Here is a 57,671-nt window from a genome sequence, read left to right as displayed (position 1 = left end):
GTCCGCCGCATCCTCGACCGCCTCGGCACCCCCGACGAGATCGTCGCGGCGGCCGGACAGGGCACCGAAGGCGCCGGACCCGGTACGCGGAGCCGGACCGCCGTGCCCACCCAGCGCGCCGCCGCCGAACCGGAGGAGCGCCCGAAGCGGTTGCGCCGCGTCGTCCCCCGCCCTCGCCCCGCGGAAGCGCGCCCCGCCGAGAGCACCGGGGCCGACGCTCCGTCCCCGCCCCACCTGGCGAGCGCGCACGAACTGGGCGACAGCGCGGGCCGGCCGGACTGGTGGCGCGTGGACAACAGCCCCTTCGGGCTCGGCGACAGCGTGCCGGGGTTCGTCGGCGGCGTGGAGATCCCCGACCTGCTCAAGCCGCCCCCGGGCGAGAGGGACCGAGGAGCCGAAGAAGGCGAGGGGGAGCCGGGACCGGCCAAGGAGAAGACGGCGGCACCGGGCCCCGAGGACGAACCGGACGCCGAGGGCGCCGGCGCGCGCCGCCGCTTCCCACGCCTCGGCGGCTACACCAACCCCCTGCTCCTGCTCGCCGCCGCCCTCCTCGTCGCCGGCGCCCTGCTCGGCAACTGGTTCGCGCTCGGCCTCGGCTGGCTGATCGCCTACGGCTCCCGCCGGCTGACCCCCGCCGAGTCGAAGTGGGCCGTCCTCGTCCTGCCGGGACTGTCCGCCACGGCCGGCATCGTCTGGATCTGGGGCCGTTCGACCGGCCGATGGGGCACCCCCGTCGCCGAGGGCCACATGAACGACGCGATGACCGAGACCTGGCCCTGGATCGTCCGCGGCGCGGCCGTCGCGTCGGCCCTGTACCTGGTCTGGCGCTCGCAGCGCCGGACCTGACCGCCGAAAAGGCCTGGACCGGCTCCCCGGCGGCCTGGGCACAATGGTCCATATGACTTCCCCCGCGCTGACCGTCGGCTTCGACCTCGACATGACCCTGATCGACTCCCGCCCCGGGATCCACGCCTGCTACGAGGCGATCTCGGCGCGGACCGGGACGTACATCGACTCGGATCTCGTGGTCACGCGGCTCGGGCCGCCCCTGGAGGACGAACTCGCCAACTGGTTCCCGGCCGGGGAGATCGCGGCCATGGCCGACCTCTACCGCGAGATGTACCCCGCGCACGCCATCACCGGCACGCTCGCGATGCCCGGCGCGCGTGAGGCCGTCGAGGCGGTGCGGGCGGCGGGCGGGCGCACGGTCGTCGTCACCGCGAAGTGGGAGCCCAACGCCCGGCTGCACCTGGAACACCTGGGCATAGGCGCGGACGAACTCGTCGGCAACCTGTGGGCCGAGCAGAAGGCGGTGGCGCTGCGCGAGCACGGCGCGAGCGTGTACGTCGGCGACCACACCGGCGACGTACGCGGCGCGCACACGGCGCGGGCGTACTCCGTGGCCGTGGCGACCGGGCCGTGCGACGCCGAGGAACTCCGCGCGGCGGGCGCGGACGTCGTCCTCGGCGATCTCACGGAGTTCCCGGCCTGGCTGGAGAACCACCGCTAGACGTCGAGTGGAGCCACCACGGGGCCGTCGTCACGGCCGTCGGCACGGCCGTCGGCACGGCCGCCGTCAGGTACGGGCGGCACGGGCCCGGCGGCGGCCTTCCGCGGCCGAACGGAACACGCCCGCGGCGGCCAGCAGGAATCCGACGCCCATGAGCATGCTCAAGCCGAACATGTAGGTCGGAAATGGATTCGTGCCGAGCAACAGCGGTGCCACGGTGACCAGTGTGGCCAACGCGCCGATGAAGAAGACGATGGCACCGGCACGGATCAGCCGGTCACCGGCTTCGAGGGAATTCGCTTGGGTTTTGTCACGCACTCGACCAGGGTAGTTCCCTGCGCGAAGGAACAATCCAGCGACGTCTTGTCACCAGCCGACGGACCATTAGCCTTGGTACCGGCGGGTCGGCTGACCCGCTGTCGTGCTATCCAGAGGCGTTTACGGGCAGTTGCCCCTGCAACCACCCGCGCGGTTTCCCGAGCAGTTTCCGACGAGTACGAGGACGAGGACAGACGTGCCCACCGGCAAAGTCAAGTGGTTCAACACTGAGAAGGGCTTCGGCTTTCTCTCCCGCGACGACGGCGGCGACGTCTTCGTCCATTCCTCGGTCCTGCCCGCCGGAGTCGACGCCCTCAAGCCCGGCCAGCGCGTCGAGTTCGGCGTCGTCGCCGGTCAGCGCGGTGACCAGGCGCTCTCGGTGACCATCCTGGACCCGACCCCCTCGGTCGCGGCGGCCCAGCGCCGCAAGCCGGACGAACTGGCCTCCATCGTCCAGGACCTGACGACCCTCCTCGAGAACATCACGCCGATGCTGGAGAAGGGCCGCTACCCCGACAAGGCCTCCGGCCACAAGATCGCGGGCCTGCTGCGCGCGGTCGCCGACCAGCTCGACGTATGACCGGCCGTTAGCGGCCTCCGGCCGGATTCCGAGGAGGATCCGGAAAGGTCCGGGGAAGGTCCGGGGGAGAAATCAGGGGAAGGCGAGAGCGTTCGGCCCGAGGGGCGGCACCAGCCCCTCGGCCGCCGCGCGCGTGAGCAGTCCGCGGATCGCCGCGTATCCGTCCTCGCCCAGATCGGCCGTGAACTCGTTCACGTACAGGCCGATGTGCTGGTCCGCGACCTTCGGGTCCATTTCCTGGGCGTGTTCCAGGACGTAGGCGCGGGACGCCTCGGGGTCGTCCCAGGCGGCGCGGACCGAGGCGCGGGTGGCGTCGGCGAGCGCCTGGAGCCGCTCCGCTCCCAGCGACCGCCTGGCGATGATCGCGCCCAGCGGGATCGGCAGCCCGGTGGTCCGTTCCCAGTGCTCGCCCATGTCGGCGAGCTTGTGCAGCCCGTAGTTCTGGTAGGTGAAACGCGCCTCGTGAATGACGAGCCCCGCGTCGACCTTCCCGTCCCGCACGGCCGGCATGATCTCGTGGAACGGCATGATCACGATCTCGCCGACCCCGCCGGGCACCGTTTCCGCCGCCCACAGCCGGAACAGCAGATACGCCGTCGACTTCTCGCTGGGCACCGCGACCGTACGTCCCGTCAGGTCCGCGCCCGGCTCCCGCGTCAGCACCAGCGGTCCGCAGCCCCGCCCCAGCGCCCCGCCGCACGGCAGCAGCGCGTAGCGGTCCAGGACGTACGGCAGCACGGCGTACGACACCTTCAGCGCGTCGAACTCGCCGCGCTCGGCCATGCCGTTGGTGATGTCGATGTCCGCGAACGTCACGTCGAGCGCGGGCGCTCCCGGGATCCGGCCGTGCGCCCAGGCGTCGAAGACGAAGGTGTCGTTCGGGCAGGGCGAGAAGGCGATCCGCAGGTCTTCGGCGGACTCAGTGCGTACGGTCATGTCGGTTCCAACTCTCCAGGAGGGGCGTCAGCTTCCCGAAAGCCTCGGTGAGTGCGGCGAGAGCGTCCCCGATGCGCCACGCGGCGCGGTCACGCGGGCCGACGGGATTGGACACCGCACGGATCTCCAGCACCGGCACCCCGTGCGCGGCGGCCGCCTCGGCGACCCCGAACCCCTCCATCGCCTCGGCGAGGGCCAGGGGATGCCGGGCCCGCAGTTCGGCGGCGCGAGCGGCGCTGCCGGTCACGGTCGACACGGTGAGCACGGTTCCGACGCGTCCACCGGTGACGGCCGCGGCCTCTCGTACGAGTGATTCCGGTGGCCGGTGGCTGACGGTTCCGAAGCCGAGTTCGGTGACCGGGAGGAACCCCTCCGGCGCCTCCGCCCCCAGATCCGCCGCGACGATGTCGTCGGCGATCACGAGCGATCCCACGGGCGCGCCGGGCTGGAAGCCGCCGGCGACACCCGCGCAGACGACGAGGCCGTAGGGCGTGCCCTCGAGGGCCGCGGCGGTCAGCGCGGAGGAGACCGAGGCGGCGGCGAGGGCGGGGCCGACACCGGCGGCGAGCAGATCGTGCCCACCGACCCGGTGGAGCGTCGCCCCCGGAAGCCGTATCTCACGCCCCGCGCCGGACGACACCCCGGCCACCGCGTCCCGCTCGGCGGGGACGGCGGTGGCCACGAGCACCCTCGGCCCGGCGGCTGCGATCAGGCGTCCTTCTTGAGCTTGAAGGTCCACAGACCGGACACGGTCTTCTCGCCCTCCTTGATGGAGACGAGCGTCGAGTTGCCCGTGGCCCCGTACTGCTCGTTGAAGAAGACACTGCCGGGAATGGTCCGGTACGTCTTCGTGCTGGAGTCGGTCAGCGGCTGACCGTTCATCAGGATCGTCCAGCCCTTGTCCGCGATATCCGGGTCCACACCGAACCGGACGGTCTCGTCGGGGTCGACCTTGATGGACTTGATGTCCTTGTCCTTCAGGCACTTCGCCAGGTCTGCGGTCTGCACCGCGTCACCGTCGTTGTAGCAGTCGGTCTCGGAACTCACCGAGTTGTCGCCGACCGTGATGGTGGCGATCGGCGTCGGCTTGTCACAGGCGGACAGGACGAGGAGTCCGGCGGAAACGGCGCCGACGGTGGCGACGGCGCGGCGGCGGCGCGCAGCGCGTTGTCCATTAGCGGCTCTGCCGCGGGGCAGGGAGGTCATGGCCGAAGGCTATCGGGCACGCCCACCCGAGCCCCCACGTGGGGTGCGGCGTGCCGTACGTGGCCCCCGCGCGGCTCAGGAGACCCGCTGCCGGGCCGATCCGCCGCGGCGCGCCACGGAGAGCAGCCCCCGCACGGTCGTCAGCCACCCCACGGCGACGATCCCGGCGGCCACGGAGAGGCCGAGCGAGCCGTTGAGCGGCATCGCGATGCCGATGGCTCCGCCGAGGACCCAGGCCATCTGGAGCAGTGTCTCGGAGCGGGCGAAGGCCGAACTCCGGACGAGTTCGGGGACGTCGCGCTGGATCAGCGCGTCCAGGGACAGCTTGGCGAGGGCCTGCGCGAACCCGGCGACCGCGGCGAGACACGCCACGAAGAAAGTGCCGAAGAAGATCGCCGCAGCGATCGCGACGGCCAGCACGAACGCCACCACCGTCACGATGATGATCTCCGGAGCGCGCTGTTTCAGCCAGGCTCCGACGGCCGTGCCGAGCGCGTTGCCCACGCCCGCCGAGACGACCACCAGGCCGAGCGAGACCGCCGCGCTCTTGCCGCTGAGCGGCTGCTGGCGCAGCAGGAAGGCGAGGAAGAAGATCAGGAAGCCGGACAGGCAGCGCAGCGAGGCGTTGGCGCCGAGCGCGTGGGTGACGGCCGTTCCCACGGTCCGCAGTCCGGGGCGCGGCGGTTTCTTCAGGTGCGGGCCGTGCAGATGCTCCGCGTCGGCGGCGAGCAGCGCCTTGTCCTCGCCCTTGGCGGAGTCCACCTTGGGCGGCAGCGAGAACGACAGGAACGTGCCCGCGATGAAGATCACGAAGGCGCCGTAGAGCGGATAGCGCGCTCCCAGCGACTGGAGCACGGCGGCGATGGGCCCGGCCACACCGGTGGCGAGGAGCCCACCCAGAGTGACCCGGGAATTCGCTTTGACCAGGGAGAACGTCGGTGGCAGCAGCCGGGGCACGACGGCACTGCGCACCACGCCGTACGCCTTCGAGGCGACGAGCACGCCGAGCGCGGCGGGATACAGCTCGAAGGTGCCGGTGACGACCGCGCCCGACAGCATCAGCGCGAGCATCGCCCGGGCGAGCATCGAGCCCGCCATCGCGGCCCGCCGTCCGTGCGGCAGACGGTCCAGCAGCGGGCCGATCACGGGGGCGAGGAGCGCGAAGGGCGCCATGGTGATGCCCAGGTAGAGGGCGACCCGGCCGCGGGCCTCGTCGGTCGGCACGGAGAAGAAGACGGTGGACGCGAGCGCCACCGTGATCATGACATCGCCCGCGCCGTTCACCGCGTGCAGTTCGATCAGTTTCCCGAGGCCCGACTCGCCGGCCCCGTGCGCGTGCGTCGCCTTGCGGATGCCGCGCGCCGTCCGTGTCACCGGGAAGTGCAGGGCACGCCCCACCGCGCGGACGGATCCGGTCACCCGGCCCGATCCGCCGCTCCCGTTGCTCCCTTTGGCGCCACCGATACCGGTTGCTCCCTGGGGCGACCTCGCGGATGCCACTCCGTCATAGTGCCCCGACTTCGGGGTGCGTAGTGCGGTTACCGCGCGTACGAGGGCCGAGTGAGTGCCGAGTGGGGGCAGGCGGAGGCGATCACAGGGCGCCGGGCCGGTCGTCGGCGGATCACTTTTCGACGGGGCGAGACAAGTGGTGCGGGTGGGAAACTTTCGGCGCTGAGCGCCGGAGACGGCGCCGCGGAGCGCCAAAGATCCCGGCGCGGAGCGCCGAAGACGCCCGCCGGTGTGGGCCCAGGGGCCAGGAGAAGGTAGCGTGCGTAACGCGCATGCGGCGATTGTTCTCGGCCGCGCGCCTCTCGGCCATCCCGCAGAATGGATGGCGTAGGTGCGCCCGAGTGCGATCGGGCGCGGACGTCGACGCGGCCCACCGGTCCGCTCCGTCCGCACCCCCGCCGGAGGAATGGCGCACCCGTGAGACGGCGTAGGAGAGAAGCGATACCTGTGAGCGCAGCGACAACGCGAAGCCGCACCCCTGACCGCCTGTGCGCCGAGGCCGTCGACCTCGCCCGCGCGGCCGCCGAGGAAGCCGCCCATCCCGGCGTCGTCGGCGAGCACCTCGGGCTGGTCTCCGAGGGAGACCGCGTTGTCACGCACTTCTTCGAGTGCAAGGAACCGGGATACCGCGGCTGGCGCTGGGCGTCGACCGTGGCCCGTGCCTCCCGGGCGAAGCTGGTCACCCTCGACGAGACGGTGCTGCTGCCCGGCACCGACGCGCTGCTGGCCCCGGAGTGGGTGCCGTGGAGCGAGCGGCTCCGCCCCGGTGACATGGGCCCCGGGGACCTGCTGCCCACGGACGCCGAGGATCTCCGGCTGGAGCCGGGCTACTCCGGCGAGGACGAGCCCGCGCCGAACTCCGCGGTCTCGGAGGACATGTTCGAGCTGGTGGAGGCGGAGGACGCGGAGGTGACCGCGGGGACGCCCGCGAACCTGCCGATGGCTCCGCGCCGGGGCTCGATCGCGGCCGTGGCCGAGGAACTGGGGCTGCGGCGGGCGCGGGTGCTCTCCCGGTACGGGCTGCATGTCGCGGCCGACCGCTGGGAGGAGTCGTACGGGCCCAAGACTGCGATGGCACAGGCCGCGCCCGCGTCGTGCGTCAGCTGTGGCTTCCTGAACCGCATCGGGGGCTCGCTCGGACAGGCGTTCGGTGTCTGTGCGAATGAGTTCTCGCCTGCCGACGGGCGTGTGGTGTCTCTCGCGTACGGGTGCGGTGGGCACTCCGAGGCTGCGGTCATGCCGAAGCCTCCGCGGCCGCCGGCTCCGGTGATCGACGAGACCCAGGTGGACCCGTTCCCGCTGCGTCCGTCCCCCGACTCGGGCTCGGTACCCACCACGTCCGACGAGTCCACCGCCGAGCTCGGCCACTCCTAACGGCCCGCTGCCCCACGGGTCGGGGCTCTCTCCCCGACCCCGGATACCCGGCGCTGCCGCACCCCTCCACGGGCCGGACACCCGAGTTTCCACCACCCGTGGGCCCCGGATACCTGGCGTTCCCGGCACCCCCGGAACCCGGACACCCGGCGTCCCCGCCGCCCCGAGGGCAGGGGAACCGGCCTCCCCTACCACCCCGGCACGGGTGCCGGCCCCAACCCTCTCTTTCGCCCCCTCCGCCCCTACCCGTCCCGTACCTGGGGCTCCGCCCCAGACCCCGCTCCTCAAACGCCGGAGGGGCTGGATCTTGCACGGGAGGGGCCGGATCGAGCAGCGGCTCCCGATGCGACTCACGTCTGATCCAGCGGCGACGGACTGGGATGTACCGGCACGGCCCCGACCCACCCACCGGCCCGCAGGCACCCTCGGCAGGCACGGCGGCAGGCGCCCCGGCGGGAGCAGGAGAGAGCGCGCGGTACCTTCATGCCGCGACCCGGCGCTGCATTCGCGGTCGCGCCAGGCGAGAGGGAGAGTGAACCCGTGAGTAAGTTCGTGCGGCCGGCTGCCGAGGGCGCGGACCCGTTCGGTACGTCCCGCCTGCGCCGCGGCGTGCTGGACGCCTGGGCGACCAGCCCGGCCCGGTTCCGCGAGGACGCCAACGCCGAGGAGGACCTCGTCCTGGGCGGGTACCGCGACCGGCTCGTCGTGGAGCTGGCCCAGAACGCCGCCGACGCGGCCGCCCGCGCGGGCACCCCCGGCCGCCTGCGCCTCACCCTCCGCGACGGCGTCCTCGTGGCGGCCAACACCGGCGCCCCCCTCGACGCGGCCGGCGTCGAGTCGCTCGCCACCCTCCGCGCCTCCGCGAAGAGGGACGCCCACGACACCGCCGTGGGCCGTTTCGGTGTCGGTTTCGCCGCGGTCCTCGCCGTGACGGACGAGCCCGCCGTCGTCGGGCGGCAGGGCGGCGTCCGCTGGGCACTCGCCGAGGCACGCGATCTCGCCGCCGGCACCGCCGGGGACAGCCCCGGCCTCGGTGACGAGATCCGCCGCCGGGACGGCCATGTCCCGCTCCTGCGGCTGCCGTTCGCGGCCGAGGGCACCGCCCCGGACCCGTACGACACCGCCGTGATCCTGCCCCTGCGCGACACCGCCGCCGAGGACCTCGCCGAGCGCCTCCTGCGGAACATCGACGACGCCCTCCTGCTGGCCCTTCCCGGCCTGGAGGAAGTCGTCGTCGAGATCGGAGACGCGGAGGTCCGCACCCTGCGCCGCGTCAGCGCCGAGCACGGGGCCGTCATCGACGACTCCCGCGACGGCACGACCCGCTACCGCACCGTCGCCCACCACGGCCCCCTCGACCCCGCCCTGCTCGCCGACCGCCCGGTCGAGGAGCGGCTGCGCCCGCACTGGTCGGTGACCTGGGCCGTCCCGGTCGACGCCGACGGAGCCCCGGCCCGCCCGCGGACGAGCCCCGTCGTGCACGCGCCGACGCCGAGCGACGAAGCCCTCGGGGTACCGGCGCTCCTCATCGCCTCCCTCCCGCTCGACACCACCCGGCGCCACGCGTCGCCCGGCCCGCTCACCGACTTCCTGGTGGAGCGCGCGGCGGACGCCTACGCCGAACTCCTCGCCGCCTGGCGGCCGGTGGGCACCGGGATCATCGACCTGGTGCCCGGCCCGCTCGGCAAGGGCGAGCTGGACGGCGCCCTGCGCCAGGCGATTCTGGACCGGCTGCCGCGCACCGCGTTCCTGCCGCCGGCGGCACCGCCCGACCGGGTGCCGGCCGCCGACACCCCGGACGACTGGCCCGGGAGCAGCCCCGCGGAGAACCCCACCGCCCTGCGGCCGCGCGACGCCGAGGTGGTGGAGGGCGCGGGCGCCGAGACCGTCCGGGTGCTCGCCGAGGTGCTGACCGGCCTGCTGCCCGCCGGGCTGGAACGGCGCGTGGAACTGCGCACGCTGGGCGTGGCCCGGGTCCCGCTCACCGAGGCCGTGGACCGGCTGGCCGGTCTGGAGAAGGACCCGGACTGGTGGTACCGCCTGTACGACAGCCTCGCCGGGGTCGACCCGGACCGGCTGTCCGGACTGCCCGTGCCGCTGGCCGACGGCCGTACGACGATCGGGCCCCGCCAGATCCTGCTGCCCATCGCCGACGCGTCGCCGGTGGCCCCCGACACGCTCGCGCGCCTCGGCCTCAAGGTCGCGCACCCGGACGCCGCCCACCCGCTCCTGGAGAAGCTGGGCGCTCTTCCTGCCTCGCCCCGCGCGGTGCTCACCACCCCGCAGGTGCGGGCCGCCGTGGCGGCCTCGCTCGACGACGAGGGCGGAGCGTGGGACGAGGACACCCCGGACGCGGAGGAGCTGGCGGACACCGTCCTCGCGCTCGTCCGTGACGCGGCCCTCGAACCCGGGGACGAGCCCTGGCTCGGCGCCCTCGCGCTGCCGGACGACGAGGGGGAGCTCGTGCCCGCCGGTGAACTCGTGCTGCCCGGCAGCGCGTTCGCCCAGGTAATGCGCGAGGACGAACTCGCCTTCGTCGACTCCGAGCTGGCCGGCCGCTGGGGCGAGCAGCCGCTCGCCGCCTGTGGCGTGCTCGCGGGCTTCGCCCTGGTGCGGGCCACGGACGTCGTCCTCGATCCGGACGAACTGGAGCCGCGCGACGCGGACTTCGCCGAACCCGACGACGCGGGCCTGCTGGACGCGGTGGACGTGTGGTGCGAGGACGTCCTGGACCGGCTGCCCGACTCGCCGGTGCCGCCCGTCGCGACCGAGATCGTCGCCGTACGGGATCTGGATCTGGTGGACGACGAGCGGTGGCCGCAGGCCCTCGCCCTGCTCGCCCAGCCGCCGCTGCGGGACGCGATCACCCAGCAGGTGCGCATTCTGCTGCCGGACGGTACGCACGAGATCGTCCGGCCGTACACGGCCTGGTGGCTGCGCGGGCATCCCGTGCTCGACGGACGCCGCCCGGCCGGTCTGCGGGCCGCCGGCGGCGATCCGCTGCTGCGCGGCCTCTACGACGAGGCCGACGCGACCGGCTTCGACGACGAACAGGTACTGCGAGCGCTCGGCGTCCGTACGTCGGTGGCCGCCCTGCTCGCCGAGCCGGGCGGTGCCGCCGAGCTGCTCGACCGTCTCGCCGACCCGGACCGTGAGGTCTCCGGCTCCCAACTGCACGCTCTCTACGGCGCGTTGGCTGACCTCGATCCGGAACAGGTGACGCTGCCGGACGAGCTGCGGGCCGTCGTGGACGGTGAGGTGCGGGTCGTGGACGCCGCCGACGCGGTGGTCGTGGATTCGCCGGATCTCCTGGCCTTCACCGACGGGGTGCCGCTGCTTCCGGTGCCGCCGTCGCGGGCCGCCGAGCTCGCCGAGCTGTTCCAGGTGCGGCGGCTGAGCGAGTCCGTCACCGGCGAGGTGACCTCCGAGGGCGCCGAGCACGACGTACCGGAGTCGGTACGGGTCCTGCTGGGCCCCGCGACCCCCGCCACGTACATCGAGCACGAGGAGCTCGTGGTCGACGGCACCGAACTCGACTGGCGCCGCACCCGGGACGGGGTGCTGCACGCCGCCACGCTGGAGGGTGTCGCCGCCGGACTCGCCTGGTCGGCGGGCCAGTGGCCGCGCCGCTTCGAGGTCGCCGCCCTGCTGGAGGACCCGTCCCGCACCGAGGAACTGGCCCGGGACCGCTGGTTCGACTGAGGCAGGGGCCGGGCCCCGGGGTCGTGCACGCCGCGGGTGTGCGACCCCTTGGGCGGGCCTGCGCCATGATCTTGGTCATGTGCGCATAAAGGTTTTCTCACTCGTACAACCATTCGCTCCCGTCACGGATCTGAGCATCGGAGTCAACTGACTCCACGATCATTCGGCCCCGTACGTGACCGCGAGTCGTGAGACGAGAGCGTCGGGGCCCCTTCTCGACCTGGGGAATACATGCGCATGCGTGCCACCCTCGGCGTTGCCCTCGGCGCCCTGGCCCTCTCCGCTCTCGCCGTGCCTGCCGCGCAGGCCGACGAGGTCCACGGAGACACCACGATCTCGAGCGTCGTGGTGAACGGCGGCAGTCCGGTCGTCGTCGGCGCGACCCAGAAGAAGACCATCACGGTCAGCTTCACCGTAAAGGACGCCTCGGGCGTCGACTGGGCGCAGGCGATCCTGTACCACGGCACGGACATCGAGTCGTCCGACAGCGGTGCCGTCGCCAACGGCAGCGACGGCCGTGCCACCTGCACCGTGGTCAGCGCCACGACGTCGACCTGCAAGTCGACCTTCGACCTGGAGCCGGGCACCAACCTGGTCAACTCGGTGGCCGGCGGCTGGAAGGTCTGGGCGATCGCCGCAGGCAAGGACTCCGACTACACGCAGAAGGACAACGCCAAGAGCTTCCAGGTCCAGCGCCTGTCGAAGCTGACGGTCAACGCCTCGCCGGAGCCGGTGAAGAAGGGCAAGACCATCACGGTCACCGGCACGCTGACGCGCGCCAACTGGGACACCCACAAGTACGCGGGCTACACCGTCCAGCCGGTGCTGCTGCAGTTCCGCAAGAAGACCACCGCCACCTACACCGGCAGCGTCAAGACGGTCAAGACGGACAGCGCCGGCAACCTGAAGACCACCACGACGGCCACCGTCGACGGTTACTTCCGCTACAACTTCGAGGGCACCTCGACCACCCCGGCCGTCAAGGCCACGGGTGACTACGTCGACGTGCAGTAACCCTTGAAGTAGCCCCTACGCGGGAACGCGGCGGTCGACCCACCTCCACAGGAGTTCCAGGACGGCCGCCGCCACCGCCGAGATCAGCACCGCGATCCACGGCATCGTCGCGCCGACCAGCTTCAGCGCGAAGAAGTGCTGCAGTTTCGGCACGACGAGCACCAGCACGAACGCCCCGCCCATCGCGGCGACGAGGCAGATCCGCCACCAGGTGTACGGCCGGGCGATGATCGCCAGCACCCACATCGAGATCAGGAAGAGCGTCAGCGTCGCGGCGCTCGTCTCCGCGTCCAGCGAACCTTCCCCCGTGTAGTAGTGGCGCGCGATCAGATACGTCACGAAGGTGGCCACCCCCGCGACGACCCCGCCCGGGATCGAATACCGCATCACCCGCTGCACGAAGTGGGGCTGGGCGCGCTCCTTGTTGGGGGCGAGGGCGAGGAAGAACGCCGGGACACCGATCGTCAGGGTGGACAGCAGGGTCAGGTGGCGCGGCAGGAAGGGGTACTCGACCTGCCAGCACACCACCAGGACCGCCAGCAGCACCGAGTAGACCGTCTTCACCAGGAAGAGCGTCGCGACCCGGGTGATGTTCCCGATGACCCGGCGGCCCTCCCCGACCACCGAGGGCAGCGTCGAGAAGCTGTTGTTGAGCAGCACGATCTGGGCCACCGCGCGGGTCGCCTCGGACCCCGAGCCCATGCTCACGCCGATGTCGGCGTCCTTCAGGGCGAGGACGTCGTTCACCCCGTCGCCGGTCATCGCCACCGTGTGCCCGCGCGACTGCAGGGCGGCGACCATGTCCCGCTTCTGCTGCGGGGTGACCCGCCCGAAGACCGTGCCCTTCTCCAGGGACTTCGCCATCTCCTCGCGCTCGTCCGGCAGTCGGCGCGCGTCCACGACCTCGCCGGTGAGCCCCAGCTTTCCCGCGACCGCGCCCACCGAGACCGCGTTGTCGCCGGAGATGACCTTGGCCTTGACGTCCTGGTCGGCGAAGTAGCGCAGGGTGTCGGCCGCGTCGGGCCGCAGCCGCTGCTCCAGGACGACCAGCGCCGCGGGCCGCGCGGCCTCCGCGACGCCGGGGTCGTCGAGATCCTTGGTGGTCCGCGCGAGCAGCAGCACCCGCAGCCCCGCCTCGTTCAGCCGCTCGGTCTCGGCGAGCGCCGCGTCGCCGGCGGGCAGCAGCACGTCGGGGGCGCCGAGCAGCCAGGTGCTCGACTCGCCGTTCCCCTCGCTGAAGCCGGCCCCGCTGTACTTGCGGGCGGAGGAGAAGGGCAGCGCCTGGGTGCAGCGCCACTCGTCGCTGTCCGGGTACGCGGAGATGATCGCCTGGAGGGAGGCGTTCGGCCGTGGATCGGACTCGCCGAGCGCGCCGAGGACCTTGCGCAGGTACGACTCGTCGCTGCCCTGCAGCGGCCGAAGCTCGGTGACGTCCATGCCGCCCTCGGTGAGGGTGCCGGTCTTGTCGAGGCAGACGGTGTCGATCCGGGCGAGACCCTCGATGGCGGGGAGCTCCTGCACGAGGCACTGTTTTCGGCCAAGTCGGATGACGCCGATCGCGAAGGCGACGGAGGTGAGCAGGACCAGCCCCTCGGGGACCATCGGCACGATCCCGCCGACGGTCCGCGCGACGGAGTCCTTGAAGCCGTGCTGCTTGACGACGAGCTGGCTGATGACCAGGCCGATCGCGGTCGGGATCATCATCCACGTCACGTACTTGAGGATGGTGGAGATACCGCTGCGCAGCTCGGAGTGGACCAGCGTGAACCGTGAGGCCTCCTCCGCCAGTTGTGCCGCGTACGCCTCCCGTCCCACTTTCGTCGCCGTGAAGGCGCCCGAGCCCGCGACCACGAAGCTTCCCGACATCACCGGGTCACCGGCGTGCTTGACCACCGGATCGGCCTCACCGGTGAGCAGCGACTCGTCGATCTCCAGCCCGTCGGCCTCCGCGCAGGTGCCGTCGACGACGACCTTGTCGCCCGGGCCGATCTCGATGAGATCCCCGAGCACGATCTCCGACGTACTGACCTCGGCGGCGACGCCGTCCCTGCGTACGGTCGGTTTCGCCTCGCCGATCACCGCGAGCGAGTCCAGGGTCTTCTTGGCCCGCCACTCCTGGATGATGCCGATCCCGGTGTTGGCGATGATCACGTATCCGAACAGGCTGTCCTGGAACGGCGCCACGAACAGCATGATCAGCCAGAGCACACCGATGATCGCGTTGAACCGGGTGAAGACGTTCGCCCGGACGATCTCGCCCACGGAGCGGCTGCTGCGCACGGGGACGTCGTTCACCTCACCGCGCGCGACCCGCTCGGCCACCTCGGCGGCGGACAGCCCGTCCGCCCGCCGGGTGGCGGGTATGGGCACGGGGTGCACGGGATCGAGTTCGGCGCCCGCGTCGATGTGGGTCATGCCAACGACGGTACGTGCGGATTTGCGGCTTCACCCGCCGAGTGCGCCAAAGATCCGACCTGGGAAGGACGGGGGCGGCGGGGAATGCTGCCGTGGGTGTAGGGGGAAGCCCTGGGGGAAGCCCTGTTACTCCGTCGCGGGGGCCGGAGACGGGCCGGCTGCCTGGGCGCGCTTGATCGCGGCGTCGCGCCTGCGGACGTACCAGATACCGATCAGTCCGAGACCTGCGCCGGCCAGGCAGGTCCAGAGCCACCACAGGTGTCCGTGGTCGTCGAACCAGCCGTAGAACGGCAGCTGCACCAGGAAGAGGACGAACCAGAGGATCGTGCCGCCCGTGATGGTGGCGACGACGGGGCCCTCCAGGGGCTCCGGCGCCTCGTGCTTGGGGGTCCACTTCGCCATGTGCACAGCTTACGAGGGTCGGAGCTCGGCATCGCTCGCCCCCTCGCTCCCCTTGCGCGGCAAGGGTCTACGCGCGGAGATAGCGATTTCCGACTCATATGTTCATACTGAAACCGTCCGAGTCTGGCCAGTTGTATTCGTATGAATCACCAACAGCGATCAGGGGGAAACCTGTTGGTGATCGACCGCTGACCAGGCTCGATCATGTTCACCGTCCCCCGCACGTTTGAGGACCCGCATGTCCACCTCGGCCGCCACCAAGGCCCCCGCCCCGCAGGAGCCGGAGTCCCGGCCCGCGCAGAGCGCCCTCGACCGCTACTTCAAGATCTCCGAGCGGGGCTCCAGCCTCCCGCGCGAGATCCGCGGCGGTTTCGCCACCTTCTTCGCGATGGCGTACATCATCGTGCTGAACCCGATCATCCTGGGCAGCGCGAAGGACATGTACGGGCACCACCTGGACAACGGGCAGCTGGTCACCGCGACCGCGCTGACCGCGGCCTTCACCACGCTCCTCATGGGCGTCATCGGCAATGTGCCGATCGCGCTGGCGGCGGGCCTCGGCGTGAACACGGTCGTCGCCCTCCAGCTCGCGCCCCGCATGTCCTGGCCGGACGCCATGGGCATGGTGGTCCTCGCGGGCTTCATCGTGATGCTCCTGGTCGCCACCGGTCTGCGCGAGCGCGTCATGAACGCGGTGCCGCTGGGCCTGCGCAAGGGCATCGCCATCGGCATCGGCCTGTTCATCATGCTGATCGGCCTGGTCGACTCCGGCTTCGTCACGCGCATCCCGGACGTGGCCCAGACGACCGTCCCGCTCCAGCTCGGCACCGACGGTCACCTCACCGGCTGGCCCGTCCTGGTCTTCATCCTCGGCACCCTGTTCACCCTCGCGCTGATGGTGCGCAAGGTGCCCGGCGCGATCCTCATCTCGATCGTCACCATGACCGTCGCCGCGGTGATCATCGACGCCGTCGCCACCATCCCGTCCTGGGGCCTGACCACCCCGAAGTGGCCCGGCAACCCGGTCGCCAGCCCGGACTTCGGGCTCGTCGGCCAGGTCAGCCTCTTCGGCGGCTTCGGCAAGGTCGGCGTCCTGACCGGCATCCTCTTCGTCTTCACCGTGCTGCTGTCGTGCTTCTTCGACGCGATGGGCACGATCATGGGCATCAGCGACGAGGCCAAGCTGACGGACGCGCAGGGCAACATGCCCGGCATCAACAAGGTCCTCTTCGTCGACGGCATCGCCGTCGCCGCGGGCGGTGCCAGCTCCTCCTCGGCCACCACGTGCTTCGTGGAATCCACGGCCGGTGTCGGTGAGGGTGCCCGCACGGGCTTCGCGAACGTGATCACCGGCGCGCTCTTCGCCGTGGCCCTCTTCCTGACCCCCGTCGCCACGATGGTCCCGTCCCAGGCCGCCACCCCGGCCCTGATCGCGGTCGGCTTCCTGATCATGTCCCACTCGATCAAGGAGATCGACTGGGCGGACTACACGATCGCCATCCCGGCCTTCGTGACCATGATGATGATGCCGTTCACCTACTCGATCACGAACGGCATCGGGATGGGCTTCATCGCCTTCGTCGTGCTGCGTCTGGCGGCGGGCCGCGGCCGTGACATCCCGGTCGCCATGTACGTGGTGTCGGCCGTGTTCACCTTCTACTACCTCATGCCGGCCCTCGGCCTGACCTGAGCGGCCCCGGCCGTGCGGGGGGTCACGTGACCCCGTAGAACTTCTCCGTCTCCTCGACGGCGGTCTGGAACCGCTCGTCGAAGTCGTCGCGAATGAGCGTCCGGACCACATAGTCCTGGACGCTCATTCCGCGTCTGGCGGCGTGTTGTCGGAGCCGGTCGAGCAGCTCCCCGTCCATCCGCAGGCTGAGCACGCTGGTCCCCATGGAGTCGAGGGTCGCCGCTTCCCGGCCGGATCCGGGTCACTTTCCGGAGCGATCTCACTCATATGAGTGATCCCGGGGTCCGGTGGCGCGTTTCCCGGGCATCCCGTTGGTCTTTAGCGAGAGTAATGAGTTAAGCTAAAGAACATGCCTGACCTCACCCATGGCGACGACGAGGCCGCCGTGAACGCCTTGCGCTCCGCAGTGATGCGGTTGTCGCGTCGACTCAAGCACCAGCGGGTCGACGAGTCGCTGAGCCCCACCGAGATGTCGGTGCTCGGCACCCTCGCCCGTTGCGGCACCGCCACACCCGGCGAGCTCGCCCGCAAGGAACATGTGCAGCCGCCGTCGATGACCCGCATCGTCGCGCTGCTCGAAGCCAAGGGTCTCGTCAGGCTGGAGCCGCACCCCGAGGACCGGCGCCAGAAGGTCGTGACGCAGACCGACAAGGCGGAGGCCATGCTCGAAGAGAGCCGCAGCAAGCGGAACGCGTTCCTGGCCGGACTGGTCGAGGCCCTCGACGAGGACGAATGGGCCAAGCTCCGCGAAGCCGCCCCCGTTCTGGAGAAGCTCGCCCACATCTGACCACCGGCGGCCCTCAGCCGATCCCCGATCCGCGAGGGCCACCCCCCTTCCCCTCAAGCGCCGACGCCCCCACCACGACGCCGACGTCCACGACTGCCCTGGAGGCGAGCCCTTTTGAGTTCGGGACCCGGAGCACACTCCGCCCCCGCACCAGCCACCCACGACTCCGAAGCCGCCCACGACTCCCCCCGTTCGTCCTCGATGTTCAGCTCGCTGAGGATCCGTAACTACCGCCTGTTCTTCCTCGGGCAGGTCGTCTCCAACACCGGCACCTGGATGCAGCGCATCGCCCAGGACTGGCTGGTGCTGAGCCTGACCGGCTCCTCCGCCGCCGTCGGCATCACCACCGCGCTCCAGTTCCTGCCGATGCTGCTCTTCGGGCTGTACGGCGGTGTCCTCGTCGACCGCATGCCCAAGCGCCCCACGCTGCTGGTCACCCAGACGGCGATGGCCCTCACCGGCCTCGCGCTCGCCTTCCTCACCCTCTCCGGCCATGTCCAGGTCTGGCACGTCTATCTCGCCGCCTTCGCCGTCGGTCTGGCCACCGTGGTCGACAACCCGGCACGCCAGTCCTTCGTCTCCGAGATGGTCGGCCCCGGCCAGCTGCAGAACGCGGTCAGCCTGAACTCCGCGAACTTCCAGTCCGCGCGCCTGGTCGGCCCCGCCGTCGCCGGCCTGCTGATCACCGGCGTCGGCACCGGCTGGGCCTTCCTCCTGAACGGCCTGTCGTTCGTGGCCCCCATCGCGGGCCTGCTGCTGATGCGCGCTCGCGAACTGCAGGTCGTCGAGCGGGCACCGCGCGCCAAGGGCCAGCTCCGCGAAGGCCTCCAGTACGTCGCGGGGCGCCCCGAACTGATCTGGCCGATCGTCCTCGTCGGCTTCATCGGCACCTTCGGCTTCAACTTCCCCGTCTGGCTGTCGGCCTACGCGGACGACACCTTCCACGCGGGCGCCGGGGCCTACAGCCTCTTCAACACCCTGATGGCGGTCGGTTCGCTGGCCGGCGCGCTGCTCGCCGCCCGGCGCGGCACGGCCCGGCTGCGCGTGCTGATCGCGGCGGCGCTGGCCTTCGGCGCGCTCGAGGTGGTGGCGGCGACGGCGCCCTCGCTCTGGCTGTTCTCCCTCCTGATGGTGCCGATCGGGATCTTCGGCCTGACGGTGAACGTCACCGCGAACACCTCGGTCCAGATGGCCACCGACCCGGCCATGCGGGGCCGTGTCATGGCGCTGTTCATGATGGTCTTCATGGGCGGCTCGCCCCTCGGCGCGCCGCTGGTCGGCTGGGTCACCGACGCCTACGGCCCCCGGGTGGGCTTCGCGCTCGGCGGACTGGTCTCGATGACCGCGGCGACGACGATCGGGCTGGTCCTGGCCCGCCTCGGCGGCCTGCGGGTCTCCCTCGGCTGGCACCACGGCCACCCCCGGGTCCGCTTCGTGCCCCGCGCGCGGAGCGAGGAGCAGCTGGCCACCGCGGTGTGAGAGACGCCCCCGGAGGCGGTCGGTCCGCTCGCGCGGCCGGCCGCCTCTCGCGTATCCGGCGGGTCGGACCTCCGGCCGCCTCGCCCGCTCCCGTGTGCTGATCGCCGTTCCCTGGAAGGCTGGCCGCATGAGACTCTTCGCGGCGGTACTGCCCCCGGCCGATGCGGTGCGTGAACTCGTCCCGGAAGTGGACGCGTTGCGGCGGATGCCGGATGCGGACGCGCTGCGCTGGACGGGCCGCCCCGGCTGGCACTTCACCCTCGCGTTCTACGGAGAGGTGGCCGAGGACACCGCCGCGGACCTCGCGGAGCGGCTGACCCGGGCCGCCCGTCGCACCGGCCCCTTCCCACTGTCCCTGCGCGGCGGCGGGCACTTCGGCGGGCGCGCCCTGTGGGTGGGGGCGGCGGGGGACACGGACACCATGCGGCTGCTGGCGGGCCGGGCGGAGGCGGCGGGCCGCAAGGCGGGCGTCGAGATGGAGGAGCACCGCCACTACCGGCCCCATCTGACGGTGGCCCGCAGCCGCGACTCCGCCGACTTCAAGCCGTACGTCGCCGCCCTGGACACCTTTGCCGGGCAGGCCTGGACGGTGCGTGAGTTGTGTCTCGTCCGCAGCAACCTGCCGACGTCGGGAGTCCCCGGTGAGCAGCCACGTTACGAGACCCTGGTGAGCCTGCCGCTGGGGGCGGGCGACGGGACCGGCCCGGCAGCCGGTTAACCTCGGTGGCGTGAACCCGAAGACCCGTAACCGGATCATGGCCGGTGTGCTCGTGCTGATGTTCGTCGTCGTGGCCCTGGCGGCGGCGGTCGGGTAGCGACCGCCACCGCCGGACGCCGGGCTGGTCGCGCCGCTACCAGGCGAACGCCTCGGGGGACGGCCCCGGCCCCGGGAAGATCTCGTCGAGACCCTCCAGGACCTCCTCCGACAGCTCCAGCTCCACGGCGCGCAGCGCCGACTCCAGCTGCTCCGCCGTGCGCGGGCCCACGATGGGGCCGGTGACACCGGGACGGGTCAGCAGCCAGGCCAGCGCGGCCTCTCCGGGCTCCAGGCCGTGCTTCTCGAGCAGGTCCTCGTACGCCTGGATCTGAGTGCGTACGGCCGTGTTGGCGAGGGCGTCGGCGGACCGGCCGCTCGCCCGGCGGCCGCCCTCGACCTCCTTCTTGATCACACCGCCCAGCAGTCCGCCGTGCAGCGGCGACCAGGGGATGACTCCGAGCCCGTACTCCCGCGCGGCCGGGACGACCTCCATCTCGGCGCGCCGCTCGGCGAGGTTGTAGAGGCACTGCTCGCTGACCAGTCCGATGGTGCCGTGGCGGCGGGCGGCGATCTCGTTGGCCTGGGCGATCTTGTAGCCGGGGAAGTTGCTGGACCCCACGTAGAGGATCTTTCCCTGCTGCACCAGGACGTCGACCGCCTGCCAGATCTCCTCGAAGGGAGTGGACCGGTCGACGTGGTGGAACTGGTAGACGTCGATGTAGTCGGTCTGGAGCCGTTTGAGGCTCGCCTCGACCGCGCGCCGGATGTTCAGGGCGGAGAGCTTGTCGTGGTTGGGCCACGCGTCGCCCTCGGCGCCCATGTTCCCGTACAGCTTGGTGGCGAGTACCGTCCGGTCGCGACGGTCGCCGCCCTGGGCGAACCAGTTCCCGATGATCGATTCCGTACGGCCCTTGTTCTCGCCCCAGCCGTACACGTTCGCCGTGTCGAAATAGTTGATTCCCGAGTCGAGCGCCGCGTCCATGATGGCGTGGCTGTCGGCCTCGTCGGTCTGCGGTCCGAAGTTCATGGTGCCGAGGACGAGCCGGCTGACCTTGAGCCCCGTGCGTCCGAGCTGTGTGTACTTCATGACTCACCAGCCAACGGGGTGGAGTGCGCTCTAGGCAAGAGCGGAGCGCCCGGCGGCGCGGGAGAACGGACTCCCGGACGAACGATCACCGGGCTCCGGATCTGTGTGCGACCGCCACCTGGGCCGAGGTCTGTCCAGCGGGGCCGGCGGCGTGCGCGGGGCGACCGAACTTCCCTCCGGGGTAAACCAGTTGCTCCGCGCCCGGCGATCCGCTTGGCTCGTCGCCCGTGACCCGACCCGCCGCGCTCGACGCGCTCGTCCGCCCGGACCGCTACCCCCGCTCCTCCGCCTACGACCCCGGCTGGCTGCTCGGCCTCGACATGGGGCCGAACCCGCTGTGGCTGCTGGAGGACCTGGCGCGCGATCTGGACCTCCGGCCGGGCATGCGCGTGCTCGACCTGGGATCGGGGAAGGGGGCGACCTCGGTGTTCCTCGCGCGGGAGTACGGGGTGCGGGTCGTCGCGGCCGACTGGTGGGTCGCGCCGGAGGAGGTCGAGCCGGTCCTCGCGGCGGCGGGTGTCGCCGGGGAGGTGACGGCCGTCCGGGCCGAGGCCCATCAACTGCCCTTCGACGAGGAGAGTTTCGACGCGATCGTGAGCGTCGACGCGTTCGAGTACTTCGGCACCGCGGACAGCTATCTGCCGTACCTGGTGAAGTTTCTGCGGCCCGGCGGCCAACTGGGCGTGGCCACACCCGCGTTGACCCGGGAGGTCCGGGAACTCGGTTCGATCCCGGCGCACATCAAGGAGGTGGTCGGCTGGGAGGCCATGGCGTGGCACACGCCCGACTGGTGGCGGTTCCAGTGGGAGATCACCGGACTCGTGACAGTGACGTCGGCGCGCTTCCAGCAGGACGCCTGGCGCGACTGGCTGCTGTGGACCCGCGCCTGCGCCGAGCACCGGCCGGACGGCCGCGCCTCCCAGCAGCCGGTCATCGACATGCTCACCGCCGACGCGGGAGCCTTCCTGTCCTTCGCCCTGCTGAGCGCCCGCAGGCCGGTCGGTCCCTGACCCCGGGCGGCTGCGCGCGCGGTGACCGGACAGCGCCCGGAACCGGTCAGTCGGACGCGGCCGTATAGGGCTCGCCCAGGTCCCAGGCCTGGTACATCGCCTCCGCGAAACCTTCCGCGATCTTGTGTTCGCCGCTCGCGTTCGGGTGGGTGCCGTCGTACGTGTCGAAGGTGATGTCGTACGAGAGGGGCGGGGTCGCGAGCAGCAGCGGGGAGCGCGGTTCGTCGAGGTCGGCGACCGTCTTGGCGAGCAGCTCGTTGAAGGCGGCGACCTCGGTGGCGAAGGGGGCGTCGGACTCGGCGCGGACGTTCGGTATCACCGGGAGCAGGACCATGCGGATGCGCGGGTTCGCGGCGCGGGCCTCCTCGACGAAGGTGCGGGCGTTCGCGGCGGTCTGGACGGCGTTCGTGTAGAAGCCGAGGTCGATGAGGCCGAGGGAGACCAGCAGGATGTCGGCGCGCTGCGCGCGGACCGTCTCGCGGATCAGCGGCGCCATGTGCAGCCAGCCCTCGCCCCAGCCGGCCAGGTGGGCTCGGGGGAACTCCGGGTCCGCGTACTCGTGCGAGTCGGGGGAGTTCGTCGCCTTGTCGTAGAGCGTCTCGCGCGGACCGACGATCTTGAACGGGCCCCCGTACGTCGCGCGCAGGTGCTGCCACATTCGGTAACGCCATGTGTGTTCGCCCGCGCTACCGATCGTCATGGAGTCGCCGACGGGCATGAACCTGAGCATCCGCTCATCATGGACGATCGGTCCGGGTGCCATGCGCCGTCACGGTGTGAGGCTGGACACGCCGTCGCGGGGGTCCGGCGGGGTTCACGGGGCCCGGTGGGGCACGTGGAACCGGGCCGGGGTTCGCGGGGGGTGCAGGCGGGCCCAGGGGCCGCGAGCCAGGCGGCCGTAGGCCCGGATGGGCCGGGTGAGGCCGGGTGGGTGCGCCGGGGCCGGCGGGCGTGGCTCGCGGAGGATGGGGCCGACGTGAACGGACCGGCGGGATGGCAGGCTTGGGCCATGCGCCGATCGCCCTCGTTCCTCTCCGGAGCCGCCGCCGGAGCCGTTGCCGGAGCCGCCCTTGTCGTCGCCCTGGCGGCGCCCGCCCTCGCCGACGACGGGGACGGGGGATTCACCATCAAGGACTCCCGGATCACCGAGTCCAGCGGCCTCGCCGCCTCGCGTGCCCACCCCGGCATCTACTGGACCCACAACGACAGCGACGACGGTGCCTACCTGTACGCCGTCGACAGCAGGACCGGCCGCACCGTCGCGACGATCACCATGAGCGGGGTCGGCGCGCCCCGGGACGTCGAGGCGATCTCCCTCGGACCCGACGGCGATCTCTATGTCGGCGACATCGGCGACAACCTCGGCGGCACCTGGAACCACGTGTGGATCTACAAGCTGCCCGAGCCCAAGGTGCTCAAGGACCAGACGATCCGTGCCACCCAGTTCGTCGTGAAGTACTCCGACGGTCCCCGCAACGCGGAGGCGCTGATGGTGCATCCCAAGACGGGTCGCGTCTACATCGCCGACAAGAACGAGGACGGCGGCCACCTGTACGAGGGCCCCGCCGAGCTCTCCGCCTCCGCCACCAACGTCTTCAAGCCCGTCGCCACCATCGACCTCTGGGTCACCGACGGCGCCTTCTCCCCCGACGGCCGGCAGCTCGCCGTACGCGGCTACTTCGGCGGTATCGCCTACGACTGGAACAGCGGCAGGATCAAGAAGACGGGCCGCCTGAACGTCCCCCTCCAGGGCCAGGGCGAGTCCGTCACCTACACCACCGACGGATCGAAGCTCCTGTACGGCAGCGAGGGCGCGGACAGCTCCGTGCAGTCGGAGAGCGCGCCCGGGGCCGGCGGCTCGGACTCCAAGTCGCCGTCCAAGGACGGCGGTTCCGGAGCGGAGGGCGGAAGCGGCGGCACCATGAGCGGCGGGGTGAAGATCGGCGCCATCGCGGTCGCCGCCCTCTTCGCCGTGGTCTTCGGGTTCAAGAGGCTGCTGCGCCGCGACTGAGTGCCTTCCTCACGGCCGCTCCTCGACGGAAAAGGGGCGCCCGGCACGTTCACGCGCCGGACGCCCCTGATCTCGCAGGAACGGTTACAGCTTCTCGATCACGTAGTCGATGCAGCGGGTCAGCGCCTCGACGTCCGCCGGGTCGATCGCCGGGAACATGGCGACGCGCAGCTGGTTGCGGCCGAGCTTGCGGTAGGGCTCGGTGTCGACGATGCCGTTGGCGCGCAGGGCCTTGGCGACGGCGGCGGCGTCGATCTCGTCGGCGAAGTCGATCGTGCCGATGACCTGCGAGCGCTTGGCCGCGTCCGTCACGAACGGGGTGGCGTACTTGCTGTCCTCGGCCCAGCGGTAGAGGCGGCCCGAGGAGTCCTTCGTCCGGGCCGCCGACCAGGCGAGGCCGCCCTGGCCGTTGATCCACTCCAGCTGCTCGTTGAGCAGGAAGAGCGTGGCGAGGGCCGGGGTGTTGTACGTCTGGTTCTTGCGGGAGTTGTCGATCGCCGTGGGCAGCGAGAAGAACTCGGGGATGTGGCGGCCGGAGGCGTGGATGCGCTCGGCGCGCTCGACCGCGGCCGGGGAGAACACGGCGATCCACAGGCCGCCGTCGGAGGCGAAGGACTTCTGCGGGGCGAAGTAGTAGACGTCGGTCTCGGCGATGTCGACGGGCAGGCCGCCCGCGCCGGAGGTGGCGTCCACCAGGACGAGGGAAGCCTCGTCGGCGCCCTGCACCCGCTTGATCGGGGCGGCGACACCGGTCGAGGTCTCGTTGTGGGTGAAGGCGTAGGCGTCGACGCCCGCCTCGGCGACCGGCTCGGGGTGCGTGCCCGGGTCGGAGGAGATCACGGTCGGCTCGGCGAGCCACGGGGCGAGCTTGGCCGCCTTCGCGAACTTGGAGGAGAACTCACCGAACGTGAGGTGCTGCGACTTGTTCTCGATCAGGCCGTGCGTCGCGACGTCCCAGAACGCGGTGGAGCCGCCGTTGCCGAGGACCACCTCGTACCCGTCGGGCAGGGAGAACAGCTCGCTCACGCCCTCGCGCACCTTGCCGACCAGGTTCTTGACCGGGGCCTGGCGGTGGGACGTGCCGAGCAGAGAACTACCGGTCGCGGCCAGCGCGTCCAGTGCCTCCGTCCGCACCTTGGAGGGGCCAGCGCCGAATCGTCCGTCGGCGGGCTTGATGTCAGCGGGGATCTGGATATCAGCCACGCGGGGAGCCTAGCCGTTCCGGGAAACCTCGGCGAAACGTCGTCCGTCGGCTGAGACGGGGCGGGTTGACGGCCGCCGCCGGAGGGGCCCGTGGCGGGCCCCTCCGGCGACACGGTCATCCGGCGATCAGCCGCACCGGCAGTTCGAACAGATCGTTCTGGGTCACCACCGGCTTGTTGCGGAGCTCCGACACCGGGACGGCCAGGTCCAGGGACGGGAAGCGCTCGTACAGGGCGGGGAGGGCGACACCCGCCTCCAGGCGGGACAGGGCCGCGCCGGGGCAGACGTGGGGTCCGTGGCCGAAGGAGATGTGCCGGTTCTTGCTGGTGCGGCTGACGTCGAAGTCGCCCGCCGTCGGACCGTGGGCGTTCTCGTCGCGGCCGATCGCGCCGTACGACACGATCAGCGCGTCGCCCGCCGGGATCACCTTGTCGCCGACCGGGACGTCCTCCGTCGCGAAGCGGATGAGGACGTGGGAGGTCGGGGTGGAGTGGCGCAGGGTCTCCTCGACGACCGCGGACCAGTCGATCTCGCCGGCGAGGACGAGGGCGCGCTGGTCGGGGTGGGCGGAGAGGTTGACCACCGCGTTGACGATCAGGGAGATCGTCGTCTCGTGGCCCGCCGCGACCATCAGCTGGAGCGTGGAGACGATCTCCGCGTCGGTGAGGTGGTCACCGTCCTCGGAGGCCAGGATCAGCGCGCTGGTCAGGTCGTCGCCCGGCTCGGCGCGCTTCGCCGCCACCGTCTCCGCCATGATCCCGGCCAGCTCGGTGAGGGTCGCGATGACCTCCGCGGGCGGGGTCTGGGTCGAGAAGAACTTCTCGAAGAGCTCCTTCAGGCGCGGCAGACGGGACTCCTCGATGCCCATGAGGTCGGCGACGACGTACATGGGCAGGGGGTAGGCGAAGTCGGCCTTCAGGTCGACGACCTCCCCCGTGAGGTTGTCGAGCAGACTCTCCGTCATCTTCGAGATCCGCTCCCGCATCTGCTCCACCCGTCGCGGCGTCAGCGCCTGCGCCACCAGGGTGCGCATCCGCCGGTGGTCCGCGCCGTCCACCGTGAGCATGGAACGGCCGGGGTTGGCGAGCCCGATCAGCGGCCAGTCGGGGGCGATCTCGCCGCGCTGCCAGGCGCCCCAGACGTTGATGTCCTTCACCAGACGGGGGTCCGTGAGCAGGGCGCGCGCCTCGGCGTGGTGGGTGACCGCCCACACCGGCACACCGCCGGGCAGTTCGACGGCGGCGAGCGGCCCCGCTGCGCGCAGCGCGGCGCTCTCGCCGTCGAGGTCGGTGACGAAGGGGTCCAGGACTATGCGGGTCTCTTCGGTACCGGTGGTCATGCGGGGGTGCCTCCAAGGGCTGAAGTGGGAGTACTGCGTCTTCCCCGGGGCAGGGGAGAGCCCCGGACCCCGGCCGAGCGGTGTGCCGGCCGGGCGCAACGGCGTCTCAGAGGACAGGTACGGGCGTGAACCGCACGGGCAGCTCGGTCAGGCCCCGCAGCCACGGGGAGGGGCGCCGGGCCAGCGACTCGGCGGGCACGGCCAGGTCGATGTCCGGCAGCCGGTCCAGGACGACCTCGATCCCGGTGCGCGCGATGACCTCGGCGACCTCCTGTGCCGGGAACGGGCAGCGGTGCTCGCCGTGACCGAAGGAGAAGTGGGCGTTGTTGCCGCCGGTGAGGGCGGAACTGTCGGTGCGGACCTGGGGGTCGGAGTTGGCGCCCTGCAGGCCGAGCAGCAGCAGGTCGCCGGCGCGGACCCGGCGGCCGCCGAGCTGGGTGTGGCGGGAGGCCCAGCGCCCGGCCACGTTCTGGGTCGGGGTGTCCTCCCACAGCACCTCGTTCATGGCCTCGGCGACACTGTGCCGGCCGCCGAACAGCGAGGCCGCGAACCGCTCGTCGGTGAGCATCAGACGCAGCGAGTTGCCGATCCAGTCGGCGGTCGGCTGGTGACCGGCGGCCATCATGACCATCAGGTCCTGGGCGATCTCCTCGTCGCTGAAACCCGAGGGGTCCGCGAGCATCCGGGAGACGACGTCGTTCGCCGGTGTCTCCTTGCGGTCGGCGAGCAACTGCGCCATGGAGGCGGCGAGATGCTGCTGTCCTGCCAGCGCGCCCTCGCGCCCGTTGATCATGTCGTTCAGGGCGGTCACCAGGCCGGGACCCTGCTCGTCCGCGAAGCCGTAGAGCGTGGCGAGGACCCGTACGGGGAGCAGTGCCGCGTAGTCGCCGACGATGTCCGTCTCACCCTTGGCACAGACCGCGTCGATCAGCTCGTCGGCGAACTTCTCCGCCTGGGAGCGCAGTTCGAAGGGGTCCACGGCTTCGAGGGCGTTGCTGATCATCGCAGCGCGCTCGCGGTGGCGCTCGCCGACGGTGTACAGGATGGAGGGCTGCTTGCGACCGATCATCGGCAGCAGCGGCCAGTCGTCGGGGATGCGGTCCCACTGGCTCCACAGGTCCGAGTCGCGGCTGAACAGCTGCGGATCGCCGGTGACCTGGTGCAGTTCGCGGTAGCCCAGCACCAGCCAGGCCGGAATGTCGCCGTCGAGGACGACCGGTACGACGGAACCGTGCTCACGCCGCATCTCCCGGTACAGCTCGCCGGGTTCGGTCTGGAACCGCGGCCCGTTCAGGGGTACGGGCGCGGGTGCGGGTGTGGGGGTCACAGCGCCAACTCCGGTGATTGAAGGGCGCCTTCCTCGGCCGGGGCGCCGGGACGGACGTAGAGGGACTGGATGTGCTCCACCAGCGTGATCAGCACCCGCTTGCTGGACTCCCGGGAGCGGGCGTCGCAGTCGATCAGCGGCACGTGCGGGTCGAGGTCGAGGGCCTCGCGGATCTGCGCGGGGGTGTGCGGGGGGCCGCCGAAGTCGTTGCAGGCCACGATGAAGGGCGTGCCGTGGTGCTCCAGCCGGTCGATGGCGTACCAGGAGTCGTCGATACGGCGCGTGTCGACCAGGACGACCGCGCCGAGCGTGCCGGAGAACAGCCGGTCCCACAGGAACCAGAACCGCTCCTGGCCGGGCGCGCCGAACAGGTACAGGACGTTGTGGGCGTCCAGCGTGATGCGCCCGAAGTCGAAGGCGACGGTGGTCGCGGTCTTGCCGCGGACCTCGTTGATGTCGTCGACGGCCGCGCCGGCCTGCGTCATCGTCTCCTCGGTGTTGAGGGGACGTATCTCGCTGACCGAGCGGACCAGGGTCGTCTTGCCGACGCCGAAGCCGCCCACGATCACGATCTTGAGACCGTTGTCGGCCGACGCCGACAGGGGCGCACGAGCGTCAGAGGTTACGGAGTCCAACGAGCACCTGCTCCAGAATGTCGGGATCGGGAAGACCGGAAGGAACAGTGGTGTGCGGGTGGCGGGCGCTGACGCGGCCCGTGGAGAGCAGGTCGGAGAGCAGGATGCGGGTGATCGACACCGGCAGGTTCAGCTCCGCCGCGATCTCCACGACCGCCGTCGGCCGCTCGCACATCCGCAGGATCGCGGCGTGCTCGGACTGCATGCCCACCACCGGATCGCACTCGGCGACCACCAGTGTCACCAGGTCGAAGGGGGTGTCGGGCCCGGACCGGCTGCGTCCTTGGGTGAGGGTGTACAGCCGGTCGGGCGCGTCGTCCCTGCCGGGACGGCTCATGACGTCCGCGGCGGCGCGCTCAGGTACTCGCCGAGCTGTTCCACGAGTTCGCTCATGTTGTGCCCGACGAGTCCGGCGTCGGCGTCCTCGGCGGTGACGACGGCGAGGTGCGCGCCGTCGCCGGCCTCCACGATGAACAGCACCCCTCCGTAGAACTCGGCCATCGCCGAGCGCACGCCCCCGCTGCCGTCGCCGAACTCCACGGACGCCCCGTGGGACAGCGACTGGATGCCGGCGGCGATGGCGGCGAGCTGGTCGGCCTGGTCGACCGACAGCTCCGGAGTGCGGCACAGCTTCAGGCCGTCGCGGGAGAGCACGAGCGCGTGCCGTGCGCCCGGGGTGCGCTCAAGGAGGCCCTCGATGAGCCAGGTGAGCTTCTCGTCGGCGGTGATGGTGCCGGTCATGGGGTGGTGTCGCCTTCCGGGAACGAATGCTGGGTGGGGGTGGTGGAAGTGGCGGGGGCGGCGTCCCGTGCGGCGGTTTCGTCGCGGGGGCCGTCCGTGCCGCGTTCGTCGGCGGCGGCGCGTCCGGGCCGCGGGTCCGGACCGTGGTCCTCGGCCCGCACCCGGTCCTCGGCCGGTGCGGGAACTTCGGCCCGTACGGCTTCGGGGGCGCCCGGCGCCGTGCCGCGCACCGCCTGGCGGAAGGTGCCGAAGCGGGCGGCCGACCGGGTCTTGGGGTCTTCGCCGGTACGCGGTTCGGGGGCGGCCGGGGGTGTCGCGTGCGAGCGGCTGCGCTCGGCGTGGGCGAGGGTGCGTCCGCGACGGCGCTTGGGCAGGCCGCCGGTGGACCCGGGGCCCTGCTCGTGCCGGGGCGAGTCGTGGGTCGGGACGGGGTCCGGGTCGAGGTCGTCGCCCGCGCGGGCGGCGGCGTACGACACGGGGGACGCCGGGGATTCCCGGGGCGGCAAGGACTCCTGCGAGCCCTGCGGCCGATCCGGCTCCGGCGATCCCTGGTCGGCCCGGGACCGTGGCGCGGAGCTGTGGCCGTCGACGGCCGTCGGGGCCGACAGGACGGGCTCTTCCGGGGCCGGGGCCGTGCCGAGCGGGATGTTCGGCAGGGTGAGGAGGTCCTGCGGGATCAGGACGAGGACGCCGGTGCCGCCGCGGGCGGAGGGCCGGAAGGACACCTTCAGGCCGTACTTGCGGGCCAGCCGGCCGACCACCGAGAGGCCGAGACGGGTGCCGGTGAGGCCGCCGAGCCCGGACCGGGGCCCGACGACGCCGGTGACGGCGCGTTCGGCGCGGCGCAGCTGGACTTCGCCCATCACCAGGCCGCTGTCCTCGACGGAGACGATGACACCCGCCGGGACCTCCTCGACGTACACATGCACTTCGGCGGTCGGCGGCGAGAAGTTGGCGGCGTTGTCGAGGAGTTCGGCGAGCGCGTGCATGACGCCCTCGGCGGCGTGTCCGGCGACGGCGGCCTCGCTGGCGGAGTGGACGCGCACGCGCTGGTAGCCGCCGATGCGGCCCATGGCGCCGCGCAGGATCGACTCCATGACGATCGGGCGGGCCCAGCGGCGTCCCGAGCGCGCGCCCGTCAGGACGGCGACGGAGTCGGCGAGGCGGCCCGCCTGGGCGGTGCGGTGGTCGAGGTGGAGGAGGTCGGCGAGGACGTCCTCGTCGGAGTGCCTCTCCTCCATGGCCCGCAGGTCGGCGAGCATGCCGGTGGACAGCGCCTGCATGCGTCCGGCCGCGTTGGCGGTCGCCGAGATCGCGGCGGCGCGGTCGCCGACGGCCTGCCGGGCGCGCTCGGAGAGTTCGGCGTTGCGCTCGGTGAGCCGGAGGCGCTCGCCGGTGAGCAGTTCCCGCTCCTGGGCGAACTCCTCGGTGAGGCGGGCGTGTTCGCGATCGGCGGCCTCGGTCAGGCGGATCCGGTCCTGGGCGGCGGCCTCGGCCGCGCGGGCGCGTTCGCGGGCGGCGTCGTCGAGCAGCCGGGCCCGCTCCTGGTTGAACTCCTCGGTCAGCCGGGCCCGTTCCTGAAGGAGCCGGCCGGCGTCCTGGGTCACGCTGTCGAGGCGACGGCGTACCAGTCGCGTGGTCTGCGCGGCGCGGGCGGCCACGATCACGGCCACGCACACGAGCACGGCGGCGGCGCCTGTTCCCCAGGCGAGGGGGACGCGCGCCGATTCGGGGGCCAGCAGGACGGCGGTCACCACCGCGATCGCGGCCGGGACGGCGGCGGTCAGCGCGGCGGGTGCTGTGGCGCGCAGGGCGGGTCGTTCGCCGGAGGGCAGGGGCGGGGTCATCAATCGGTCCTCGGTCGTGTTCCTGGGGGGAGAACGTGTCCTCGGTCGTGTCCTCGGTCGGTCCTGGGCGAGAAGCGACACCTGGTGCTCAACTCGCGGTCACTATATGGGAGTTCGTGATCGGATTGGGAAGGTTCGGGAAGCGGTTTCATGATCGCCCCCGCATATCGGGGCCTTTCGGGTACCGGCCGGGCAGCCGGTACCGGCGTCCGGCGGCATCCTGGAGACATGACGGATCTGGGTGGACGGCCGGACGGACTGCCGGAGGGGCGACCCGGGGGGAGGCATCGAGGGGGGACCGGTGGACGGCTCGGTGGACCACCCGGGGACGTGCCGGACGGGCCTCCCCGGGGGGCGCCGAAAGGGCTCCCGGAGAAACTGCGGTCCGAGCTGGTGAACGCCGTGCGCGGCGAGGTCTCCTTCGACGCCACGGCACGGGCGCTGACCACCATGGACGCCTCCAACTACCGTCGGGTACCGCTCGGCGTCGTGGCCCCGCGCGACGCCGACGACGTGACGGCGGTCCTCGCCGTGTGCCGCGCCCACGGGGTGCCGGTCGTGCCGCGCGGCGGCGGCACCTCGATCGCCGGACAGGCCACGGGCACCGGAGTCGTCCTGGACTTCACCCGCCACATGAACCGGATCGTCGCGCTCGACCCGGACGCGCGTACGGCCGTCGTCCAGCCCGGTGCCGTCCTCGACCGTCTCCAGGAAGCCGCCGCCCCGCACGGTCTGCGCTTCGGCCCCGACCCCTCCACCCACAGCCGCTGCACCCTCGGCGGAATGATCGGCAACAACTCCTGCGGCTCCCACTCGGTCGCCTGGGGCACCACGGCGGACAACGTGCGGGAACTGTCGGTCGTCGGCGCGCGCGGGCAGTCGTTCCGCCTCGGCCGGGACGGGCAGGGCGCCCCGGACGGCCTCCGGGCCCTGGTCGAGAGCGAGTTGGCCCTGCTGAGGACCGGCTTCCCGGACCTCCCGCGACGGATCTCCGGGTACGCCCTCGACGCGCTCCTGCCCGAGAGGGGCGCGGACGTGGCCCGCGCCTTCTGCGGCTCGGAGGGCACCTGGGGCGTCCTCACGGAAGCGGTCGTACGACTGGTCGAGGCCCCTCGCGCGCGGGCCCTGGCCGTCCTCGCCTACCCCGACGAGAGCGCCGCGGCCGACGCCGCCGCCGGTCTGCTGCCCCACGGGCCGCTGACCGTGGAGGGGATGGCCGCCGATCTCGTGCGCGCCGACGCGGGACTGCCGCGCGGCGGGGCCTGGCTGTTCGTGGAGACGGGCGGCGGGTCACCGGCGGAGGCACGCGCGCGTGCGGACGCGATCGTGCGGGCGGCGGACGTACGGGACGCCCTGGTGGTCACCGATCCGGCGGGGCAGCGGGCGCTGTGGCGGCTGCGGGAGGACGCGAGCGGCACGGCGACCCGGATGCCGGACACCGGGGACGGCTCCGCGTCCGGCGGGGGCCGCGGACCCGGCGGCGAGGCATGGCCCGGCTGGGAGGACTGCGCCGTGCCGCCCGCCCGGCTGGGCGCCTATCTCCGGGACTTCCGGCGGCTGCTCGCCGACCACGGGCTGCGCGGCACGCCGTACGGGCACTTCGGCGACGGCTGCATCCACGTCCGGATCGACTTCGACCTGATCTCCACGACGGGCGTCGCCCGCTTCCGCACCTTCTCGGAGGAGGTCGCCCGCCTCGTCGTCTCCCACGGCGGCTCCCTGTCCGGCGAGCACGGGGACGGGCAGGCGCGCGCGGAACTGCTGCCGGAGATGTACGGCGCCGAGATGGTCCGCCTCTTCGAACGGGCGAAGGACCTCTGGGACCCGGACGGCCTGCTCAACCCCGGCATGCTCGTCCGCCCGCACCGGCTGGACGAGAACCTGCGGTTCGCGGTGCTGCCGCACCGCCCGGTGGACGTGGCGTTCGGTTACCCGGCGGACGGCGGAGACTTCTCGGCGGCCGTGCGCCGCTGCGTGGGCGTCGCCAAGTGCCGTACGGCCTCCGTGCCGGGCGGCGCGGAGGTCATGTGTCCCTCCTTCCGCGCGACCGGCGAGGAGGCGCACTCCACGCGCGGGCGGGCCCGGCTGCTGCACGAGATGCTGGCCGGCGAGATCGTCACCGACGGATGGCGCTCGACGGAGGTCCGCGACGCGCTGGACCTGTGCCTGTCGTGCAAGGGATGCAGGTCCGACTGCCCGGTCGGCGTCGACATGGCCACCTACAAGGCGGAGTTCCTCCACCACCACTACGCGGGTCGCCGACGCCCCGCCGCGCACTACGCCATGGGCCGGCTCCCGGCCTGGCTCGCGGCGGTCACCCGCACCCGCTCGGCACGGCTCGTCAACTCCCTCGCGTCCCTGCGCCCGTTGGCCGCTCTCGCCAAGCGCCTGGGCGGTATCGCGCCCGAACGGGAGATCCCCCGCCTGGCGCCGGAGACGTTCAGCCAGTGGTGGTCGAGACGGTTCCGGGACCGGGTACGGGCGTATGTGCGCCGGGGACGCGGGGGCGGGGAGCGGCGGGACGCGGACGAGCTGTTCCCGGGCTTCGGCGGGAGGACGGTCCTCGTCTGGCCGGACACCTTCACCGAACACCTGGCACCGTCCGTCGGACGCGCGGCCGTACAGGTGCTGGAGGCCGCGGGGCTGGCCGTGCTGCTGCCCCCGCGGACGGTGATGCGGCACGGGCCCATCGGCGACGGGGTCACCCGGGGCCCCCTCCGCCTCACCGCACTGCTGCCGCGCCGCCGCCGGCGCGTCTGCTGCGGACTGACGTACGTCTCGACCGGCCAGCTCGACCGCGCCCGCGCCGTGCTCCGGCGCACCCTCGACCTCATGGAGCCCTACCTCGACCTGGAGGACCTCTCGGTCGTCGTCCTGGAACCGAGCTGCGCCGCAGCGCTGCGCACGGACCTCCCCGAGCTGCTGCACGACGACCCGCGCGCGGCGCGGCTGGCGGCTGCGGTGGTGACCTTCGCGGAGGCACTGGAACGGCACGCGCCGGGCTGGACACCGCCCCGCATCGACCGCCCGGCCGTCGGCCAGACGCACTGCCACCAGCACGCGGTCCTCGGCGACGCCGCCGAACGCCGGCTGCGCGACGCGACCGGTCTGACCGGCACCCTCGCCGGGGGCTGCTGCGGTCTCGCGGGCGACTTCGGCTTCGAGAAGGGTCATGAGGAGGTGTCGCGGGCCTGCGCCGAGGAACAGCTGCTCCCGGCGGTACGGGCGGCCGACGACACCGCGGTGATCCTCGCCGACGGCTTCTCCTGCCGGACCCAGCTGGCCCACCTGGCCGACCGGCGCGGCCGCCACCTGGCGGAGGTGCTTGCAGAAGCCCTGGAGAACGGTTCGCGGGACGGCGGGAGAGCGGGATCCGCGTAAGTACGCTGGCGGTTCCAACGACCCGAGGACTTCGAGGAGCAGTGCGCATGAGCCTCCGCCTGCAGGCGATCACCCGTGACGAACATCTGGCGTTCGTCCGCTCGCGGCCCTCGGCCAGCCACATGCAGGTGCCGTCCTGGGGCGACGTGAAGCCCGACTGGCGGGCCGAGAGCCTCGGCTGGTTCGACGAGGACGGACGGCTCCAGGGGGCCGGCCTCGTGCTGCTGCGCCCGCTGCCGAAGGTCAAGCGGTACCTCGCCTACCTGCCCGAGGGCCCCGTCATCGACTGGCACGCCCCGGACCTCGCCGAACGCTGGCTCCGGCCGATGCTGGCGCATCTCAAGTCACGCGGCGCGTTCAGCGTGAAGATGGGCCCGCCCGTGGTCGTGCGCCGCTGGAGCGCGGACGCGGTCAAGACGGCCATCGCCGATCCGGCCGCCCGGCGGCTGGGCGAGGTGACGGCGACCTCGCGGGAGCCGGGGGCCGCCGAGATCGCCGAGCGGCTGCGGGGCATGGGCTGGCAGCGGACCGAGCCGGGCGGCGAGGACGGTTTCGCGGCCGGGCAGCCCCGCTACGTCTTCCAGGTCCCCTTCGCCGGACGGTCGCTGGAGGAGATCCACAAGGGCCTCAACCAGCAGTGGCGGCGCAACATCAAGAAGGCCGACAAGGCCGGCGTCCAGGTGGTCCGGGGCGGCTACGACGACCTGCCCGCCTTCTACGAGCTGTACGCGGAGACGGCGGAGCGCGACCGCTTCATCCCGCGCCCGCTGCCCTACTTCCAGCGGATGTGGACCTCGCTGACGGACGAGGACCCCGACCGCATGCGGCTCTATCTCGCCCACCACGAGGGCGACGTCCTCGCCGCGGCCACCATGCTGACCGTCGGCACCCACGTCTGGTACTCCTACGGCGCCTCCACCGCCCGCAAGCGCGAGGTCCAGCCCAACAACGCCATCCAGTGGCGCATGATGACCGACGCCCACGCGCTCGGCGCCGCCGTCTACGACTTCCGCGGCATCACCGACACCCTGGACGAGACCGATCACCTCGTCGGCCTCCTCCGCTTCAAGGCGGGCGCGGGCGGCGAGGCGGCGGAGTACCTCGGAGAGTGGGACTTCCCCATCAACCGGCTCCTGCACAAGGCCCTCGACCTGTACATGACCCGCCGCTGACCCGTCGCTGACCACCGGGTCGGGGTCGGGGCGGGGCCGGGGCCCCGGTCCCGCTAGCCGTCCAGGTTCGCCTCGAGGCCCTTGGCCTTCCCGCGGCCCACCTGGGTGCGCACCGCGCCCATGCTCGCCGCGATGACCAGGGCGATGGCGAGGGACTCGGTGAGGGAGAGGGCCTGGTCCAGGACGAGGAAACCGGCGGTGGCGGCCACGGCCGGTTCGAGGCTCATCAGGATGGCGAAGGTGGAGGCGGGGAGGCGGCGCAGGGCGAGGAGTTCGAGGGTGTACGGCAGGACCGAGGAGAGCATGGCCACCGCGGCTCCCAGGGCGACCGTCGTCGGGACGAGGAGCTTCGAGCCCGACTCGACGATCCCGAGCGGCAGGAACACCACCGCCGCGACCACCATGGCCAGGGCGAGGCCGTCGGCCTGGGGGAAGCGTCTGCCCGTCCGCGCGCTGAAGATGATGTACGCCGCCCACATGGCGCCCGCGCCCAGGGCGAAGGCGACACCCGCGGGGTCGAGGCTGCTGAAGCCTCCGCCGCCGCCGAGCAGGAAGACGCCGCCGAGGGCGAGGCCCGCCCAGAGCAGGTTCACGGCGCGGCGGGAGGTGAGGACGGAGAGGGCGAGCGGGCCGAGCACCTCGAGCGTGACGGCCGTGCCGAGCGGAATGCGGGCGACCGCCTGGTAGAAGAGGCCGTTCATCGCGGCCATGGTGAAGCCGAAGACGACCACCGTGTTCCAGTCGGCACGCGAGTGTCCGCGCACCTTCGGACGGCAGACGAGCAGCAGCACGATCGCGGCCACCACCAGCCGCAGCGTCACCACGCCGAGGGCGCCCACCCGGGGCATCAGACTCACCGCGAGAGCTCCGCCGAACTGCACGGAGATCCCTCCGGCGAGCACCAGGCCCACGGGCCCGAGGGCACCACGCCGACCGGAACCGCCCGCCGTGGGCGCACCGGCCGCGGGCACGGGCGCCAGGGCGGGGGCGGCCGAGGCCGGGGAGGACGGGGCGGCGCTGGGGGTGTTCACGGGACCTTCCAGGGGATCGACGCGTTCGTTCATCATGCTGCACCTGCCAGTCCAGAGTAGTGGACTTGGTCAGGCGTGTGAACTCGTTATGCAACTGTCTCAAAGAATCGCCCGGGTCGCCCGAGGGGGGGCGTACCCGCGGGCCGGCCGCCCGAGCCCGCCCATCGCGCCGCGCGTACCGTCGCCGGGTGGAACAACTCGGCGGCGGCTTTCATGCCGGACCCCGCCCCGGCGTCGGCCTGAATTAATGCAAGCATGCTTGCTTGTTTCTTCGGGCGCTGCCATGCTCCGTGCCACACACCGTCGTGTCCCGAGGGGAGCGCATCGTGTCCGACGCGTCGTCCGTGGTCTCCGTGATCGACGATCTGCACCGGGAGAGTGAGGAACTCGACCGGCTGGTGGGGGAGTTGGACGAGGGGCAGTGGGCCCTCGGCACGCCCGCCGCGGGCTGGACCGTCGCCCACCAGATCGCGCATCTCGCCTGGACCGACCGGTCCGCCCTGCTCGCCGTCACCGACGCCGAGGCCTTCGCGAAGGAGGTCGAGAAGGCGCTCGCCTCTCCCGACGGCTTCGTGGACGAGGGCGCGGACGAGGGCGCCGCACAGCCGCCCGCCCGGCTGCTCGCCGGCTGGCGCGAAGGACGGACCGCCCTGGAGACGGCCCTGCGCGCGGCACCCGCCGGAACCCGGTTCCCCTGGTACGGCCCGCCCATGTCGGTCGCCTCCATGGCCACCGGGCGCCTCATGGAGACCTGGGCCCACGGACAGGACGTGGCCGACGCTCTGGGCGTGGTGCGCCCACCCACCGACCGGCTCAAGCACGTGGTCCGTATCGGCGTACGCGCCCGTGACTTCGCCTTCGCCGTGCACGGCCTCACCGCACCCGCCGAGGAGTTCCGCGTCGAACTCGAGGGCCCCTCCGGCGCGATGTGGACCTACGGCCCGGCCGACGCCCCGCAGCGCGTCACCGGCCCCGCCCTCGACTTCTGCCTGCTGGTGACCCAGCGCGCCCACCGCGCCGACCTCGCCGTACGGGCGGAGGGCCCCGAAGCCGACCGCTGGCTGGACATCGCGCAGGCCTTCGCCGGTCCGCCGGGAGCCGGGCGGGAGCCCAAGGAGGCCGGCCGGTGACCGGGGGAGCCGCGACCCCGGCCCGCCCCCTGCGCATCGGCAACGCCTCCGGCTTCTACGGCGACCGCTTCGACGCGATGCGCGAGATGCTCACCGGCGGCCCGCTCGACATCCTCACCGGCGACTACCTCGCCGAGCTGACCATGCTGATCCTCGGCCGCGACCGGCTGAAGGACCCCGGACGCGGCTACGCCAAGACCTTCCTGCGCCAGCTGGAGGAGTGCCTCGGCCTCGCCCACGAGCGCGGCGTACGTCTCGTCACGAACGCGGGCGGCCTGAACCCGGCCGGACTCGCCGACGCCGTGCGGGAGCTGGCCGGCCGGCTGGGCGTTCCGGTGCGCGTCGCCCACGTCGAGGGCGACGACCTCACGCACCGCCGCTCCCCGGCTCTCGACCTCGCTCGGCCAGGGGGGATCCCCGTCGGCAGCCTCGCCGCGCACGCCTACCTGGGCGGTTCGGGCATCGCCGCGTGTCTGCGCGAGGGCGCGGACATCGTCGTCACCGGGCGCGTCACCGACGCCGCGCTGGTCACCGGACCGGCCGTCGCCCACTTCGGCTGGGGGCCGGGCGATCACGACCGGCTCGCGGGCGCCGTCGTCGCCGGGCACGTCCTGGAGTGCGGCACCCAGGCCACCGGCGGCAACTACGCCTTCTTCGCCGACCACGACCCGGCCCGGCTGCGCCACCCCGGCTTCCCGCTCGCCGAACTCCACGAGGACGGGTCCAGCGTCATCACCAAGCACGACGGCACCGGCGGCCTCGTCGACGTCGGCACGGTCACCGCGCAGCTCCTGTACGAGACGCAGGGCGCCCGGTACGCGGGGCCCGACGTCACCGCCCGCCTCGACACGGTCGCGCTCACCCAGGAGGGCCCGGACCGGGTACGCATCGACGGGGTGCGCGGCGAGGCCCCGCCCCCCACCCTCAAGGTCGGCCTCAACCGGCTCGGCGGCTTCCGCAACGAGGTCGTCTTCGTGCTGACCGGCCTCGACATCGAACGCAAGGCGGCGCTCGTGCGGGCCCAACTGGAGGCGGCCTTCGACGCCGCCAAGTCCCGCCCGGAGGACGTCCGCTGGGACCTCTCCCGCACCGACCACCCCGACGCCCCCACCGAGGAGACCGCGAGCGCCCTGCTCCGGCTCGTCGTGCGCGACCAGGACCAGCGGGCCGTCGGCCGGGCGCTGAGCGGAGCCGCCGTGGAACTGGCGCTGGCGAGCTACCCCGGATTCCATGTGATGGCGCCGCCCGGTCCGGGCTCGCCCTACGGGGTCTTCGAGGACGTCCACGTCCCCCAGGACGCCGTGGAACATGTGGCGGTGCTCCCCGACGGACGCCGGGTCGCGGTGCCCCCTGCCGACGACACCCTCGCACTGGAAACCCCCGAAGAGCCGCCCCTGCCCGTGCCGTTGCCCGCGGGGCCGACGCGGCGGGCGCCGCTCGGGCTGGTCGCGGGGGCGCGCAGCGGGGACAAGGGCGGGAACGCCAACGTCGGCGTCTGGGCGCGTACGGACGACGCCTGGCGGTGGATGGCCCATCACCTGACGACGGACACGTTCCGGAGTCTGCTGCCGGAGACCCGTGATCTGAAGGTCGTCCGGCACGTCCTTCCCAACCTCCGCGCCCTCAACTTCGTGGTCGAGGGGATCCTCGGCGAGGGCGTCGCCTCCCAGGCCCGTTTCGACCCCCAGGCCAAGGCCCTCGGCGAATGGCTCCGCTCCCGTCACCTGGATATTCCGGAGGTCCTTCTGTGACCGTGCTTTCCTCCGCGCTCGACACCAGGAGCCCCGAGTACGCGGCCCACCGCGCGACCATGCTCGGAAAGCTCGCGGACCTGGAGACCGAGCACGCCAAGGCGCTCGCGGGCGGCGGCGAGAAATACGTCGCCCGGCACCGCGGACGCGGCAAGCTCCTGGCCCGTGAGCGGATCGAGCTGCTGCTCGACCCGGACACGCCCTTCCTGGAGCTGTCGCCGCTCGCGGCCTGGGGCAGCGACTACGCGGTGGGCGCCTCGCTCGTCACCGGGATCGGCGTCGTCGAGGGGGTCGAGTGCCTGATCACGGCGAACGACCCGACGGTGCGCGGCGGCGCGAGCAATCCGTGGAGCCTGAAGAAGGCGCTGCGGGCGAACGACATCGCGCTCGCCAACCGGCTGCCCTGCATCAGCCTGGTCGAGTCGGGCGGCGCGGACCTGCCGTCGCAGAAGGAGATCTTCATTCCCGGCGGCGCGATCTTCCGTGACATCACGCGGCTGTCGGCGGCCGGCATCCCCACGGTGGCCGTGGTCTTCGGGAACTCGACGGCCGGGGGCGCGTACGTCCCCGGGATGTCCGATCACGTGATCATGGTCAAGGAGCGGGCGAAGGTCTTTCTCGGCGGGCCGCCGCTGGTGAAGATGGCCACGGGCGAGGAGAGCGACGACGAGTCGCTGGGCGGCGCCGAGATGCACGCGCGCGTGTCGGGTCTCGCGGATCACTTCGCCGTCGACGAGCGGGACGCGCTCCGGCAGGCCCGGCGGGTGGTCGCCCGGCTGAACCACCGCAAGGCGTACGGCGATCCGGTTCCGGCGGCGCCCCCGAAGTACGACGAGGACGAGCTCCTGGGGATCGTCCCGGGCGATCTCAAGCATCCGTTCGACCCGCGCGAGGTCATCGCCCGGATCGTCGACGGCTCGGACTTCGACGAGTTCAAGCCGCTGTACGGGACGAGCCTGACCACCGGCTGGGCGAGCCTGCACGGCTATCCGGTCGGCATCCTCGCCAACGCCCAGGGCGTGCTGTTCAGCGCCGAGTCCCAGAAGGCCGCCCAGTTCATCCAGCTGGCCAACCAGCGCGACATCCCGCTGCTCTTCCTGCACAACACCACCGGCTACATGGTCGGCAAGGAGTACGAGCAGGGCGGCATCATCAAACACGGCGCGATGATGATCAACGCGGTGAGCAACTCGCGGGTCCCGCATCTGTCGGTGCTGATGGGCGCCTCCTACGGCGCGGGCCACTACGGGATGTGCGGGCGCGCCTACGACCCCCGTTTCCTGTTCGCGTGGCCCAGCGCCAAGTCGGCCGTGATGGGACCGCAGCAGCTCGCGGGCGTCCTGTCGATCGTCGCCCGGCAGTCGGCAGCCGCGAAGGGGCACCCCTACGACGACGACGCGGACGCGGCGCTGCGCGCCATGGTCGAGCAGCAGATCGAGTCCGAGTCGTTGCCGATGTTCCTGTCCGGGCGGCTGTACGACGACGGGGTCATCGACCCGCGCGACACCCGCACCGTCCTCGGCCTGTGCCTGTCCGCGATCCACACGGCGCCCTTCGAGGGCGCGCGCGGTGGCTTCGGCGTCTTCCGGATGTGAGGAATCGAATGATTTCGAGTCTGCTGGTCGCCAACCGGGGCGAGATCGCCTGCCGGGTCTTCCGTACCTGCCGTGAGGCGGGGGTGCGCACGGTCGCGGTGTATTCCGACGCCGACGAGAACGCCCTGCACGCGCGGGTGGCGGACGCGGCGGTGCGGTTGCCGGGCGCGGCGCCCTCGGAGACCTATCTGCGGGGCGATCTGATCGTGCGGGCCGCGCTGGACGCCGGTGCGGACGCCGTGCACCCGGGCTACGGGTTCCTGTCGGAGAACGCCGATTTCGCGCGGGCGGTGATCGACGCGGGGCTGGTGTGGGTCGGTCCGTCGCCGGAGGCGATCGAGGCGATGGCCTCCAAGACCCGTGCGAAGAAGCTGATGGGACTCGCCCCGCTGGAGCGGGTCACCGCGGCGGACCTGCCGGTGCTGGTCAAGGCGGCCTCCGGCGGCGGCGGGCGCGGGATGCGGGTCGTCCGCGACCTGGCGGATCTCGACGCCGAGCTGGAGGCGGCCCGCGCGGAGGCTTTGAGCGCCTTCGGGGACGGGGAGGTGTTCGTCGAGCCGTACGTGGAGGGCGGCCGGCACGTCGAGGTGCAGATCCTGGCCGACGCGCACGGCACGGTCTGGCCGCTGGGCACGCGTGACTGCTCCCTCCAGCGCCGCCATCAGAAGGTCATCGAGGAGGCGCCGGCTCCCGGGCTCGGCGACGAGCTCACGCGGACGCTGTACGACCTGTCCGTGCGGGCCGCCCGCGCGGTGGACTACGTCGGCGCCGGCACGGTCGAGTTCCTGGTCGCCGACGGCACGGCGCACTTCCTGGAGATGAACACGCGTCTCCAGGTCGAACACCCGGTGACGGAGGCGGTGTTCGGGGTCGATCTGGTGGCCCTGCAGCTCAGGGTCGCGGAGGGGGAGCGGCTGGAGAGCGACCCCCCGCGCGCGCGGGGCCACGCGGTGGAGGCCCGGCTGTACGCGGAGGACCCGGCGGGCGCGTGGGCGCCGCAGACGGGAACGCTGCACCGGATCGCCGTCCCGGACGGCGTCCGGCTGGACACGGGTTTCACCGACGGGGATTCCGTCGGCATCCACTACGACCCGATGCTCGCGAAGGTCGTCGCGCACGCGGGTACGCGCGCGGAGGCCCTGCGGAAGCTGTCCGGCGCGCTGGAGCGGGCCACGATCCACGGACCGGTCACCAACAGGGATCTCCTCGTGCGGTCGCTGCGGCACGAGGAGTTCGCCGGGGCCCGGATGGACACGGGTTTCTACGGCCGCCACCTCGCCGCGCTGACCGAGCCCGCGCCCGATCCGTACGCCCCGCTGGCCGCCGCTCTGGCCGACGCGCACGGCCGTTCGCGGTTCGGCGGCTGGCGGAACCTGGCGTCGCAGCCGCAGACCAAGCGCTATCTGATGCACGGTGCCGAGCACGAGGTCACCTACCGGCACACGCGCGAGGGGCTCGCGGCCGACGGGGTGCGGGTGGCACACGCCGACGCGGGCCGGGTCGTCCTCGAAGTGGACGGCGTACGGAGGACGTTCGAGGTCGCGCGGTACGCCGACGGCCAGGTCTTCGTGAACGCCACCGAGCTGACCGCGCTCCCCCGCTTCCCCGATCCGGCCGCGGACCGGGCTCCCGGTTCGCTGCTCGCTCCGATGCCGGGCACCGTGGTCCGGGTCGCCGAGGGACTGGCCGAGGGAGCCGCCGTGCGGGCAGGCGATCCCCTGCTGTGGCTGGAGGCGATGAAGATGGAGCACAGGATCTCCGCGCCGACGACAGGAACACTCGGCGCCCTGCACGTCGCCGTCGGGCAGCAGGTCGAGGTGGGCGCGCTGCTGGCCGTCGTACAGGAGGCGGCAGCGCAGGAACCGGTGACGCGCGAGTAGGCAGCGCAGGAGCAGGCACCGCGGGTCGACGCCCGGTGAGAACGCGCCCGGTGCCGGGGCGCCGGGCCGCACCATCGCGCGGACCTGAGCCGCGCGGGCGCGAACAGCTACGTACAGGCAGCACATTCCGTTCCGAACCTCCGTACCGAGGAGCCGTCATGAGCCCTGTCACAGAGACCGACGAACACAAGGCGCTCCGTTCCGCGGTCGCCGCTCTCGGCAAGCGCTACGGCCGCGAGTACCTCACCAAGGCCGTCGCCGAGGGCGGCCACCCCGACGAGCTCTGGTCCGAGGCGGGCAAGCTCGGCTACCTGGGGGTGAACCTCCCGGAGGAGTACGGCGGCGGAGGCGGCGGCATCGCGGAACTGTCGATCGTGCTGGAGGAGTTGGGCGCGGCGGGCTGCCCGCTGCTGATGCTCGTCGTCTCGCCCGCCATCTGCGGCACGGTCATCGCCCGCTTCGGGACCGAGGAGCAGAAGCGGCAGTGGCTGCCGGGCCTTTCGGACGGCACCCGCACCATGGCGTTCGGCATCACCGAGCCCGACGCCGGTTCCAACTCGCACCGGATCACCACCACGGCCCGCCGTGACGGCACCGACTGGGTCCTGAACGGCCGCAAGGTGTTCATCTCCGGCGTCGACATCGCCGACGCGACGCTTATCGTGGGCCGCACCGAGGACGCGCGCACCGGCAGCCTCAAGCCCTGCCTGTTCATCGTCCCGCGCGACACCGAGGGTTTCGGGCGGCGGCAGATCGACATGGAACTGGCCAGTGCCGAGAAGCAGTTCGAGCTCACCCTGGACGACGTACGGCTGCCGGCCGACGCGCTCGTCGGCGACGAGGACGCGGGGTTGCTGCAACTGTTCGCCGGGCTCAACCCGGAGCGCGTGATGACGGCCGCGTTCGCGATCGGCATGGGCCGTTTCGCGCTCGCCAAGGCCGTCGAGTACGCGCGGGAGCGCACCGTCTGGAAGGCGCCGATCGGCGCGCACCAGGCCATCGCGCACCCGCTGGCGCAGGCCCACATCGAACTCGAACTGGCCCGGCTGATGATGCAGAAGGCGGCGTTCCTCTACGACTCGGGGGACGACATCGGGGCCGGGGAGGCCGCCAACATGGCCAAGTACGCGGCGGGGGAGGCCTGCGTACGGGCCGTCGACCAGGCCGTGCACACCCTTGGCGGCAACGGCCTCACGCGGGAGTTCGGCCTCGCTTCGCTGATTACGGCGGCGCGCGTGTCTCGTATCGCGCCGGTGAGCAGGGAGATGATTCTCAACTACGTCTCCCACCAGACCCTGGGTCTGCCCAAGTCGTACTGACCGCTCTAGGAGGAACCGTGTTCCGCAGCGAGTACGCAGATGTACCGGCCGTCGAGGAGCCCATCCACGACGCCGTCCTCGGCCACGCCGCCGAGCGCGGCGACGCACCCGCGCTCGTCGACGGTGTCGACGGCACCACGCTCACCTACGCCCAACTCGACCTGTTCCACCGGCGACTGGCCGCCGCGCTGGCCGAGGCGGGGCTGCGCAAGGGCGATGTGCTGGCCCTGCACAGCCCGAACACCATCGCCTTCCCGACGGTCTTCTACGGGGCCACGCGCGCGGGTGCGTCGGTCACGACGGTGCACCCGCTCGCCACGCCGGAGGAGTTCGCCAAACAGCTGCGGGACTCCTCGGCCCGCTGGATCGTGACCGTCTCGCCCCTGCTGGACGCGGCCCGGCAGGCCGCCGAACTCGCGGGCGGCGTACGGGAGATCTTCGTGTGCGACCAGGCGCCCGGACACCGCTCGCTGGTCGACCTGCTGAGCGGTTCCGCCCCCGAACCACAGGTCGACATCGACCCCGTGGAGGACGTGGCGGCGCTCCCGTACTCCTCGGGCACCACCGGCGTCCCCAAGGGCGTGATGCTCACCCACCGCTCCATAGCCACCAATCTCGCGCAGCTCTCGCCGGCCATGCCGATGGGCCCGGGTGACCGCATCCTCGCCGTGCTGCCGTTCTTCCACATCTACGGGCTGACGGCTCTGATGAACGCGCCCCTGAGGCAGGGTGCCACCGTCGTCGTCCTGCCCCGCTTCGAACTCGACACGTTCCTGGCCGCCATCCAGGAACACCGCATCACCGGCCTGTACGTGGCGCCGCCGATCGTCCTCGCGCTCGCCAAGCATCCGGCGGTCGCCGCGTACGACCTGTCGTCCCTGAAATACATCATCTGCTCGGCCGCGCCCCTGGACGCGTCGCTCGCCGCCGCGTGCTCGGCACGGCTGGGGCTGCCGCCGGTGGGCCAGGCGTACGGCATGACGGAGCTGTCGCCCGGCACCCACGTCGTCCCGCTGAGCGCCCAGGACGCGCCCCCGGGGACGGTCGGCAAGCTCGTGGCGGGCACCGAGATGCGCATCGTCTCCCTCGACGACCCGGGCAAGGACCTGGGCGTCGGCGAGCCCGGCGAGATCGTCGTCCGGGGTCCCCAGGTCATGAAGGGCTATCTGGGCCGCCCCGACGCGACCGCCGCGATGATCGACCCGGACGGCTGGCTGCACACCGGGGACGTCGGCCACGTGGACGCGGACGGCTGGCTGTTCGTCGTGGACCGGGTCAAGGAACTCATCAAGTACAAGGGCTTCCAGGTCGCGCCCGCCGAGCTGGAGGCGCTGCTGCTCACCCACCCCGGCATCGCCGACGCCGCCGTCGTCGGGGCCTACAACGAGGACCACAACGAAGTACCGCACGCCTTCGTGGTGCGCCAGCCCTCCGCCGCCGGCCTGTCCGAGGGAGAGGTGATGATGCACGTCGCCGAGCGCGTCGCCCCGTACAAGCGGGTCCGTCTCGTCACCTTCATCGACGCCGTCCCGAGGGCGGCCTCCGGGAAGATCCTGCGCCGGGAACTGCGAGGCCTTTCATGACCGTCGTCCGTACGGCGCGGGATCGCGCCGTCACCACCCTCACCCTCGACTCGCCGGCCAACCGCAACGCCCTGTCGGCCGCCCTCGTGGGCGAGCTGGCCGACGCGCTCACCCGCTGCGGCAAGGACGACGAGACCCGCGCGGTCGTCCTGACCCACACCGGGAACACCTTCTGCGCGGGCGCCGACCTGCGCGAACCGCCGCATCCGGACGCCTTCGTCGGGCTGCTGCGGCAGATCGTCGAGCTGCGCAGACCCGTCGTGGCCCGGGTGACCGGGCACGTCCGGGCGGGCGGCCTCGGCCTGCTCGGGGCCTGCGACATCGCGGTGGCCGGACCGGAGGCGAGCTTCGCCTTCACGGAGGTACGCATCGGGGTCGCGCCCGCCGTGATCTCGCTTCCGCTGCTGCCGCGCACCGACCCCCGCGCCCTCGCCCGCTACTACCTCACCGGCGAGCGCTTCGACGCCGCCGAGGCGGTCCGCACGGGGCTCCTGACGGCGGCCGGCGAGGACGTGGACGCCGTACTCGCGCCCGTTCTGGACGGGCTGCGCCGGTCGTCCCCGCAAGGCCTCGCCGAGACGAAGGAGCTGCTCACGGCTAAGGTGCTGGAGGCCTTCGACCGGGACGCGGCGGACCTGACCGCGCTCTCGGCCCGGCTGTTCTCCTCCGCGCAGGCCCGCGAGGGGATGACGGCCTTCCTCGAACGACGGGATCCCGCATGGGTGGTGTGAGCGCGACGGAGCACGCGGCACGTACTCCGCACGTCCCCAAACAGGACCGCAGCCGGGCCACCCGGCAGCGGCTCCTGGCAGCCGCCGTGGCCTGTCTCGCCGAACACGGCTGGGCGGGCTCCACGGTCTCCGTCGTGGCCGAGCGCGCCGGTGTCTCCCGGGGCGCCGCCCAGCACCACTTCCCCACCCGCGAGGACCTCTTCACGGCGGCGGTCGAGTACGTCGCCGAAGAGCGCTCCACCGCCCTGCGCGCCCTCTTCCCCGACGGCCCCGCCGACCGGCGTGTCGTCGTCACCGCCCTCGTCGGCCTCTACACCGGGCCGCTGTTCCGCGCGGCACTCCACCTGTGGGTCGCGGCCTCCAACGAGGACCAGCTCCGCTCGCGCGTGACCGAGCTCGAGGCCCGCGTCGGACGCGAGAGCCACCGCATCGCGGTGGACCTGCTGGGCGCGGACGAGTCCCGCCCCGGCGTGCGCGAGACGGTGCAGGGCCTGCTCGACATGGCGCGCGGGCTCGGCCTCGCGAACCTGCTCACCGATGACGCGGCGCGCCGGGAGAGGGTCGTGGCGCAGTGGGGCGCGATCGTGGAGGAGGCGCTGGGCTGAGCGCGCCGAGGAGCCGGACGCCGGGGTAGCGCGCCGAACGGCCGGGCATCCCGGGCGAGCCGCCGCGGAGGCGTACGTCCGAACCGGCGTACGTGCCGGGAAGGTGAGCGGCGGCCGGGCCCGGACCCGTCCGCCGGTCAGGGGCTGAGCCGCTCGATCCGCCAGCTGCCGTCCGGCTCGGCCGCGTAGCGGAGCCGGTCGTGGAGGCGGTTCTCGCGGCCCTGCCAGAACTCGACCGTCTGCGGGGCGACCCGGAAGCCTCCCCAGTGCGGCGGCACCAGCACCTGTTCGCCCTCCGGATAGCGCTCGCTCAGCTCCGCGTACGAGGCGTCCAGTTCGGTGCGCGAGGAGATGACCGTGGACTGCGTGCTCGCCCAGGCGCCGAGCTGGGAGCCGTGCGGGCGGGTGCGGAAGTACGCGGCGGTCTCGTCCCGGCCGGTGCGTCGCGCCGTCCCGGTGACGATGACCTGCCGGGCCATCGGGTGCCACGGGAAGAGCAGCGAGATGTACGGGTTGCGGGCCAGCTCGTGGGCCTTGCGCGAGTCGTAGTTGGTGTAGAAGACGAAGCCCTGCTCGTCGTACTGCTTGAGCAGCACCGTGCGCGAGCTGGGCCGGCCCTCGGCGTCCGCCGTGGCGACGACCATCGCGTTCGGCTCGTGCACGAAGCCGTGCACCGCGGCCTGTGCCGCCTGCTTGAACCAGCGGGAGAACTGGTCCATGGGGTGCGCGGCGAGATCGCTCTCGTCGAGGCCCTCGGCGCGGTAATGGGCCCGCATGGCGGCGGGGTCGTCGGCGATCTCCTCGTCAGCGGCCTCGGCGGCCTCGGCCGCGCGCCGGATGAGGGGCTCGGTCGTGGATTCGTCCGGGAAACGATCGGTCACGCCGTCATCCTGCCGTATCCGTGCCCGCTTCCGCGGGCGGGTGTCCTTCGTCACGCAGTGGCACTCAGTGCCGCGTACCCTCCCCAAGGGTGGCACTCGGAGATATCGTGCTGCTGCCGTTCCGGTTGGATGACCGGCCGCACGGGGCATCACCGGAGTGACCGTTTCGGACCGCGAGCCGGCGGAGATCTTTCGGAGACCATTCGAGAGTCTTCGTAAAACGACCGTGGAACCGGCTCGCGAACCGCACGATCGTCGACCGTCACCCCTGCAAGGGCACAGGGTCACAGAGACCCCACAACATCATTTGTCGTACACATCACGAGGAGCCGCCTGATGTCCGACTTCGTACCCGGACTCGAAGGAGTCGTCGCGTTCGAGACGGAGATCGCCGAACCGGATAAGGAGGGCGGCGCCCTCCGGTACCGGGGCGTCGACATCGAGGACCTCGTCGGCCATGTCTCCTTCGGGAATGTCTGGGGACTCCTCGTCGACGGCGCCTTCAATCCCGGCCTGCCGCCCGCCGAGCCGTTCCCGATCCCCGTCCACTCCGGTGACATCCGTGTCGACGTGCAGTCCGCGCTCGCCATGCTCGCCCCGGTCTGGGGCCTCAAACCCCTCCTCGACATCGACGAGCAGCAGGCCCGCGAGGACCTCGCCCGCGCCGCCGTCATGGCTCTGTCGTACGTCGCCCAGTCCGCCCGCGGGCAGGGTCTGCCGATGGTCCCCCAGAACGAGATCGACAAGGCCCACTCCGTCGTCGAACGGTTCATGATCCGCTGGCGGGGCGAGCCCGACCCCAAGCATGTCGCCGCCGTCGACGCCTACTGGACCTCCGCCGCCGAGCACGGCATGAACGCCTCCACCTTCACCGCGCGCGTGATCGCCTCGACGGGCGCGGACGTCGCCGCCGCGCTCTCCGGCGCCGTGGGAGCCATGTCGGGTCCGCTGCACGGAGGCGCCCCTTCCCGTGTCCTCGGCATGATCGAGGAGATCGAGCGCACCGGGGACGCCGACGCGTACGTGCGCCACGCCCTCGACAAGGGCGAACGCCTGATGGGCTTCGGCCACCGCGTGTACCGCGCCGAGGACCCGCGCGCTCGGGTGCTGCGCCGCACCGCGCGCGAGCTCGGCGCCCCCCGCTTCGAGATCGCCGAAGCCCTGGAGAAGGCCGCTCTCGCCGAGCTCCACGCCCGCCGCCCGGACCGTGTCCTGGCGACGAACGTCGAGTTCTGGGCGGCCATCGTCCTCGACTTCGCCGAGGTCCCGGCCCACATGTTCACGTCCATGTTCACGTGCGCCCGTACCGCGGGCTGGTCGGCGCACATCCTGGAGCAGAAGCGCACGGGCCGCCTCGTGCGTCCCTCCGCGCACTACGTGGGCCCCGGCTCGCGGAGCCCCCAGGAGATCGAGGGATACGGGGACATCGCCCACTGACCCCCGTCGCCGGTCATCACGCGGGAGTGAGCAGCTCCGCGTGATGACGGGCGGCGACCAGCGGGTGCGCCCGCAGCTTGCCCTTCAGCTCGTTGAAGCCGTACTCGGCGAAGAGCGGATTCGACGGATCGTCGGTGACGCCGGGCGCGGCGGAGGCGTGCGGGAACGGCAGCGGCTCGACCCGGGCGTCGAGGCGGGGGTTGTAGAAGAACGGCACCGAGAACCGCTCGGTGGCCCCGGCCGGGCTCACCACCCGGTGGTTGGTCGCCACGAGATACCCGTTGGTGGCGACCTCCAGGAGCTCGCCCAGGTTGACCACGAAGGCGCCCGGCAGCGGCGGCACGTCGTGGAAGCGGCCGTCCTCGCGTTGCACCTGCAGCCCGCCGATCTGATCCTGGAGCAGGAGCGTCAGGAATCCGTAGTCCTTGTGCGCTCCCACGCCCTGGCCGGCGCCGTCGCCCGCGCTCCCCGGATACCGGACCAGCTTCAGGTGCGGGTGGGCCCGCTCGCCGAAGACCGGGTCGTAGAAGCCGGCCGGAGCTCCGATGGCGGTCAGCAGCTCGCGCAGCAGTCGCTGCGCGACCGCGCTCAGACGTTCGATCCAGGCCAGCGCGGCCGTCCGCAGTTCCGGCAGCGCGGCCGGCCACTGGTTCGGCCCCTGGAGCCACCAGTACGCGGGTTCGCCGGGACCGGGTGTCCGCGCGGTCCGCTCGGCCCCGATGTCGAGCTGGTCCCGCCAGTCCTGGCTGCCGCCGGTCCGCTCGTCACCCGTCCGCGTGTACCCGCGGAAGTGCGGCGAGCCGATGTTGTCGATGGCCAGCCGGTCGGCCTCGGGGAGCGCGAAGAACCGGTGCATGGCCCGCAGCAGCGCGCCGGTCTCGGCCTCGGTCACCCCGTGCCCGGTGAGCTGGAAGAACCCCACGTCGTGGGCGGCGCTGTGCAACTGCGCGTGCAGCAGTGCGCGCGCCTGGGGGCCGCGGTCGGCGGCGGAGAGATCGATGATCGGAAGCTGCTGGTACGAGGGGAACCGCTGCCCGCTCGGGGCAGGCGTGGAAGACGTGTTCGTCGTCATGAGATGCGTCCGCGGGGTGTACGGGTGCCCGGGCGGCCGCCAGGGGTGGGGCGGGGGCCACGGGTGCCAGGTGGAGGAGAAGCGGTGCGAAGGGGGCCGGTCAGGCAGAGCGCCGACAGCCCATGCTCGTGACGCGCACGAAATCCACGTGGCGGCGTCGGACGAGCATCGGAGGCATGGCCACAGGATACTGCCGCCCCCGCGATCCTCCTGTGACCCGGGTCACTCGGGCCGAACGCCCTCCCGGGCCCCGGCGCCCGCCCCGGCGGGACATGACACGCACTCGTGCCGGAACGCAGACGACCCGCGAGCTCGGGTCCCTCCGCCGTGCGGCGAAGGGGCCGGCCGGACGCACCGGCGAGCTCGCGGGTCGGGTGACTGCGTTGGATTGGGCCGGCTGCATGCGCATCACACATGCTGGTCCGGCGCCGAACCGAGTCCGACAACGGGCCGCTAGCCCGCAGTCACCTCGTATGTCCGGGTTTCCGTCATGAGCCGAACCACCTCCTCTCCTACGTGGGCAGCACTCTAGGAAGACATCCGGGGAGCCTCAAGCGATTTATGGAGAAGTGGCGGGACGGGTGCTCCTGGGACGGACGGGGCGAAAATCCGGCGTACAACGATTTCGTCCAATCTTCGGGGAACGAGGTGTGGGCTGGGTCACGTTCGAGTTGAATGGTGACCAGTGAGCGAACTGTCGCGTCGTACACACGGACGCAGCCTGCAGGGGGTCCAGGTGAGTGCTTCCCGGCGTAGTGGGACCACCGACGAGCTGGGCCCGGACGAGCCCGATCGGGATGGTTCGGATCTGCTTGCCGCGCTGCTGGACGGCATGGACGCGGCCCTGTGCGCCTTCGACGCCGACGGGGCCGTGACGCACTGGAACCGCGAGGCCGAGCGCATTCTCGGGTGGACGGCGGCCGAGGCCGTGGGGCGGCACGGCTTCGCAGGCTGGGCCGTGCGGACCGCGGACGCCGAAGAGGTCGAGGCCCGGCTGATGTCCTCGATGGAGGCCCCCGGCCGCCAGGTGCACGAGTTCGCGCTCCTGACCAAGGACGGCGGCCGCGTGCTCGTCCGCACCCAGTCCGCCGCCGTCCGCGGCCCGGACGGCAAGCCCGCCGGGGTGTACTGCGCCTTCAGCGAGGTGCACGCCCAGATCGACCTCGAACGGTCCATAGCCCTGAGCGAGGCGCTGTTCGAGGACGCCAGCTGGGGCGTGGTGCTGGTCGACGCCGACCTGCGGCCCGCCGTGGTCAACGCGCACGCCGCGAAGGCACTCGGGACCGGACGCACCTCCGTTCTCGGCCGCCCCCTGGGGGAGCTGCTCTCCCAGGGCGTCGAGGAACTGGAGAGCGCCTTCACCCACGTTCTGTCCGAGGGCGCGCCGCCCGCGCCCGCGGAGTTGTGGGTGAGCGTGCGCACGCCGGAGGGCGAGAAGCGCCGGTGCTGGCGCAGCGGCTTCCTGCGGCTCGCCTCGCCGCTCGCGGAGGAACCCGTACCCCTGGGCGTCGGCTGGCTCTTCCAGGACGTGACCGAGGCCAAGCAGACCGAGCAGGAGGCGGCGCTGCTGCGCTTCCGCGCCAACCAGCTGCACCGCGCGGCGCGGGCCGCCGCGGAGTGCGAGGACCCGGGCGAGGCCGCCACGATCCACCTCGACTTCGCCCTCGCGGGCTTCGCCGACCACGCCCTGGTCGACCGGGTGGCCGGGGGCCGGCTCGTGGACGGGGAGGCGGAGGGGCCTGTGCGGCTCGTCCGGACCGTCGCCACACCGGCCGGGGCGCCCGGGCCTAGCATCCTCACCGGCAAGGCCGGGCTGCCCGTGCGCTACGCCGAGGGGCACCCCGCGCTGCAGTGCGTGGAACGCGCCGGGTCGGTACGGGCCGACGCGGGCGCGGCCGACGCCGAGCAGGCGCGCGAGTGGGCTCTCGCCCGCCAGTGGCCGCGCGACTCCGTGCACGCCCTGTGCGCGGTGCTGCGCAGCCGCGGTCGGACGCTGGGAGTCGTGACGTTCCTGCGGAGCGCGGGGCGCAGCCGGTTCGAGCGCGCGGACGCGATGTACGCGGAGGACGTGGCCGTACGGATCGCGATGGCGCTGGACCTGGAAGGGCTGACGGGACGGCCCTGAGGCCGCCCCGGGACGCGAACTCCTCGCGCCGTCCCCCTGGGACCGCCGGGGACGCGTACCTCTGGGCGCCCCCGTCAGTCCTCTCAGCGGCGGTAGAAGATCCGGTCCCCGTACTCCGTCATGATCCGTCCGTTCCACTCGTGGCCGCCGTCGACGTTGCCCGAGCGGAGCAGGGGCGGTTCGATGCCGCGATCGGCGAGGGCGCCGGCGGCGGTGGCCATGACGGCTTGCAGGAGGGCCGAGGTGACGACGGTCGAGGCGGGGGCGAAGGGTGCCTCGATGGAGTCCACGGTGAGTTCCGCGTCGCCGACCGGGATACGCGAGTCGAGGACGAGGTCGCAGTGGTCCTTGAGGTAGGTGCCCGACACGTGCCGGGACGTCGTCTCGGTGGCGTAGGCGACGGAGGTGACGCCGATGACCTTCACGCCCAGGGCGCGGGCGTTCATGGCCATTTCCACGGGGAGCGCGTTGCGGCCGGAGAGCGAGATGATCACCAGCAGGTCGCCGGAACGCAGCGGGCTGCAGTCGAGGACGGCGCTCGCCAGACCGTCGACCCGCTCCAGGGCGGAGCCCAGCGTCGCGGGCATGACGTCGACGCCCACGACTCCCGGCACGGTGAGCAGGTTCATCAGGGCGAGACCGCCCGCGCGGTAGACGATGTCCTGCGCGGCGAGCGAGGAGTGCCCGGCGCCGAAGGCGAAGAGCCGGCCGCCCTCGGTGACGGTGTCGGCGATCAGGGTCCCGGCCGCCTCGATCTCCCCGGCGTCCTCGTCCCGTACCTGCCGCAGCAGGCCGATCGCGGCGTCGAAGAACTGCCCGGCCAGCTTGCTGTCGCTCATCGGCGAAGCCCCTTAGAAGTCTCGTCGCTCGGACGTCTCGTCGGCGTCGGGTCGGCACGGGGCGGACGGGCGGCTGAACCGGTTGCCCGGTGCGGCCGTACTCCCCTCGTGTCGCGGATCACGTTGCGGTCTGGACCACTGCCCTGTCAATACGACCCTCGGGCGCGGTCCACGACCGTCGAGGGTGGTCCCGGGCACCACCGAGGCACCACCGATGTGCCCCTGCCGCGGCCCGCGCGGGTGGACCGGGGACCGTGTCCGCGCGGTTTGCGGGCACTCGAAAGCATGCGGTTCGGACGGCGAGGCACGGTTGTCAGTGCTATGCGTCAGAATTGAGTTCAGGGCCAGCGCACACGCCGGTGGACCATCGAGTCTCCGGCAGAGCTAATCGAGGGGCACGAATGTCCGGACTGATCGACACCACGGAGATGTATCTCCGCACCATCCTCGAGCTGGAGGAGGAAGGCGTTGTCCCCATGCGCGCCCGGATCGCGGAGCGGCTCGACCAGAGCGGCCCGACGGTCAGCCAGACGGTGGCGCGGATGGAGCGCGACGGTCTGGTGGCGGTCGCCAGCGACCGGCATCTGGAGCTCACCGACGAGGGACGGCGGCTGGCCACACGCGTCATGCGCAAGCACCGCCTCGCGGAGTGCCTCCTCGTCGACGTGATCGGTCTGGAGTGGGAGCAGGTGCACGCGGAGGCGTGCCGCTGGGAGCACGTGATGAGCGAGGCGGTGGAGCGGCGCGTGCTGGAGCTGCTGCGCCACCCGACCGAGTCGCCGTACGGGAACCCGATCCCGGGACTGGAGGAGCTGGGCGAGAAGGACGGCGCCGACCCGTTCCTGGACGAGGGCATGGTGTCGCTGGCCGAGCTCGACCCGGGTCTGGACGGCAAGACCGTGGTCGTACGGCGGATCGGTGAGCCGATCCAGACCGACGCGCAGCTGATGTACACGCTGCGGCGGGCGGGCGTGCAGCCCGGCTCCGTCGTCAGCGTGACCGAGTCGGCGGGCGGGGTCCTCGTGGGCAGCGGCGGCGAGGCCGCGGAGCTGGAGGCCGACGTTGCCTCCCATGTGTTCGTCGCCAAGCGCTGACACCGTCGGCGGGCGTACCGGAACCGGCCGGTATCCCTGGTTCCGTATCCCGGCCATTTCCCCACCCGAGCTTCCGGTGCCCGCGAGGGGCAGCTCCCGGGCGTCGACGCAGGGGCCGGCAGCCGCTGACCTCCACGTCGGCGCCCGGGCGCACGCCGGACGCCGTGGGGCGCATGCCGTCCGGCGCACCCCTGGGTGTGTCAACTGCTGTGACTGTAGGGGCAGTTGTGATGTTTTCGCGACCTGGCCGAAACCAAGATTCAGTGTGCGGAATCGCAGCGCCGGGACCATTTGCGTGCGAGGCTGTCGCGTGAGGCATATGACCTGAGGGCTCTTGACCGTGTCCGAGAGCGATGGTGTGCGGTCGGGGAGGGGGCGTAAGGATGTGCCGCAGATGTGGAGAGGGCCCCGGCGCCGTCCGGCGCCGGGGCCTGTCCTCCCCTGTGCTGACCCGGAGCCCCGAGCTCCCAGGGTCATTCCCCTCGGACCGTTTTCCCCGAGCGGTCCGCCTCCCGCTGAAGATCTCCCCGCGGGGGCGGCGGTCAATCCTTGCGAGTGGTCACTCGAACGAGGGGTGTTGCGGCCAGAAAGGCCATTCTCGAAACCCCATTCGATAACGTGACGGTGTGGCGGGAGTACACATACGGACACCGAGCAGCAGAACAGCAGGAGCAGCGGCAGGAAGCGGTACGAGTGGACCGGCCGGATCGAGCGGGAGCGAGCGGGTCCGAGCGAGCTAGGGGGGTGCCATTACCGATGGTGCGGCGCATCGACGTGACGGGAGCGGGCGGCGTACGCCTCGCTGCCTGGGAGTTCGCCGATCCTCCCAAGAGCGACCAGCCGAGGGCCTCCGAGGCGCCCGGCGTGCTGTTACTGCACGGCCTCATGGGCCGTGCCTCGCACTGGGCGTCCACCGCCCGCTGGCTCTCCGAGCGGCACCGCGCCATCGCCCTCGACCAGCGGGGCCACGGCCAGAGCGACAAGGGCCCGGAGGCCGAGTACACGCGTGAGGCCTACGTCGAGGACGCCGAAGCCGCCCTCGACCAGCTCGGCCTCGGACCGGCCGTCCTCATCGGCCATGCGATGGGCGCCCTGACCGGCTGGCAGCTCGCCGCCAAGCGCCCCGATCTCGTCCGCGCCCTGATCATCTGCGACATGCGGGCCTCGGCACTGGGTGCCGCCTCGCAGCGCGAGTGGGAGGACTGGTTCAAGGCCTGGCCCGTTCCCTTCGCCACGCTCGCCGACGTACGGAAGTGGTTCGGCGAGGACGACCCCTGGGTGGAGCGCCGCAACCCCTCCCGCGGCGAGTTCTACGCCGAGGTGATGCACGAGTGCCCCGACGGCTGGCGCCCGGTCTTCGAACCGGAGCAGATGCTCAAATCCCGCCAGACATGGGTGTACGACGCCCACTGGGAGGAGCTCGCGCAGGTCCAGTGCCCCGCTCTGGTCGTCCGGGGCCTCGACGGCGAGCTCGGCCGGGCCGAGTCCCAGGAGATGGTCCGGGTGCTGCCGAGCGGCCAGTACGCGGAGGTCGCCGACGCCGGCCATCTGGTGCACTACGACCAGCCGGAGGCGTGGCGAGCCGCCATCGAGCCGTTCCTCGACGGCGTACTCACCAGCTAGCACGGGCCTTGTCACCGGCGTTCGGGACCGCCGGAGCGGGCGCCGGCGCGTGACCCGGCCGGCGCCGCCCGGCGCAGGCTCACCCCTTGCTGACCGCAGCCAGGATCTCCGGCAGGCGCCGGGCCGTCCGGGGCGCCGCCAGCCGGAGCCCCAGCAGGGTGATCAGCGCCCCGTAGACGGCCCCCACGGGCAGCAGCAGCCAGCTCCACCGGTCCCCGTCCGCGCTCACGTTCAGCCAGATCGTGAGGGCGATGACGGGGGCGGCCAGCAGAGCGGCCGAGACCATGCCGCCGAAGATGGAGATCCAGGCGAGGCCGGCCTGACCGGGGGCCACGTTCTTGTAGCCCTCCTGGGGGATGGAGTACGGAAAGCGGGCCGAGGACCAGGCGCCGGTCGCCAGCATCGCGCCGAGCAGCGCGAAGGACAGGCCGAGCACCTCGGGCAGCTGCCGCCAGGCATCGAGGAGCGAGGTCGTCAGGACGGTCACGAGCGTCGCGTACGGCAGGGTGATCACCAGCAGGGCCAGCGCACGCCCGCGCAGTTCGACGTACGCGTCGTGGGTCGAGGAGATCGTCATCGCGACCATCCAGAACGCGGACGTGTCCTGCCCGAACTGGTTGTACATCTGGATCCCGAGCATCCCCGCCGCGAAGCACGCGAAGTAGACCGTGCCGGTCCCCTGAAGGGCGTTGAACACCGGCACGATCAGCCCGATGGCCAGTGAGGTCACCCACGCCGCCTTGGTCTTCGGGTCGCGCCACACGTACCGCAGGCTGCGCTCCATGACCGTGCCGGTGCGCCCGGCCGGCAGCAGCCGCCCGATCCCCGACGAGCCCCGGTCCCGCGCGGCGGGCTCCGCCGCCTGGAGGGTGGACCCGTCGGGCGAGGTCATCAGCCGCGTCAGATGGCGGGACCAGAGGGTCAGCAAGCCCGCCAGGGCGGCCGCGCACAGCGCGAGTTGGGCGATCCCGCTGCCGTACGATCCGTCGCTCACCGAGTCCACCGCCCCGATCGCCGACGCGGGCGGCACCCAGCGCAGGACGTCCGCCGCCGGGTCCAGTGTCGACAGCCCGCCCGTCGCACCGAGGCGCTGTGCGCCGAAGTTGACCAGCTGCACGCCGACCGCGACGACCAGTCCGCTGAGCACCGCCAGATCACGGCCCCTGCGGCTGGACAGCAGCCGGATGTTGGCGGCCGCGACGGCCCGCGCGAGGGCCACACAGACCAGCAGGGCGAGCACGAGGGCGACGGCCGCCGTCACGTACGCCGCCGTCCCGTGCGCGACCGAGATCACCGAGCCGACCAGCAGGCAGAGGGTGAAGAGCGGCCCGATGCCGACCAGCGAGGCGGCCAGGAGCGCCCGGACGAGCGGCTGCGGCCGCAGCGGCAGCATCACCAGCCGCGTCGGATCGAGCGTCTCGTCGCCACCGGGGAAGAACAGCGGCATCACGGCCCAGCCGAGCGCCGTCACCGTCACGAGCGCCACGGCGACGGTGGTGGCGTGCGCGTTGCCGCGCAGCGCGATCAGCCCGGTCAGCTGGAG

At 72.2% G+C, this 57,671-nt stretch carries 48 protein-coding genes (2 of these 48 only partly in view); 26 read left to right on the top strand and 22 right to left on the bottom strand.

The features are described from left to right. Both OG788_RS21215 and OG788_RS21210 read left to right on the top strand, forming a co-directional pair. Window positions 1–846: the 3' portion of an HAAS signaling domain-containing protein gene (locus OG788_RS21215; protein ID WP_406372744.1), read on the top strand. Its footprint begins 165 nt before the window's first position; the window shows 846 of its 1,011 coding nt (coding positions 166–1,011); its start codon lies beyond the left edge, outside the window; the stop codon is at window positions 844–846. 43 nt (window positions 847–889) lie between these two features. Further along, window positions 890–1,510, top strand: coding sequence for an HAD family hydrolase (locus tag OG788_RS21210; RefSeq protein WP_406372742.1), 621 nt, complete (start codon window positions 890–892; stop codon window positions 1,508–1,510). A 66-nt stretch (window positions 1,511–1,576) separates the two neighbouring features. Here OG788_RS21210 and OG788_RS21205 read toward each other — a convergent pair whose 3' ends face one another. Beyond that, window positions 1,577–1,828 carry a hypothetical protein gene (locus tag OG788_RS21205; protein ID WP_266759965.1) on the bottom strand — a complete coding sequence of 84 codons (252 nt, stop codon included), beginning with the start codon at window positions 1,826–1,828 and terminating at the stop codon, window positions 1,577–1,579. 196 nt (window positions 1,829–2,024) lie between these two features. Here OG788_RS21205 and OG788_RS21200 point away from each other — a divergent pair, with 196 nt between their 5' ends. Further along, window positions 2,025–2,408 carry a cold-shock protein gene (locus OG788_RS21200; RefSeq protein ID WP_351537385.1) on the top strand — a complete coding sequence of 128 codons (384 nt, stop codon included), beginning with the start codon at window positions 2,025–2,027 and terminating at the stop codon, window positions 2,406–2,408. A 72-nt stretch (window positions 2,409–2,480) separates the two neighbouring features. Here OG788_RS21200 and OG788_RS21195 read toward each other — a convergent pair whose 3' ends face one another. From OG788_RS21195 to OG788_RS21180, 4 genes are all read right to left on the bottom strand, one after another. Continuing rightward, complete coding sequence (locus OG788_RS21195; protein ID WP_406372740.1) at window positions 2,481–3,344, bottom strand: 1,4-dihydroxy-6-naphthoate synthase; 864 nt, start codon at window positions 3,342–3,344, stop codon at window positions 2,481–2,483. Further along, window positions 3,328–4,026, bottom strand: a complete 699-nt coding sequence (locus OG788_RS21190; RefSeq protein ID WP_406372738.1) for a futalosine hydrolase — start codon at window positions 4,024–4,026, stop codon at window positions 3,328–3,330. Before OG788_RS21190 ends, OG788_RS21195 begins: the two co-directional genes overlap by 17 nt. Window positions 4,027–4,052: 26 nt before the next feature. After that, window positions 4,053–4,550: a DUF2771 domain-containing protein gene (locus tag OG788_RS21185; RefSeq protein WP_406372736.1), complete on the bottom strand. Its 498-nt coding sequence runs from the start codon at window positions 4,548–4,550 to the stop codon at window positions 4,053–4,055. Between the two features lie 75 nt (window positions 4,551–4,625). Next, window positions 4,626–6,050: an MFS transporter gene (locus OG788_RS21180; RefSeq protein WP_406372734.1), complete on the bottom strand. Its 1,425-nt coding sequence runs from the start codon at window positions 6,048–6,050 to the stop codon at window positions 4,626–4,628. Between the two features lie 456 nt (window positions 6,051–6,506). Between OG788_RS21180 and OG788_RS21175 the strand changes: the two genes are divergently transcribed. From OG788_RS21175 to OG788_RS21165, 3 genes are all read left to right on the top strand, one after another. Continuing rightward, entirely contained in the window at window positions 6,507–7,433 is a 927-nt protein-coding gene (locus OG788_RS21175; protein WP_351537398.1) for a DUF3027 domain-containing protein, read from the top strand. Between the two features lie 540 nt (window positions 7,434–7,973). Next, window positions 7,974–11,135, top strand: a complete 3,162-nt coding sequence (locus tag OG788_RS21170) for a sacsin N-terminal ATP-binding-like domain-containing protein (protein ID WP_406372732.1) — start codon at window positions 7,974–7,976, stop codon at window positions 11,133–11,135. Window positions 11,136–11,366: 231 nt separating this feature from the next. Further along, window positions 11,367–12,149: a calcium-binding protein gene (locus tag OG788_RS21165; RefSeq protein ID WP_406372730.1), complete on the top strand. Its 783-nt coding sequence runs from the start codon at window positions 11,367–11,369 to the stop codon at window positions 12,147–12,149. Window positions 12,150–12,164: 15 nt separating this feature from the next. Here the strand turns inward: OG788_RS21165 and OG788_RS21160 are convergent, their stop codons facing one another. Continuing rightward, on the bottom strand, window positions 12,165–14,564 hold the full coding sequence (locus tag OG788_RS21160; protein WP_406372728.1) for a cation-translocating P-type ATPase: 2,400 nt from the start codon (window positions 14,562–14,564) through the stop codon (window positions 12,165–12,167). A gap of 126 nt (window positions 14,565–14,690) precedes the next feature. Next, window positions 14,691–14,966, bottom strand: coding sequence for a DUF2530 domain-containing protein (locus tag OG788_RS21155; protein WP_351541561.1), 276 nt, complete (start codon window positions 14,964–14,966; stop codon window positions 14,691–14,693). 238 nt (window positions 14,967–15,204) lie between these two features. Here OG788_RS21155 and OG788_RS21150 point away from each other — a divergent pair, with 238 nt between their 5' ends. Further along, window positions 15,205–16,656 carry an NCS2 family permease gene (locus OG788_RS21150; RefSeq protein ID WP_406372726.1) on the top strand — a complete coding sequence of 484 codons (1,452 nt, stop codon included), beginning with the start codon at window positions 15,205–15,207 and terminating at the stop codon, window positions 16,654–16,656. A 22-nt stretch (window positions 16,657–16,678) separates the two neighbouring features. On the opposite strand, the gene OG788_RS21145 is transcribed toward OG788_RS21150, so the two are convergent. Further along, entirely contained in the window at window positions 16,679–16,861 is a 183-nt protein-coding gene (locus tag OG788_RS21145; protein ID WP_406372724.1) for a ribbon-helix-helix protein, CopG family, read from the bottom strand. A gap of 144 nt (window positions 16,862–17,005) precedes the next feature. Between OG788_RS21145 and OG788_RS21140 the strand changes: the two genes are divergently transcribed. The 3 genes from OG788_RS21140 to thpR all read left to right on the top strand — a co-directional run bounded on the left by OG788_RS21140 (window position 17,006) and on the right by thpR (window position 19,640). Further along, window positions 17,006–17,443 (top strand): MarR family transcriptional regulator, encoded by a 438-nt coding sequence (locus OG788_RS21140; RefSeq protein WP_351541558.1) that lies wholly within the window; start codon window positions 17,006–17,008, stop codon window positions 17,441–17,443. A gap of 114 nt (window positions 17,444–17,557) precedes the next feature. Then, window positions 17,558–18,922, top strand: a complete 1,365-nt coding sequence (locus OG788_RS21135) for an MFS transporter (RefSeq protein ID WP_406372722.1) — start codon at window positions 17,558–17,560, stop codon at window positions 18,920–18,922. Window positions 18,923–19,049: 127 nt separating this feature from the next. Continuing rightward, window positions 19,050–19,640 (top strand): RNA 2',3'-cyclic phosphodiesterase, encoded by a 591-nt coding sequence (gene thpR, locus OG788_RS21130; RefSeq protein WP_406372720.1) that lies wholly within the window; start codon window positions 19,050–19,052, stop codon window positions 19,638–19,640. 133 nt (window positions 19,641–19,773) lie between these two features. Here thpR and OG788_RS21125 read toward each other — a convergent pair whose 3' ends face one another. Next, the gene (locus tag OG788_RS21125; RefSeq protein ID WP_406372718.1) at window positions 19,774–20,766 is read right to left on the bottom strand and encodes an aldo/keto reductase; all 993 of its coding nucleotides are present in this window, start codon (window positions 20,764–20,766) and stop codon (window positions 19,774–19,776) included. 227 nt (window positions 20,767–20,993) lie between these two features. Here OG788_RS21125 and OG788_RS21120 point away from each other — a divergent pair, with 227 nt between their 5' ends. Next, the gene (locus OG788_RS21120; RefSeq protein WP_406372716.1) at window positions 20,994–21,776 is read left to right on the top strand and encodes an SAM-dependent methyltransferase; all 783 of its coding nucleotides are present in this window, start codon (window positions 20,994–20,996) and stop codon (window positions 21,774–21,776) included. 46 nt (window positions 21,777–21,822) lie between these two features. Here the strand turns inward: OG788_RS21120 and OG788_RS21115 are convergent, their stop codons facing one another. Next, entirely contained in the window at window positions 21,823–22,506 is a 684-nt protein-coding gene (locus tag OG788_RS21115; RefSeq protein WP_406372714.1) for an SGNH/GDSL hydrolase family protein, read from the bottom strand. Window positions 22,507–22,785: 279 nt separating this feature from the next. On the opposite strand from OG788_RS21115, the gene OG788_RS21110 reads away from it, so the two are divergent. Further along, window positions 22,786–23,787, top strand: coding sequence for a WD40 repeat domain-containing protein (locus OG788_RS21110; RefSeq protein WP_406372712.1), 1,002 nt, complete (start codon window positions 22,786–22,788; stop codon window positions 23,785–23,787). A gap of 84 nt (window positions 23,788–23,871) precedes the next feature. Here the strand turns inward: OG788_RS21110 and serC are convergent, their stop codons facing one another. The 7 genes from serC to OG788_RS21075 form a co-directional block, all read right to left on the bottom strand. Next, the gene (serC, locus tag OG788_RS21105; RefSeq protein ID WP_406372710.1) at window positions 23,872–24,990 is read right to left on the bottom strand and encodes a phosphoserine transaminase; all 1,119 of its coding nucleotides are present in this window, start codon (window positions 24,988–24,990) and stop codon (window positions 23,872–23,874) included. 115 nt (window positions 24,991–25,105) lie between these two features. Beyond that, window positions 25,106–26,329 carry a cytochrome P450 gene (locus OG788_RS21100; RefSeq protein ID WP_406372708.1) on the bottom strand — a complete coding sequence of 408 codons (1,224 nt, stop codon included), beginning with the start codon at window positions 26,327–26,329 and terminating at the stop codon, window positions 25,106–25,108. A gap of 106 nt (window positions 26,330–26,435) precedes the next feature. Beyond that, window positions 26,436–27,656: a cytochrome P450 gene (locus OG788_RS21095; RefSeq protein WP_406372706.1), complete on the bottom strand. Its 1,221-nt coding sequence runs from the start codon at window positions 27,654–27,656 to the stop codon at window positions 26,436–26,438. After that, complete coding sequence (locus OG788_RS21090) at window positions 27,653–28,291, bottom strand: GTP-binding protein (RefSeq protein ID WP_406372704.1); 639 nt, start codon at window positions 28,289–28,291, stop codon at window positions 27,653–27,655. Before OG788_RS21090 ends, OG788_RS21095 begins: the two co-directional genes overlap by 4 nt. Next, complete coding sequence (locus OG788_RS21085; RefSeq protein WP_351541539.1) at window positions 28,272–28,628, bottom strand: DUF742 domain-containing protein; 357 nt, start codon at window positions 28,626–28,628, stop codon at window positions 28,272–28,274. The genes OG788_RS21090 and OG788_RS21085 overlap by 20 nt, the downstream gene beginning before the upstream one ends. Next, window positions 28,625–29,032 (bottom strand): roadblock/LC7 domain-containing protein, encoded by a 408-nt coding sequence (locus OG788_RS21080; protein ID WP_266759919.1) that lies wholly within the window; start codon window positions 29,030–29,032, stop codon window positions 28,625–28,627. Before OG788_RS21080 ends, OG788_RS21085 begins: the two co-directional genes overlap by 4 nt. Next, window positions 29,029–30,879, bottom strand: a complete 1,851-nt coding sequence (locus tag OG788_RS21075) for an ATP-binding protein (protein ID WP_406372702.1) — start codon at window positions 30,877–30,879, stop codon at window positions 29,029–29,031. The genes OG788_RS21080 and OG788_RS21075 overlap by 4 nt, the downstream gene beginning before the upstream one ends. Before the next feature lie 450 nt (window positions 30,880–31,329). Between OG788_RS21075 and OG788_RS21070 the strand changes: the two genes are divergently transcribed. Both OG788_RS21070 and OG788_RS21065 read left to right on the top strand, forming a co-directional pair. Then, window positions 31,330–34,260, top strand: coding sequence for an FAD-binding and (Fe-S)-binding domain-containing protein (locus OG788_RS21070; protein ID WP_406376808.1), 2,931 nt, complete (start codon window positions 31,330–31,332; stop codon window positions 34,258–34,260). A 47-nt stretch (window positions 34,261–34,307) separates the two neighbouring features. Further along, window positions 34,308–35,432 carry a lipid II:glycine glycyltransferase FemX gene (locus tag OG788_RS21065; RefSeq protein ID WP_406372700.1) on the top strand — a complete coding sequence of 375 codons (1,125 nt, stop codon included), beginning with the start codon at window positions 34,308–34,310 and terminating at the stop codon, window positions 35,430–35,432. Between the two features lie 53 nt (window positions 35,433–35,485). Here OG788_RS21065 and OG788_RS21060 read toward each other — a convergent pair whose 3' ends face one another. Beyond that, window positions 35,486–36,463 (bottom strand): EamA family transporter, encoded by a 978-nt coding sequence (locus OG788_RS21060; protein ID WP_406376807.1) that lies wholly within the window; start codon window positions 36,461–36,463, stop codon window positions 35,486–35,488. Window positions 36,464–36,789: 326 nt separating this feature from the next. Here OG788_RS21060 and OG788_RS21055 point away from each other — a divergent pair, with 326 nt between their 5' ends. The 8 genes from OG788_RS21055 to OG788_RS21020 all read left to right on the top strand — a co-directional run bounded on the left by OG788_RS21055 (window position 36,790) and on the right by OG788_RS21020 (window position 47,057). Further along, window positions 36,790–37,593, top strand: a complete 804-nt coding sequence (locus tag OG788_RS21055; protein WP_351541532.1) for a TIGR03084 family metal-binding protein — start codon at window positions 36,790–36,792, stop codon at window positions 37,591–37,593. Then, on the top strand, window positions 37,590–39,344 hold the full coding sequence (locus tag OG788_RS21050; protein WP_406372698.1) for an acyclic terpene utilization AtuA family protein: 1,755 nt from the start codon (window positions 37,590–37,592) through the stop codon (window positions 39,342–39,344). The genes OG788_RS21055 and OG788_RS21050 overlap by 4 nt, the downstream gene beginning before the upstream one ends. Further along, complete coding sequence (locus OG788_RS21045) at window positions 39,341–40,939, top strand: acyl-CoA carboxylase subunit beta (protein WP_406372696.1); 1,599 nt, start codon at window positions 39,341–39,343, stop codon at window positions 40,937–40,939. Before OG788_RS21050 ends, OG788_RS21045 begins: the two co-directional genes overlap by 4 nt. A gap of 8 nt (window positions 40,940–40,947) precedes the next feature. Then, a complete protein-coding gene (locus OG788_RS21040) occupies window positions 40,948–42,819 on the top strand; it encodes an acetyl/propionyl/methylcrotonyl-CoA carboxylase subunit alpha (RefSeq protein ID WP_406372694.1) in 1,872 nt (623 codons plus the stop codon). A 158-nt stretch (window positions 42,820–42,977) separates the two neighbouring features. Then, window positions 42,978–44,138, top strand: a complete 1,161-nt coding sequence (locus OG788_RS21035; protein ID WP_406372693.1) for an acyl-CoA dehydrogenase family protein — start codon at window positions 42,978–42,980, stop codon at window positions 44,136–44,138. 17 nt (window positions 44,139–44,155) lie between these two features. Then, window positions 44,156–45,721 carry a 4-coumarate--CoA ligase family protein gene (locus OG788_RS21030; RefSeq protein ID WP_406372691.1) on the top strand — a complete coding sequence of 522 codons (1,566 nt, stop codon included), beginning with the start codon at window positions 44,156–44,158 and terminating at the stop codon, window positions 45,719–45,721. Then, entirely contained in the window at window positions 45,718–46,452 is a 735-nt protein-coding gene (locus tag OG788_RS21025) for an enoyl-CoA hydratase family protein (protein WP_356461438.1), read from the top strand. The genes OG788_RS21030 and OG788_RS21025 overlap by 4 nt, the downstream gene beginning before the upstream one ends. Next, on the top strand, window positions 46,440–47,057 hold the full coding sequence (locus OG788_RS21020; RefSeq protein WP_266759901.1) for a TetR/AcrR family transcriptional regulator: 618 nt from the start codon (window positions 46,440–46,442) through the stop codon (window positions 47,055–47,057). Before OG788_RS21025 ends, OG788_RS21020 begins: the two co-directional genes overlap by 13 nt. Before the next feature lie 137 nt (window positions 47,058–47,194). Here OG788_RS21020 and pdxH read toward each other — a convergent pair whose 3' ends face one another. Further along, the gene (gene pdxH, locus OG788_RS21015) at window positions 47,195–47,833 is read right to left on the bottom strand and encodes a pyridoxamine 5'-phosphate oxidase (RefSeq protein ID WP_406376806.1); all 639 of its coding nucleotides are present in this window, start codon (window positions 47,831–47,833) and stop codon (window positions 47,195–47,197) included. A 441-nt stretch (window positions 47,834–48,274) separates the two neighbouring features. Between pdxH and OG788_RS21010 the strand changes: the two genes are divergently transcribed. Next, entirely contained in the window at window positions 48,275–49,375 is a 1,101-nt protein-coding gene (locus tag OG788_RS21010; RefSeq protein ID WP_351541513.1) for a citrate synthase 2, read from the top strand. 16 nt (window positions 49,376–49,391) lie between these two features. Here the strand turns inward: OG788_RS21010 and OG788_RS21005 are convergent, their stop codons facing one another. Then, window positions 49,392–50,447 (bottom strand): isopenicillin N synthase family dioxygenase, encoded by a 1,056-nt coding sequence (locus OG788_RS21005; protein ID WP_406372690.1) that lies wholly within the window; start codon window positions 50,445–50,447, stop codon window positions 49,392–49,394. A 736-nt stretch (window positions 50,448–51,183) separates the two neighbouring features. On the opposite strand from OG788_RS21005, the gene OG788_RS21000 reads away from it, so the two are divergent. Continuing rightward, a complete protein-coding gene (locus OG788_RS21000) occupies window positions 51,184–52,572 on the top strand; it encodes a PAS domain-containing protein (RefSeq protein WP_406372688.1) in 1,389 nt (462 codons plus the stop codon). Window positions 52,573–52,655: 83 nt separating this feature from the next. Here the strand turns inward: OG788_RS21000 and OG788_RS20995 are convergent, their stop codons facing one another. After that, window positions 52,656–53,411, bottom strand: coding sequence for an SIS domain-containing protein (locus OG788_RS20995; protein WP_351541508.1), 756 nt, complete (start codon window positions 53,409–53,411; stop codon window positions 52,656–52,658). 401 nt (window positions 53,412–53,812) lie between these two features. Here OG788_RS20995 and OG788_RS20990 point away from each other — a divergent pair, with 401 nt between their 5' ends. Together OG788_RS20990 and OG788_RS20985 are read left to right on the top strand one after the other, a co-directional pair. Beyond that, the gene (locus OG788_RS20990) at window positions 53,813–54,505 is read left to right on the top strand and encodes a metal-dependent transcriptional regulator (protein ID WP_261701816.1); all 693 of its coding nucleotides are present in this window, start codon (window positions 53,813–53,815) and stop codon (window positions 54,503–54,505) included. A 756-nt stretch (window positions 54,506–55,261) separates the two neighbouring features. Further along, on the top strand, window positions 55,262–56,128 hold the full coding sequence (locus tag OG788_RS20985) for an alpha/beta hydrolase (RefSeq protein WP_351541506.1): 867 nt from the start codon (window positions 55,262–55,264) through the stop codon (window positions 56,126–56,128). A gap of 79 nt (window positions 56,129–56,207) precedes the next feature. Here OG788_RS20985 and OG788_RS20980 read toward each other — a convergent pair whose 3' ends face one another. After that, a protein-coding gene (locus OG788_RS20980; protein WP_406372687.1) for a transporter crosses the window boundary here: on the bottom strand, window positions 56,208–57,671 show its 3' portion. Its footprint extends 150 nt past the window's final position; only the last 1,464 of its 1,614 coding nucleotides appear in the window; its start codon lies off the right edge, out of view; it ends in the stop codon at window positions 56,208–56,210.

Source organism: Streptomyces sp. NBC_00647 (assembly GCF_045207245.1).
Lineage (GTDB): Bacteria > Actinomycetota > Actinomycetes > Streptomycetales > Streptomycetaceae > Streptomyces.
This window is presented reverse-complemented; position numbering and strand designations above follow the sequence as displayed.

Excerpts from the sequence above, each read along its gene's own strand:
- OG788_RS21210 (WP_406372742.1), top strand. The coding sequence starts at position 890 with ATGGTCCATATGACTTCCCCCGCGCTGACCGTCGGCTTCGACCTCGAC.
- OG788_RS21195 (WP_406372740.1), bottom strand. The coding sequence starts at position 3,344 with ATGACCGTACGCACTGAGTCCGCCGAAGACCTGCGGATCGCCTTCTCG.
- OG788_RS21185 (WP_406372736.1), bottom strand. The coding sequence starts at position 4,550 with ATGACCTCCCTGCCCCGCGGCAGAGCCGCTAATGGACAACGCGCTGCG.
- OG788_RS21165 (WP_406372730.1), top strand. The coding sequence starts at position 11,367 with ATGCGCATGCGTGCCACCCTCGGCGTTGCCCTCGGCGCCCTGGCCCTC.
- OG788_RS21160 (WP_406372728.1), bottom strand. The coding sequence starts at position 14,564 with ATGACCCACATCGACGCGGGCGCCGAACTCGATCCCGTGCACCCCGTG.
- OG788_RS21155 (WP_351541561.1), bottom strand. The coding sequence starts at position 14,966 with ATGGCGAAGTGGACCCCCAAGCACGAGGCGCCGGAGCCCCTGGAGGGC.
- OG788_RS21150 (WP_406372726.1), top strand. The coding sequence starts at position 15,205 with ATGTCCACCTCGGCCGCCACCAAGGCCCCCGCCCCGCAGGAGCCGGAG.
- OG788_RS21145 (WP_406372724.1), bottom strand. The coding sequence starts at position 16,861 with ATGGGGACCAGCGTGCTCAGCCTGCGGATGGACGGGGAGCTGCTCGAC.
- OG788_RS21140 (WP_351541558.1), top strand. The coding sequence starts at position 17,006 with ATGCCTGACCTCACCCATGGCGACGACGAGGCCGCCGTGAACGCCTTG.
- thpR (WP_406372720.1), top strand. The coding sequence starts at position 19,050 with ATGAGACTCTTCGCGGCGGTACTGCCCCCGGCCGATGCGGTGCGTGAA.
- OG788_RS21125 (WP_406372718.1), bottom strand. The coding sequence starts at position 20,766 with ATGAAGTACACACAGCTCGGACGCACGGGGCTCAAGGTCAGCCGGCTC.
- OG788_RS21115 (WP_406372714.1), bottom strand. The coding sequence starts at position 22,506 with ATGCTCAGGTTCATGCCCGTCGGCGACTCCATGACGATCGGTAGCGCG.
- OG788_RS21110 (WP_406372712.1), top strand. The coding sequence starts at position 22,786 with ATGCGCCGATCGCCCTCGTTCCTCTCCGGAGCCGCCGCCGGAGCCGTT.
- OG788_RS21100 (WP_406372708.1), bottom strand. The coding sequence starts at position 26,329 with ATGACCACCGGTACCGAAGAGACCCGCATAGTCCTGGACCCCTTCGTC.
- OG788_RS21085 (WP_351541539.1), bottom strand. The coding sequence starts at position 28,628 with ATGAGCCGTCCCGGCAGGGACGACGCGCCCGACCGGCTGTACACCCTC.
- OG788_RS21080 (WP_266759919.1), bottom strand. The coding sequence starts at position 29,032 with ATGACCGGCACCATCACCGCCGACGAGAAGCTCACCTGGCTCATCGAG.
- OG788_RS21075 (WP_406372702.1), bottom strand. The coding sequence starts at position 30,879 with ATGACCCCGCCCCTGCCCTCCGGCGAACGACCCGCCCTGCGCGCCACA.
- OG788_RS21070 (WP_406376808.1), top strand. The coding sequence starts at position 31,330 with ATGGACGCCTCCAACTACCGTCGGGTACCGCTCGGCGTCGTGGCCCCG.
- OG788_RS21065 (WP_406372700.1), top strand. The coding sequence starts at position 34,308 with ATGAGCCTCCGCCTGCAGGCGATCACCCGTGACGAACATCTGGCGTTC.
- OG788_RS21040 (WP_406372694.1), top strand. The coding sequence starts at position 40,948 with ATGATTTCGAGTCTGCTGGTCGCCAACCGGGGCGAGATCGCCTGCCGG.
- OG788_RS21035 (WP_406372693.1), top strand. The coding sequence starts at position 42,978 with ATGAGCCCTGTCACAGAGACCGACGAACACAAGGCGCTCCGTTCCGCG.
- OG788_RS21025 (WP_356461438.1), top strand. The coding sequence starts at position 45,718 with ATGACCGTCGTCCGTACGGCGCGGGATCGCGCCGTCACCACCCTCACC.
- OG788_RS21020 (WP_266759901.1), top strand. The coding sequence starts at position 46,440 with ATGGGTGGTGTGAGCGCGACGGAGCACGCGGCACGTACTCCGCACGTC.
- pdxH (WP_406376806.1), bottom strand. The coding sequence starts at position 47,833 with ATGCGGGCCCATTACCGCGCCGAGGGCCTCGACGAGAGCGATCTCGCC.
- OG788_RS21010 (WP_351541513.1), top strand. The coding sequence starts at position 48,275 with ATGTCCGACTTCGTACCCGGACTCGAAGGAGTCGTCGCGTTCGAGACG.
- OG788_RS21005 (WP_406372690.1), bottom strand. The coding sequence starts at position 50,447 with ATGACGACGAACACGTCTTCCACGCCTGCCCCGAGCGGGCAGCGGTTC.
- OG788_RS20995 (WP_351541508.1), bottom strand. The coding sequence starts at position 53,411 with ATGAGCGACAGCAAGCTGGCCGGGCAGTTCTTCGACGCCGCGATCGGC.
- OG788_RS20990 (WP_261701816.1), top strand. The coding sequence starts at position 53,813 with ATGTCCGGACTGATCGACACCACGGAGATGTATCTCCGCACCATCCTC.
- OG788_RS20985 (WP_351541506.1), top strand. The coding sequence starts at position 55,262 with ATGGTGCGGCGCATCGACGTGACGGGAGCGGGCGGCGTACGCCTCGCT.